Source organism: Colwellia sp. BRX8-7, from assembly GCF_014077275.1.
Lineage (GTDB): Bacteria > Pseudomonadota > Gammaproteobacteria > Enterobacterales > Alteromonadaceae > Colwellia_A.
On record NZ_JACGVP010000004.1, the window covers coordinates 57,672 to 115,342 of the forward strand.

General features: G+C 38.0%; 46 protein-coding genes, 1 pseudogene and 1 riboswitch. Of the genes and pseudogenes, 24 read left to right on the forward strand and 23 right to left on the reverse strand.

Annotation, left to right across the window (positions count from 1 at the left end; genetic code table 11):
- Window positions 1-180: 180 nt before the first annotated feature.
- Window positions 181-2,529 (reverse strand): Tex family protein, encoded by a 2,349-nt coding sequence (locus H4J57_RS05130; RefSeq protein ID WP_182242149.1) that lies wholly within the window; start codon window positions 2,527-2,529, stop codon window positions 181-183.
- 198 nt (window positions 2,530-2,727) lie between these two features.
- Window positions 2,728-3,369, reverse strand: coding sequence for a ribosome biogenesis GTP-binding protein YihA/YsxC (yihA, locus tag H4J57_RS05135; RefSeq protein WP_220465222.1), 642 nt, complete (start codon window positions 3,367-3,369; stop codon window positions 2,728-2,730).
- A 203-nt stretch (window positions 3,370-3,572) separates the two neighbouring features.
- Here yihA and H4J57_RS20345 point away from each other — a divergent pair.
- The 7 genes and pseudogenes from H4J57_RS20345 to H4J57_RS05165 form a co-directional block, all read left to right on the forward strand.
- A pseudogene (locus tag H4J57_RS20345) lies at window positions 3,573-4,199 on the forward strand (c-type cytochrome); the annotation flags it as partial.
- A complete protein-coding gene (locus H4J57_RS20350) occupies window positions 4,194-4,805 on the forward strand; it encodes a c-type cytochrome (protein ID WP_220466007.1) in 612 nt (203 codons plus the stop codon). The pseudogene H4J57_RS20345 and the gene H4J57_RS20350, both read left to right, overlap by 6 nt.
- 197 nt (window positions 4,806-5,002) lie before the next feature.
- Window positions 5,003-5,626 (forward strand): cytochrome c, encoded by a 624-nt coding sequence (locus H4J57_RS05145; protein WP_070375442.1) that lies wholly within the window; start codon window positions 5,003-5,005, stop codon window positions 5,624-5,626.
- A gap of 212 nt (window positions 5,627-5,838) precedes the next feature.
- Window positions 5,839-6,465: a paraquat-inducible protein A gene (locus tag H4J57_RS05150; protein WP_182214521.1), complete on the forward strand. Its 627-nt coding sequence runs from the start codon at window positions 5,839-5,841 to the stop codon at window positions 6,463-6,465.
- Window positions 6,455-7,126, forward strand: coding sequence for a paraquat-inducible protein A (locus H4J57_RS05155; protein ID WP_182242151.1), 672 nt, complete (start codon window positions 6,455-6,457; stop codon window positions 7,124-7,126). The genes H4J57_RS05150 and H4J57_RS05155 overlap by 11 nt, the downstream gene beginning before the upstream one ends.
- Window positions 7,116-10,136, forward strand: coding sequence for a PqiB family protein (locus tag H4J57_RS05160; protein ID WP_182242152.1), 3,021 nt, complete (start codon window positions 7,116-7,118; stop codon window positions 10,134-10,136). The genes H4J57_RS05155 and H4J57_RS05160 overlap by 11 nt, the downstream gene beginning before the upstream one ends.
- A 227-nt stretch (window positions 10,137-10,363) precedes the next feature.
- A complete protein-coding gene (locus H4J57_RS05165) occupies window positions 10,364-11,914 on the forward strand; it encodes a DUF418 domain-containing protein (protein WP_182242153.1) in 1,551 nt (516 codons plus the stop codon).
- Between the two features lie 16 nt (window positions 11,915-11,930).
- Here H4J57_RS05165 and thiE read toward each other — a convergent pair whose 3' ends face one another.
- The 5 genes from thiE to thiC all read right to left on the reverse strand — a co-directional run bounded on the left by thiE (window position 11,931) and on the right by thiC (window position 17,803).
- The gene (gene thiE, locus H4J57_RS05170; RefSeq protein ID WP_182242154.1) at window positions 11,931-13,454 is read right to left on the reverse strand and encodes a thiamine phosphate synthase; all 1,524 of its coding nucleotides are present in this window, start codon (window positions 13,452-13,454) and stop codon (window positions 11,931-11,933) included.
- A gap of 139 nt (window positions 13,455-13,593) precedes the next feature.
- Window positions 13,594-14,397, reverse strand: a complete 804-nt coding sequence (locus H4J57_RS05175; protein ID WP_182242250.1) for a thiazole synthase — start codon at window positions 14,395-14,397, stop codon at window positions 13,594-13,596.
- 2 nt (window positions 14,398-14,399) lie between these two features.
- A complete protein-coding gene (gene thiS, locus H4J57_RS05180; RefSeq protein ID WP_182242155.1) occupies window positions 14,400-14,633 on the reverse strand; it encodes a sulfur carrier protein ThiS in 234 nt (77 codons plus the stop codon).
- Window positions 14,623-15,834 carry an FAD-dependent oxidoreductase gene (locus H4J57_RS05185; protein ID WP_220470266.1) on the reverse strand — a complete coding sequence of 404 codons (1,212 nt, stop codon included), beginning with the start codon at window positions 15,832-15,834 and terminating at the stop codon, window positions 14,623-14,625. Before H4J57_RS05185 ends, thiS begins: the two co-directional genes overlap by 11 nt.
- Window positions 15,835-15,841: 7 nt before the next feature.
- The gene (thiC, locus tag H4J57_RS05190; protein ID WP_182221338.1) at window positions 15,842-17,803 is read right to left on the reverse strand and encodes a phosphomethylpyrimidine synthase ThiC; all 1,962 of its coding nucleotides are present in this window, start codon (window positions 17,801-17,803) and stop codon (window positions 15,842-15,844) included.
- Between the two features lie 105 nt (window positions 17,804-17,908).
- Window positions 17,909-18,030: riboswitch (TPP riboswitch) on the reverse strand.
- Window positions 18,031-18,204: 174 nt separating this feature from the next.
- On the opposite strand from thiC, the gene H4J57_RS05195 reads away from it, so the two are divergent.
- Window positions 18,205-19,881, forward strand: coding sequence for a M1 family metallopeptidase (locus tag H4J57_RS05195; RefSeq protein WP_220470267.1), 1,677 nt, complete (start codon window positions 18,205-18,207; stop codon window positions 19,879-19,881).
- Window positions 19,882-19,961: 80 nt separating this feature from the next.
- On the opposite strand, the gene H4J57_RS05200 is transcribed toward H4J57_RS05195, so the two are convergent.
- The gene (locus tag H4J57_RS05200; protein WP_182214509.1) at window positions 19,962-20,471 is read right to left on the reverse strand and encodes an outer membrane beta-barrel protein; all 510 of its coding nucleotides are present in this window, start codon (window positions 20,469-20,471) and stop codon (window positions 19,962-19,964) included.
- A 154-nt stretch (window positions 20,472-20,625) separates the two neighbouring features.
- Here H4J57_RS05200 and H4J57_RS05205 point away from each other — a divergent pair, with 154 nt between their 5' ends.
- From H4J57_RS05205 to H4J57_RS05225, 5 genes are all read left to right on the forward strand, one after another.
- Entirely contained in the window at window positions 20,626-21,567 is a 942-nt protein-coding gene (locus H4J57_RS05205; protein ID WP_182242156.1) for a tetratricopeptide repeat protein, read from the forward strand.
- Window positions 21,568-21,761: 194 nt separating this feature from the next.
- Window positions 21,762-22,910 carry an S-(hydroxymethyl)glutathione dehydrogenase/class III alcohol dehydrogenase gene (locus tag H4J57_RS05210; RefSeq protein WP_220470268.1) on the forward strand — a complete coding sequence of 383 codons (1,149 nt, stop codon included), beginning with the start codon at window positions 21,762-21,764 and terminating at the stop codon, window positions 22,908-22,910.
- Between the two features lie 21 nt (window positions 22,911-22,931).
- A complete protein-coding gene (fghA, locus tag H4J57_RS05215) occupies window positions 22,932-23,777 on the forward strand; it encodes an S-formylglutathione hydrolase (RefSeq protein WP_182242157.1) in 846 nt (281 codons plus the stop codon).
- Window positions 23,777-24,349, forward strand: coding sequence for a HutD family protein (locus H4J57_RS05220; RefSeq protein ID WP_182242158.1), 573 nt, complete (start codon window positions 23,777-23,779; stop codon window positions 24,347-24,349). Before fghA ends, H4J57_RS05220 begins: the two co-directional genes overlap by 1 nt.
- A gap of 127 nt (window positions 24,350-24,476) precedes the next feature.
- The gene (locus tag H4J57_RS05225) at window positions 24,477-26,018 is read left to right on the forward strand and encodes a S10 family peptidase (protein WP_182242159.1); all 1,542 of its coding nucleotides are present in this window, start codon (window positions 24,477-24,479) and stop codon (window positions 26,016-26,018) included.
- 63 nt (window positions 26,019-26,081) lie between these two features.
- Here H4J57_RS05225 and H4J57_RS05230 read toward each other — a convergent pair whose 3' ends face one another.
- The 5 genes from H4J57_RS05230 to H4J57_RS05250 all read right to left on the reverse strand — a co-directional run bounded on the left by H4J57_RS05230 (window position 26,082) and on the right by H4J57_RS05250 (window position 30,068).
- The gene (locus tag H4J57_RS05230; RefSeq protein ID WP_182214501.1) at window positions 26,082-26,669 is read right to left on the reverse strand and encodes a DUF4252 domain-containing protein; all 588 of its coding nucleotides are present in this window, start codon (window positions 26,667-26,669) and stop codon (window positions 26,082-26,084) included.
- A 10-nt stretch (window positions 26,670-26,679) separates the two neighbouring features.
- Window positions 26,680-27,222, reverse strand: coding sequence for a DUF4252 domain-containing protein (locus H4J57_RS05235; protein WP_182242160.1), 543 nt, complete (start codon window positions 27,220-27,222; stop codon window positions 26,680-26,682).
- Entirely contained in the window at window positions 27,219-27,770 is a 552-nt protein-coding gene (locus H4J57_RS05240; RefSeq protein WP_070375459.1) for a hypothetical protein, read from the reverse strand. Before H4J57_RS05240 ends, H4J57_RS05235 begins: the two co-directional genes overlap by 4 nt.
- The gene (locus H4J57_RS05245) at window positions 27,763-28,260 is read right to left on the reverse strand and encodes an RNA polymerase sigma factor (RefSeq protein WP_070375460.1); all 498 of its coding nucleotides are present in this window, start codon (window positions 28,258-28,260) and stop codon (window positions 27,763-27,765) included. The genes H4J57_RS05240 and H4J57_RS05245 overlap by 8 nt, the downstream gene beginning before the upstream one ends.
- 881 nt (window positions 28,261-29,141) lie before the next feature.
- Window positions 29,142-30,068: a LysR family transcriptional regulator gene (locus H4J57_RS05250; protein ID WP_182242161.1), complete on the reverse strand. Its 927-nt coding sequence runs from the start codon at window positions 30,066-30,068 to the stop codon at window positions 29,142-29,144.
- Between the two features lie 115 nt (window positions 30,069-30,183).
- Here H4J57_RS05250 and H4J57_RS05255 point away from each other — a divergent pair, with 115 nt between their 5' ends.
- The 3 genes from H4J57_RS05255 (at window position 30,184) to H4J57_RS05265 (ending at window position 34,526) form a co-directional block, all read left to right on the forward strand.
- Window positions 30,184-30,825, forward strand: a complete 642-nt coding sequence (locus H4J57_RS05255) for a LysE family translocator (RefSeq protein WP_070375462.1) — start codon at window positions 30,184-30,186, stop codon at window positions 30,823-30,825.
- A 462-nt stretch (window positions 30,826-31,287) separates the two neighbouring features.
- The gene (locus H4J57_RS05260) at window positions 31,288-31,989 is read left to right on the forward strand and encodes a PEP-CTERM sorting domain-containing protein (RefSeq protein WP_070375463.1); all 702 of its coding nucleotides are present in this window, start codon (window positions 31,288-31,290) and stop codon (window positions 31,987-31,989) included.
- Window positions 31,990-32,273: 284 nt separating this feature from the next.
- The gene (locus H4J57_RS05265; protein ID WP_182242162.1) at window positions 32,274-34,526 is read left to right on the forward strand and encodes a hypothetical protein; all 2,253 of its coding nucleotides are present in this window, start codon (window positions 32,274-32,276) and stop codon (window positions 34,524-34,526) included.
- A 274-nt stretch (window positions 34,527-34,800) separates the two neighbouring features.
- Here H4J57_RS05265 and H4J57_RS05270 read toward each other — a convergent pair whose 3' ends face one another.
- From H4J57_RS05270 to H4J57_RS05285, 4 genes are all read right to left on the reverse strand, one after another.
- Window positions 34,801-35,688, reverse strand: a complete 888-nt coding sequence (locus H4J57_RS05270; protein ID WP_182242163.1) for an MYG1 family protein — start codon at window positions 35,686-35,688, stop codon at window positions 34,801-34,803.
- Window positions 35,689-35,955: 267 nt separating this feature from the next.
- Complete coding sequence (locus H4J57_RS05275; protein WP_182242164.1) at window positions 35,956-36,153, reverse strand: CPXCG motif-containing cysteine-rich protein; 198 nt, start codon at window positions 36,151-36,153, stop codon at window positions 35,956-35,958.
- Window positions 36,154-36,286: 133 nt separating this feature from the next.
- Window positions 36,287-36,658, reverse strand: a complete 372-nt coding sequence (locus H4J57_RS05280; RefSeq protein ID WP_070375467.1) for a VOC family protein — start codon at window positions 36,656-36,658, stop codon at window positions 36,287-36,289.
- A 170-nt stretch (window positions 36,659-36,828) separates the two neighbouring features.
- Entirely contained in the window at window positions 36,829-37,587 is a 759-nt protein-coding gene (locus H4J57_RS05285; RefSeq protein WP_182242165.1) for an ABC transporter substrate-binding protein, read from the reverse strand.
- 338 nt (window positions 37,588-37,925) lie between these two features.
- Between H4J57_RS05285 and H4J57_RS05290 the strand changes: the two genes are divergently transcribed.
- Window positions 37,926-38,189, forward strand: a complete 264-nt coding sequence (locus tag H4J57_RS05290; RefSeq protein WP_070375469.1) for a hypothetical protein — start codon at window positions 37,926-37,928, stop codon at window positions 38,187-38,189.
- Between the two features lie 255 nt (window positions 38,190-38,444).
- On the opposite strand, the gene H4J57_RS05295 is transcribed toward H4J57_RS05290, so the two are convergent.
- Complete coding sequence (locus H4J57_RS05295) at window positions 38,445-38,633, reverse strand: DUF2892 domain-containing protein (RefSeq protein ID WP_070375470.1); 189 nt, start codon at window positions 38,631-38,633, stop codon at window positions 38,445-38,447.
- 78 nt (window positions 38,634-38,711) lie between these two features.
- Between H4J57_RS05295 and H4J57_RS05300 the strand changes: the two genes are divergently transcribed.
- Together H4J57_RS05300 and H4J57_RS05305 are read left to right on the forward strand one after the other, a co-directional pair.
- Window positions 38,712-39,152: a S9 family peptidase gene (locus tag H4J57_RS05300; protein ID WP_182242166.1), complete on the forward strand. Its 441-nt coding sequence runs from the start codon at window positions 38,712-38,714 to the stop codon at window positions 39,150-39,152.
- A 40-nt stretch (window positions 39,153-39,192) separates the two neighbouring features.
- The gene (locus tag H4J57_RS05305; RefSeq protein ID WP_182242167.1) at window positions 39,193-39,996 is read left to right on the forward strand and encodes a formyl transferase; all 804 of its coding nucleotides are present in this window, start codon (window positions 39,193-39,195) and stop codon (window positions 39,994-39,996) included.
- A gap of 110 nt (window positions 39,997-40,106) precedes the next feature.
- Here the strand turns inward: H4J57_RS05305 and H4J57_RS05310 are convergent, their stop codons facing one another.
- The gene (locus H4J57_RS05310; RefSeq protein WP_182242168.1) at window positions 40,107-42,482 is read right to left on the reverse strand and encodes a S8 family serine peptidase; all 2,376 of its coding nucleotides are present in this window, start codon (window positions 42,480-42,482) and stop codon (window positions 40,107-40,109) included.
- A 440-nt stretch (window positions 42,483-42,922) separates the two neighbouring features.
- On the opposite strand from H4J57_RS05310, the gene H4J57_RS05315 reads away from it, so the two are divergent.
- The 3 genes from H4J57_RS05315 to H4J57_RS05325 all read left to right on the forward strand — a co-directional run bounded on the left by H4J57_RS05315 (window position 42,923) and on the right by H4J57_RS05325 (window position 50,024).
- Window positions 42,923-44,773, forward strand: coding sequence for a S8 family serine peptidase (locus tag H4J57_RS05315; protein WP_182242169.1), 1,851 nt, complete (start codon window positions 42,923-42,925; stop codon window positions 44,771-44,773).
- 294 nt (window positions 44,774-45,067) lie between these two features.
- Window positions 45,068-46,762, forward strand: coding sequence for a S8 family peptidase (locus tag H4J57_RS05320; protein ID WP_220470269.1), 1,695 nt, complete (start codon window positions 45,068-45,070; stop codon window positions 46,760-46,762).
- Window positions 46,763-46,859: 97 nt separating this feature from the next.
- A complete protein-coding gene (locus tag H4J57_RS05325) occupies window positions 46,860-50,024 on the forward strand; it encodes a two-component regulator propeller domain-containing protein (RefSeq protein ID WP_310733703.1) in 3,165 nt (1,054 codons plus the stop codon).
- A gap of 17 nt (window positions 50,025-50,041) precedes the next feature.
- Here the strand turns inward: H4J57_RS05325 and H4J57_RS05330 are convergent, their stop codons facing one another.
- The 4 genes from H4J57_RS05330 to H4J57_RS05345 form a co-directional block, all read right to left on the reverse strand.
- The gene (locus H4J57_RS05330) at window positions 50,042-53,041 is read right to left on the reverse strand and encodes an ATP-binding protein (RefSeq protein ID WP_259366800.1); all 3,000 of its coding nucleotides are present in this window, start codon (window positions 53,039-53,041) and stop codon (window positions 50,042-50,044) included.
- Window positions 53,042-53,161: 120 nt separating this feature from the next.
- Window positions 53,162-53,692 (reverse strand): DUF6942 family protein, encoded by a 531-nt coding sequence (locus H4J57_RS05335; RefSeq protein WP_182242171.1) that lies wholly within the window; start codon window positions 53,690-53,692, stop codon window positions 53,162-53,164.
- Window positions 53,693-53,713: 21 nt separating this feature from the next.
- Entirely contained in the window at window positions 53,714-54,136 is a 423-nt protein-coding gene (locus tag H4J57_RS05340) for a hypothetical protein (RefSeq protein WP_070375479.1), read from the reverse strand.
- 21 nt (window positions 54,137-54,157) lie between these two features.
- A complete protein-coding gene (locus tag H4J57_RS05345; RefSeq protein ID WP_182182251.1) occupies window positions 54,158-54,706 on the reverse strand; it encodes a zf-TFIIB domain-containing protein in 549 nt (182 codons plus the stop codon).
- 271 nt (window positions 54,707-54,977) lie between these two features.
- Between H4J57_RS05345 and H4J57_RS05350 the strand changes: the two genes are divergently transcribed.
- Window positions 54,978-55,616, forward strand: a complete 639-nt coding sequence (locus H4J57_RS05350) for an OB-fold-containig protein (RefSeq protein WP_182242172.1) — start codon at window positions 54,978-54,980, stop codon at window positions 55,614-55,616.
- A 71-nt stretch (window positions 55,617-55,687) separates the two neighbouring features.
- A complete protein-coding gene (locus H4J57_RS05355; RefSeq protein WP_197517579.1) occupies window positions 55,688-57,670 on the forward strand; it encodes a flotillin family protein in 1,983 nt (660 codons plus the stop codon).
- Window position 57,671: the final 1 nt, after the last annotated feature.

Below are 57,671 nucleotides of genomic sequence, written 5' to 3' on the forward strand. Positions count from 1 at the left end.
ATAAATTGAACATAACCAAGCCTTTAGAATAAAAAGCCGTCATCCTGAATTTATTTCAGGATCTAGTGTTATGAATATAGCAAAAAGCACAGATACTGAAACAAGTTCAGCATGACGAGGTATTTATTTCAGGATCTAGTCGTTGATACTGATAACTTCAGTACCAACATCACCCCTCTACTACTTTTTAAATTTAGCAAAGGCATCAGCAAAAGCGTTACCCATAGCGGCATTTTCACTCTTTTTAGCGGGTGGCTTTGTATTACGTTGCGGGTTTGGCTTAGCCGTTTTGGGTGTGGTATTTTGTGAACGAGGCTGAGGCTTATTCGTCTGTTGGTTTTGTTCTGGCTTGGTGGTCACTGTTTCATCTAAACGCATAGATAAGCTAATGCGTTTTCTAGCCGCATCAACTTCCATCACTTTTACTTTAACAATATCTCCTGCTTTAACAATTTCACGTGGGTCGCTAACAAATTTGTCAGTAAGTGATGAAATATGTACTAAGCCATCTTGATGAACACCTAAATCGACAAAGGCACCAAAATTGGCAACGTTTGAAATAACACCTTCGAGTACCATGCCGACAGTTAAGTCATTAATGGTATTTACACCTTCTTTAAACTGTGCAGCTTTAAAAACAGGTCGAGGATCTCGGCCGGGCTTTTCTAGCTCACTAATAATATCTTTAAGCGTTAATTCGCCAATATTAATATCGTTGAGATCTGTGATATTAATTTTACTTAATTGTTCACTATTACCGATTAAATCACTAATGTTGCTATTAAGGTGGGCAATAATCTTTTCAATAACTGGGTAGCTTTCTGGATGAACACCTGAATTGTCTAGTGGATTTTTACCACCTGAAATACGTAAAAATCCCGCTGCCTGTTCAAAGGCTTTAGGACCCAAACGCGCTACTTTCTTGAGTTCTTTTCTGTCATCAAAACGACCATGTTCGTCGCGATAAGCAACGACGTTATCAGCCATCGTTTTATTTAATCCTGAAACTCGTGTTAATAACGCAGCCGAAGCACTATTTAAGTCAACACCGACATTATTTACACAATCTTCTATAACATTGTCGAGGGTTTTACTTAGCTGGCTCTGACTTACGTCATGTTGATATTGACCAACGCCAATCGCTTTAGGGTCAATTTTCACTAGTTCAGCTAATGGGTCTTGTAAACGCCGTGCAATAGAAACCGCGCCACGAATAGAGACGTCTAAATCTGGAAATTCTTTTGCGGCAAACTCTGAAGCAGAATAAACAGAAGCACCTGCCTCACTGACCATCACTTTTTGTGGTTTATTTGCTTCTAATGCCTGAATAACCTCTGCCGCGAGTTTGTCACTTTCACGTGAGCCAGTACCATTACCTATCGCGAGTAATTCAACTTTGTGTTGTTGGCATAAATTGACTAAGGTTCGTACTGATTTTTCCCAATGATTCTGTGGTGCGTGTGGGAAAATTGTCGCGGTTTGTAATAATTTACCGGTAGCATCAACAATCGCTAATTTACAACCCGTTCGCATACCTGGGTCTAAGCCTAGTGTCGTTTTTGCACCAGCGGGCGCGGCCATTAATAAATCACTTAAATTGGTGGCAAAAACTTTTATCGCCCCATTTTCTGCTTGTTCACGTAAATTACCCAATAATTCAGTTTCTAAGCTTAGGCTTAATTTTATTTTCCATGCCCAGCGTACCACTTTAGTGATAAATTCTGCACCAGCTTGTCCGGTTAAACGCAGATTGTAGTGCTCACAAATAATTTGTTCGGCACTTGAGTACTGACTATCTTCTTGGTTTGGATCTACGTTAATACTGAGTTGTAATATTTTTTCATTACGACCACGCAACATCGCTAAAGCACGATGTGAGGGAACATTTTTTAATAATTCTGAGTGCTCGAAATAGTCGCGATATTTAGCGCCTTCTTGCTGCTTGCCCTTAGCGACAACACTGGTTAAATGCGCTTGCTTTAATAAATGCTTACGCAGCTTTTGTAATAAATTGGCGTCTTGAGCAAAACGTTCAATGAGGATATAAATAGCGCCCTCAAGGACTGATTTTTCATCGCTAAAACCGGCATCATTATTGATAAAAGCTTTTGCTTCAATTTCTGGCGTTAACGCCCAGTTATTATAAAGGTTATTGGCAAGCGGTTCTAAACCCGACTCTATGGCTATTTGGCCTTTAGTGCGACGCTTAGGTTTAAACGGTAAATATAAATCTTCTAAACGGGTTTTGTTGTCTGCGGCTTGTAATTCTTTTTCTAATGCTGGCGTTAATTTATCTTGTTGGGTGATGCTGGTAATAATGACTTTTCGACGATCTTCAAGCTCACGTAAATAACTTAAACGTTGATCAATGTGGCGCAGATGATTATCGTCTAACCCTTGAGTTACCTCTTTACGGTAACGCGCAATAAAAGGTACGGTTGCGCCGTCATCAAGCAAGTTAATTGCTGAAGTTATCTGAGCGGTTTTAACGTTAAGTTCTGTTGCGATGAGTTCAGCAATGGTAGCCATTAATTGACGAGCCTTTTTGAAAGAATAAGTTTTAAAGCACTATGTTGCCATGGTTTGATAGCAGCATCAATTTGCTTGTTAGGTTTGTGGGTGAAGATTAATGATTGAAAAATGAATGTTTTGTTTATCGCGTTTTTCGTATGAAAAACATTAGCCAAGTTAGACCTTAGTAAGGTCACTTGGCATTAAATGGCGATGCTAAAACTCTTCACTTTCGGGAAGGTCTGTTGGTAAATCGGCAGACAACCACTTACAAATTAGGTCATTTGCTGTTTCTAACCCCGTATATTTTAATGATGAAAAAGCTTGTACGGTAATATCTGCATTTAACGATGCTAAGGCTTTTTTAACCTGAAGCACTTCAGCACTTCTTTTACCTTGTGAAAGCTTGTCGCATTTTGTTAATAACGCCAATATCGGTAAATCACTGTCCGCGGCCCATTGGATCAAGTCCATATCAAGATCTTTTAACGGATGACGAATATCCATTAAAATAACTAGGCCTTTTAAACAATCACGTTTTTCTAAATATTCGCCAAGTGCTTTTTGCCATTTTTTTTTCATTTCAATCGGCACTTTGGCAAAGCCGTAACCGGGTAAGTCAACCAAACGTCTGTTAGGTGCGACTTCAAAAATGTTAATAAGCTGCGTTCGACCCGGTGTTTTACTGACACGAGCTAAACCACGTTGGTTAGTTAAGGTATTTAGTGCGCTTGATTTACCCGCATTTGAACGTCCCGCAAAGGCCACTTCTATACCGTTGTCTTCAGGCAAGCGACGAATATCCGGCGCACTTAAAGTGAAAGTGGCTTTACTTAAATGAATAACAGGTGATGACAAAATGGTGTCCAATAACAAATAAAAAAAGCATTATATCTTTTTTTTCTCGTGAAACAGTAAAAAGTGTCATTTTTTAAGCTTAATTTTTACTATGCTTATTACACCGTGATGATATTAGTGTAAAATATGACTAGTTTTTTATATTCATCCGTTTATTTTTTAGTGAATACTTAATCAATAGTAATAGAGCAGAGAGCCATTCAATGAATAAAATTATTTTTTCGTTAATTCTTGCCGTAACGAGTATTAATGTCGCGTTCGCAGCAACCGGAAGTGTTGATGCAGGTAAAAGTAAAGCAGCTATGTGTAGTGCTTGTCATGGTGCTAATGGGATTGGCGCAAGTGATGCGTTTCCTAACTTAGCGGGCCAGCATGCTGCCTATATTGTTAAACAACTACAAGCCTTTAAAAGTGGTACACGTGTCAACGCTATGATGGGACCAATGGCTGCTGGCTTATCCGATCAAGATATGGCTGATATCGGTGCTTACTTCTCAAATTTAGATAGAAGTGGCGCAACCGTTTCAGTTGAACTTGCTAGCATGCATTCAGCTCCGGCTGCTGTAGTAGAAACTGTTGCTTATGTTGGCAATGCTAGTGCAGGTAAGAGTCTTTACGAATTAGGTGATGCTTCACGTAATATTGCTAGCTGTATCGGCTGCCATGGTAAAGAGGGCAATAGTCAGGTACTAATCAACCCTAATTTAGCCAACCAACATGCCCAGTATATCGAAAAGCAATTATATGCTTTTAAAGATAAAACGCGCATTAACTATGCAATGAATCAATTTGCTGGTGCGATGACCGATGAAGATATTGCCGATATGGGCGCCTATTTTGCGGATACCAAGGCCGTTGCTCATGTAAAACCTAAGCGTGTTACTAAGGTTGCGATTATTACCGAAGAAGCGATTGCCGGAAAAGCAAAGTCAGCAATGTGTAGTGCTTGTCACGGTGCGGACGGTAATAGTTTAGTGCCTATGTATCCAAAATTAGCAGGACAACATGCGGAATATACAGCTAAACAACTAAAAGAGTTTAAATCTGGTGTGCGTGAAAATGCGGTAATGGCAGGTATGGCTGCAGCCTTGTCTGAACAAGACATGGCTGAATTAGGCGCATATTTTGCTAGTCAAAAACCGACGCCAGGTAATGGCAAGGGCTCTGAACTAGGGCGCAAATTATACTTTGGTGGAGACACAGCTCGTGGTATTACCGCTTGTATCGCTTGTCATGGCGCAACGGGTAAAGGTGTTGCAAAAGCTGGTTTCCCAGTTGTTGCTAATCAAAGTGTTGAATACTTAACTGCACAGTTAATGAGTTTTAAAACCGGTGAACGCAATAATGATCGTAATGGCATGATGGGAAATATAGCTAAACGTTTGAAGAAAAATGACATTGACGCATTAGCGCAATACATGTCTTCAATGAAATAAAGCACGGTTAAAAGAATATTTTTAAAAAAGCAGCTTAATAAGCTGCTTTTTTATGCCTGCTAAGTGATCAATAAATTAGTCCGATGGGTATAACTTGTGTAAACTGTTTGATATTGAAGACTGCAGTGCCTAAGGTAATAACCTTACCAATCATTGCTAGCCACATTTAATTATCTACATATATAGAGAGCTCATTGATGAAAAGAATACTACTAAGCTTGGTTTTATTAGGAACAAGTGCACTAAATATCAGCTATGCTGCCCAAGGTAATGTTGATGCCGGTAAAACAAAATCTGCAATGTGTGGAGCATGTCACGGTGTTGATGGTAATAGCTTAGTACCTATGTATCCTAGTCTGGCTGGACAAGGTAGTAGCTATATCGCGAAACAATTAGCTGACTTTAAAACGGGGCTAACTTCGGGCGGAAAAGAAGGTCGTGTAAATGCAATTATGGGTGGTATGGCCATGGCATTGAGCGAACAAGATATGCTTGATTTAGGCGCTTATTATAGTGCACAACCTGCAAAATATGCGGGTGGAGCAACCAGTGACGTTGGTAAAAAGCTATATTTTGGTGGTGATATAGAGCGTGGAATTACCGCTTGTATTGCTTGCCATGGCGCTGATGCAAAAGGCATGTCACAAGCTGGTTTCCCAGCTCTGGGCGGACAAAATGCAATGTACTTAACTGCTCAGTTGGAAAGTTTTCGTTCGGGAGCTCGCAACAATGACAAAAATGGCATGATGCGAAATATTGCTATGAAGCTAGAAGATGCAGATATTGCCGCCTTAGTGCAATACATGTCGACGATAAAATAGTCGCTTATAGCTACATGTAGTTCTGAACATCGTCTTTATTTGCCATCCATGGCACCAAGACATACCGTTCATCCTGAACATAAAGCAGCTTAATAAGCTGCTTTTTTATTGGCTAAGAAAGGTTAATGTCGTACACTAAAATAGATATTATTAGTTGGTAATTTGTTGATTTTAAAGGTAAGGGTAATTATCTTGATGGAACTGGGTCTTTAGTGAAAAATCATTCAGTTGTTAATAATATGATTGCTTGTCATCAATGCGATTCGTTATTACCTATGCCGTATTTATTAGAAGGACAAAATGCTTTATGTGGTTGTTGTGGCGCGATGTTGTTTTCAAAGAAGAGGGATGCGATTAATCGAACCCTTGCTGTCGCCATTGCAGGGTTATTGTTTTTTTTACCCGCGGCATTATTACCTATTATTGGCATCGGCGCCGCAGGTCTTTACAACGATGCCTCTCTGGTTGACTGTATTACGCTTTTAATTGATAGTCGCAATTACGTACTCGCCTTTGCTGTTTTTATGTTTACCATTGCTATCCCTGTAGTGAGGCTGATCACGGCCTTATATATTTCATGGTGCATAAAGTTTCAAAAAATTAAACCTTCGTTGCTAGTGTTTTTTCGCTCTTATCATGTTTTAGATACTTGGACGATGCTCCACGTTTTTTTACTTGGTGTTGTTGTTTCTATGTATAAACTTTCTTCACTGGCTGATATGACGATTGATGGTGGGTTAATTAGCCTAATATTCCTGTTGTTATGTTCAACATTGGTGTCGGTCACAATAGATCAGCACAATATATGGCATGAGCTGGAGAAATCTCTTGAGCAATAAAGCCCTTGCCGCAGGTTTAGGCAGTTGCCCAAAGTGTCATAAGCTCAATGTTATGCATAGCGAGCGACAAGTCTGTTCACGCTGTTTAACGCTATTTTCTGCTCGAAAACCTAAAAGTATTGAATACACGTTAGCTTGGACCATTGCCGCGTTAGTGATGTTTATTCCGGCTAATATTTATCCTATGATGGTGTTTTACACTTTCGGCAACCCCGAAGCATCAACCATTTTGGAGGGGATCGCCATTTTTATTCAAATGGGGATGTTGCCGGTAGCGGTCATCATTTTTATTGCTAGCTTTGTTATACCCTTAGGGAAAATTATTGGGCTATTTACCTTGATGTACAACACCAAAAGAAAAACACAATTGTCGTTAAAACAACAAGGAAAGTTATATCATATTGTCGAATTTTTAGGACCATGGTCAATGCTCGATGTATTCGTAGTGACGGTCATGGCTGCGGTTGTTAACTTAGGCTTTTTATCTAGTATTGAACCAGCAGTTGGTATTACCTACTTTACTTTAATGGTAATTTTTACCATTTTTGCCGCGGAAAGCTTTGATCCGCGACTATTATGGGATAACTATCAGAAGCATAATCATCAGTCACTTTCTGAAAAAACATATAACAAAACGGATGTCCCTCATCATGACAAATAAAACTATTCTTGCCGAATCAAAAGCTATTATTAAAAGTCGAGAAGGTATTTCTGCAGTCTGGTTAGTGCCTATTATTGCGTTGTTGTTTGGTGCTTGGCTAATTATAAAAGCTGTTTCTGACCGAGGCACGTTTATCACCGTTCAGTTTGAAAGTGCAAGTGGTATTGTGGTTGGTAAAACTCAAGTTCGCTATAAAGGACTTACCACAGGTATTGTTCGTGACGTTGAAGTATCTGAAGACTTACAGAGTGTTATTGTCGAAATTGAAATGATTTCAAGCTCGAAAAAAATGTTGACCGATAAAACACGTTTTTGGTACGTGACTGCCGACGTTTCATTTCAAGGTATTACCGGATTAGACACTTTGTTATCAGGGAGTTACATAAATGTGATACCTGATATAGAAGAAGAAGGTAAAGCAAGGAGTCACTTTATTGCCTTAAGTGAAGAACCGGTATTAGATCAAGCAACGCCAGGTTTACATGTATCATTAACAACAAAAACTTTGGGTTCATTAGGCAAGAAATCGCCAGTTTTATTTAAACAAATTACCGTCGGTTATGTCGCTGGATTTAACTATGAGGCAACTTCTGATCTGATCAATATTAATCTTTTTATTGAACCTGAGTACGCTAATTTAGTAAAAGAAAACTCGCGTTTCTGGAATACCAGTGGCGTAACAGTATCAGGCTCATTAACTAGTGGTGTTACTGTTCATACCGATTCACTGGCTTCTGTTGTTGCTGGAGGTGTGGCTTTTGGAAACTCTGATTATGAAGCGGTTATGGGACCAGCGATCAACGGCCAAAATTTCACCTTATATTCTGATTATGAAACCGCCAATATGGGCCATGAAATTCAGTTAATGTTAAACTGGAATTCAGGTATAGATCGCGATGCAGCGATTATGTATCAAGGGTTAACATTAGGAAAAATTACCGACTTTACTCGTATTGATCCCGAAGAAAGGATCATCGAAGCCAGTGCTATTATCAATCCTCGTATCATTCCCTATTTAACCAGTGGTTCGCAGTTTTTTGTTATAGCGCCAAATCTGGACTTAGGCGGCGTTACAAATTTACATACATTAATGCTAGGCGCTCACATTGGTATTCGTCCATCAGTTGATGGTAAACCGTTAAATAAATTTAACGTATATAATCAAGAGCCTGCCTACCAATATAGTGAGCCTGGGTTACATTTAGTGTTAAAAGCACAAGATGTTGGCTCTTTAACCACAAGCTCTAATATTTATTATAAACAGCAGAAAGTAGGTACTATTCAGGCAATTGAAAATATTGGCCCTAATGAATTTTTAGTACACATTTTCATTGAACCTAAATACAAAAGCTTTGTTTCTAGTGATAGTCACTTTTGGAACGCCAGTGGTTTACATATTTCAGGTGGCTTACAAAATTTTGATATACAAGCACAATCTATTCAGTCGATGTTAGCGGGCGGTATTGCTTTTGACTTAGGTGATAATAATGAAAAATCAGCACCTAAGAATGGTGATAGCTTTCAGCTGTTTATTGATAAAAACGTGGCTAAACAACGTTCAACATTTAACCTTTATACGAATAGTGCCCATGGTTTAAGTAACAAAACCCGTATCATGCTAAGAGGTGAAGAAATTGGTTCTGTTCATAAAGTCATTCGCCAGCAAGACCAAGTTACCCTTCAGGTTGGGGTCTTAACTGATTACGAATATATTCTCCGAGAAAACAGTCAGTTTTGGCTCGTTAATGCTGACTTATCCTTGTCAGGAATGACAAATACCGATGCTTTATTTGGTGGGGCGTATATCAGCGTTAACGTTGGAGAAGGTGAAAAAGCCCATGATTTTATTGTTACTGACTTACCACCGGCAAAACACTTATCATCACAAGGACTACAACTTTCGCTAAAATCAGAGCAAGGGAATGTCGTTAATCCTGGCAGCCCGATTAGCTTTAGAGGCATAGCTGTAGGACAAGTGGATAATGTTTCTCTCGATACCACAGGTAATAACGTTGAAATAAATATTACCGTTGATGAAGAATACCGACATTTAATTTCAAATTTTACCCGTTTCTATAACGCCAGTGGTGTAACAATAAGTGGTGGTCTAGGAAATTTTATTGTTAAAACAGAATCTGCTGATGCGATATTAAAGGGGGGGATCAGTTTTATAAACCCAGAAATAAAGCCTGAGCAAGACACCGTTGAAGAGGGAGAGAAATTTACCTTATTTGATAATGTTGAGTATGCAAAATTAGCGGGCGTTGCCATAGAAATTCATTTTAGTGATGTTGAGGGCTTGAAAAACAATTTAAAAATAAAATATCAAGATCAACAAGTTGGCTTAGTTTCTCGGATCAAATTTGATCAGCAAGGATTTGGCGCAACCGTTTATGCTTTTTTAAATGACAGTGGTCGAAAGTTCGCGGTTGCAGACTCAAAATTTTGGTTTGCTAAACCTGAGCTTGCTCTTGTGGGCTCAGTAAATGTTGGCGCTATTCTAGAGGGAGGCTTTATTGGATTAATGCCAGGTAAGGGAGAAATAAGTCATCGCTTTGAGGCCAAAGCCATTATGCCGGTAACAACGACGCTTCCTTCAGGGTTAAATCTTTCATTAAGTGCAAAGAACTTAGGTTCAGTAAGAACTGGCAATCCTGTGCTCTATCGACAAGTTAAAGTTGGTCGGGTAATTGGTGTCGACTTATCACCTACAGCCGACACCGTTAATATCTATATTAATATTTATCCGCGTTATGCGCCTTTAGTAAGCCAAAGCAGTCAGTTTTGGAATACCAGTGGTATTCGTATTGATGCGGGGCTTTTTTCAGGGATCAATATAGACTCAGAATCTATAGAAACACTGCTTGCCGGTGGTATAGCTTTTGCTACACCTGAGGTTGACGTTAAGGAGACTTTTCAGCCAGCAGAGCAAGGACAACTATTTAAGTTAGCACGAGATGTTGATGACGATTGGCATAAGTGGCAACCTAAAATTGAATTGTCGCAATAAGAACAAGAGATACCCCCCTTAACTTTGTTCAATACACTGTTGGCGATAGCGTTAAGGAAAAGCCGTAAATTTGGTCTAAAGTTACAATTTGTTGTCTGTTTATTAATAACTATAATAATAAAGTTCATATAATTCGTTAAAAACCAATAGGTAACGAATTGGCATGACTCATGCTTTTAAGCATGCAAACAATATTAACTCATTATAATAATACAGTGGAAAAACCTATGGAAAATGAATTCCCCGGCACTAATAAAGAGCTAACACCGCTCACAAACTCTAATCGTATTCAAGTGATGGACTTACTTCGTGGTTTTGCCTTAATTGGCATTATTATGATGAATATCGAATGGTTTAATCGCCCTGTTAGCGCATTACTGAGCTTCGATTATAGTCTTACTGGCTTCGATTGGGCATCAAGTTGGTTAGTTAAAGTGTTTGTAGAAGGCAAATTTTATAAGTTGTTTTCAATACTTTTTGGTATGGGTTTTGCCATCATGCTCGTTAGGGCGCAAGAGGCAGATCGTAAATTTGGCGCATGGTTTACCCGACGTATGTTGGCATTATTTGTTTTTGGTATGGCGCATTTAATTTTTCTTTGGGGTGGAGATATTATTCACGACTATGCGGTAGGAGGTTTGCTTTTACTGGGGTTTGTTTTACTTTTACGTATTAAAAAATTAGCGCGATTTAATACCCCCGCTACGTTTGCAAAAGTGGGTTTCTCGCTATTATTGATGCCGTTATTGGTTTCAATGTTTGCCGCTCTTTATTTTGGTGTTACCCGTGACAACACCGTAATAACCAACGATTGGCAACAGGAAGTCAGCATTAATCAGCAGCTTGATGTTTTACTGCAACAAGAAAAAGATAATCCAAAAGAAATATGGGTTAGTAAAGATACCGAGATTGAAGACGAAAGTACCTTAATAGCAGCGAGTGCGGCAGTCATCGATAGTGATGTTGAAGCATTAGAAGAAAAAGAAGAAGCTGTAGAAGAAGTCGATGAAGATAGCATGACCGACGAAGAGCTTATTATTTATAAAGCTCAACAACGTTTTGAACGAAAACAAAGCCGTGCGCAAGATGAAGCAAAAGAAACCACAGCTTTTACGCAAACTAGCTATATTGAAGCGACTAAGTACCGAGCTAAAAGCGCCGTTGAAGCTTTAGGTAACACGCCAACCTTTGCCTTCTTTGTTTGTTTACCTCTTTTCATGGTGGGCTATTGGTTAGTCGCTAGTGGCAGAATGAAAAACCCACAACAACACCAAAGTTTCTTCAGTGTTATGTGCTGGGGCGGATTGAGCATTGGCCTACTGTTAAGTATTGCTGGAACTTTTATTAGTCTACACCCAGTGACAAAAAGTGCTATCGAAGTGAGAGCGGGCGGACAAACTATTTTTTATTATGGGCAGTTTGTTCTCTGTGCCGGTTATATTGGCTTGTTTGTAAAATTAGCCAGCAAAGCTTGGTTTATCAAAGGTTTTTCATGGTTGGCACCGTTAGGAAAAATGGCGCTTACTAATTACATCGGTCATTCTATAATCTTAACGACAATATTTTATGGCTATGCTGGTGGTATGTTTGGCCAAATAGCCCGCGGACAACAAATGCTTATTGTCGTCGCGGTGATTTTTGCCCAAGTTGTTTTTTGTACACTATGGTTGAAATTCTTTAGATTTGGCCCGTTAGAATGGTTATGGCGCTCAATTACGTACCTGAAATGGCAACCACTACGCTTAGAAAAAAAACTTGATACAAGTATAGCTTCTTAGGTTTTACTGGGAAAAATTACTGCATAATATGCTGGAATTGTTTAACTGCGATTTCAGCATTTTCACTTTCAGTGATCGCGGTAACAACCGCTATACTGTCAACACCCGTCTGCCAAACACGTTCTGCTCGTTGATGATTAATACCGCCAATGGCTACAACCGGAATATTGCTGGCTAATTTCAATAGCTGTTGTAAGTTATCTACCCCTTGAATTTGTCCGCTCATATTTTTAGTTTTAGTGGGAAATATAGCGCCAATCGCTAAATAAGAGGGTTGTAATTGTTGTGCTAATAAAAATTCATAACAACCATGAGTACTAATACCTAAGTGTAAACCTGACTGATGAATCTTAGTTAAATTAGCGTTTTGTAAATCTTCTTGGCCGATATGCACACCGTAAGCGTGATGCTTTATTGCTAATTGCCAATAATCATTAATAAACAAGCGCGTTTTATACGGCTGACTAATGGCTATGGCTGCAATGATTAGTTTTTCAAGCTCGATGTCCGTCTTATTTTTCAACCGCAGTTGAATAATGTTTAAGCCTAATGGCAATAAACGTTTTAACCAATAAAGTGAGTCAACCACAGGGTAAAGCCCAAGCTTATTATCTGATAGTGCCAACGATGGAAAAGGCGGTAACTGCTGATATTTCTTGACTAGGTTGGATGATATTCTGGGGAAAAAGTCAGCACTATTAGGCCAATGGGTTTGTTCAAATGCGCCATAACAATCGGTTTTTTTCATGCTAGCAGTTACCGATTTAGCTAAACCCTGATTAATAAATGCTTTGGTTAAGGTAAAGGCATCACGTAATAAATAGCCGTGTGCTAAAAAAGCCGCTAATGCGCTAGCAAAGGAGCATCCACCACCATGACTGTAAGAAGTATTTATTCGTGGTGAAGAGAGTTGATAACTTATCGATGATTGCTCAACGTGATGTAAACAATAGTCATCACTGACTTGTAAACCATCATTGTCTAACACGGCACTGTGCCCACCTTTTACGATGACGCTGGCGACGCCTAATTCGGCAATTTTTATTGCCAGCTCAACGGGGTTAAGTATCAATAAGTTTGATAATTGTTGCGCTTCCATCAGGTTGGGGGTAATAACATCAATATAGCTGAACAATAGGGTTAAATCTTCTCGCTGTAGTGTCGAAAAACGACCACCGACGCTCGCTTGGCCAACGGGGTCAAAAACGACACTTATTTTTGGGTAGTTAGCTTTAAAGCCCGCTAATAATTCGGTTAACCATGTGACTTGTTCAAGATTGGCTATTAAGCCAATCTTAATGACACTGGGTGGTTTATCACTAATTAATACCTTAGCTTGTTGTTGTAATGTCTCGCTAGCGACCGGATTTATCGAGACAAGGCGGTTAGCGTTTTGTACGGTATTCGCGGTGATCAAATGACAAACTTCAACACCCAAGGCATGACCTGTTTTTATATCGGCGGCAATGCCCGCACCACCAGAGCAATCGCTGCCAGAAATCGTCCATACAATCGGTTTTTCTTTAACACTTTCTGTCATAGCTTTATCCTTGTTGCCTTATTGATGCCAAAAAGGTGTATCTAGGGTTGGCGTTGATCGTCCAGATAGTCGGGTTGTCTTTAACACTTTTTGTCATAGGTTTATCCTTATTACCTTATTACCTTATTACCTTATTACCTTATTGATGCCAAAAAGGTGTATCTAGGGTTGGCGTTGATGGATGAGCGGTTTGTCGTTGCTGCATTACACCCGCCATGTATCCTTGCTCGCCAGCGAAAATGGCTTGTGCGAAGGCTTTTGCCATCAGCACCGGACTATCTGCCAAGGCAATTGCTGAATTTAATAATACGGCGTCGTAACCCATTTCCATAGCTAGACAAGCATCTGAGGGTTTACCAATACCCGCATCTAAAATGAGAGTTGCATATGGAAGCCGCGAACGAATTGTTGCTAAATTATAAGGGTTCATTAGACCCTTACCTGTGCCTATTGGCGATGCCCAAGGCATGATCACCTGACAACCTAAGTCATATAAACGCTGACACACCACGAGATCGTCGGTGCAATAAGGTAGCACTTTAAAACCCTCATTTAACAACTGTTCACTGGCCTTTAATAGCTCGATAGGGTCTGGTTGTAAATTATAGTCATCACCGGTAACTTCCAATTTTATCCAATCCGTTTGAAAAATTTCGCGGCTCATTTTTGCTAGGGTTACCGCTTCTTTAGCTGTTTTACAGCCCGCCGTATTGGGTAATAAAAACCCCTGAGTCTCTTTAACAACCTCTTGAATATACTGCCAAATTTTTGCGCCTGACTGTTGCGCAGGGTTTTGGCGTTTTAACGACAAGGTGACAATTTTTGAGCCACTGGCTAATATCGCTTTTTTCATGATCTGTGGCGAAGGATAAAGTGCGCTACCAATTAATAAACGACTATTAACTGCTTGTCCGTATATCATTAGTTCGGTTGAAAATGTCATCATTAACCTCCCTGAATAGGAAACAGTACATCTATACTATCCTCTTGATTAATTGTGGTTTTTTGATAGTCAGCTTTACCAATAAAGTCACCATTAAGGGCTACGGCAAAACTTTGTTTTTGCTGCTCTGGCGATAAATAATGCAGTAATGCCATTGATATATTGGGGGTTATACTGGCAATGGTGATTACTTGTCCATTGATAAAATAGGTTGTTATAGCTGCTTTAGTATTCATTGATGGCTAACCACTTATGATAAGGAGATTCTGTTAATGAGCGACACTCGAAAAAATGCGCAACGGTAAACTCTAACTGCTTTAACACAACTGGCGCAATAAGGTAGCCGTGGCGAAACAGTCCATTGACCTGGATAAGCCGATTTTGCAGTGATATTTTAGCTTGGTTATCACTAAAAGCAGGTCTTAACTGGCTAATATGTTGATGAATATTGGCTTCAGCAAATCCAGCATGGACACTATAAGCCGCGCTGAGTAATTCCATTGAAGAACGTACCGTCATTGGCGCGCAGTCTTCACTTTCGATTTCAGTTGCTCCCACGACATAAAAACCGTTAGTTTTAGGAGCAATATATAATTGATAGCGAGGGTGCATTAAACGAATAGGCCGGGTAATATTGACTTCAGGGGCAAATAACTGAAATATCTCACCTCGTACTCCTCGTAAATCTTTTAAGGGGGCTGCGGTGTTTTCGCCTGCACTGTTGCGTGCGCCTGCACCGCGACAGTCAATTGCTAAATCAGCAGCAATAATATGCTTTGACCTGTTAGTTTGCTTATTGCCTTTGTTGCCTAGTGGGCTATCCCCATGGTAAGTGACTAAACAGCTCGATTTTTGCTGTTCAATGTTAACGACAGGTGAACTTTCTAACCAAGTAATGCTACTTTTTTCTAGCTGCTTTTGCAGGGCTTTTAGTAATTTACGATTACCTATTTGCCCTTCTTCAGGTAAAAACAACCCATGATTAAAGCGATGAGCTAATTCAGGCTCAAGGGCAAGTATTTGTTGGCGATTCAGTTGCTGTAGCTGATGTTGCGGATAATGATTTTTGATATAAGCCATGAAACGCTGATAATCGCCTTGGTCTTGTTCATGGCTAACCATTAAGGTGCCTGCTTGTTGAAAATAAGTGTAACTGTCTAATTTAGCAAGAATCTCAGGCCAAAGCGCTAATGACTCAAAGCCCATTTCAACAATATTACGATCGCTATGCATAGCTTCACCTAGCGGCGTTAATAAACCGGCAGCAGCATAAGCGGCACTTTGGTGGCCCTGTTTATTATCTTTATCAACCAAGGTTACTTGATGACCTTGATTAACCAAAGACAATGCCATTAAACGACCCACTAATCCTGCGCCAATAACAACGATATTGGCACAGATTTGAGTAGGTTTAGGGAACTGTTGAGAAATAGTCATCGGCTGACTATTTCACCTGATGGTAAATTTCACTACCGGTCGCTTTAAATTCCGCCGACTTTTCAGCCATGCCTTGTGCAATATCGGTTGGCGTTGCATCTAAAACAATGACTTCGTCAAGTAACTGTATTTCTATTTTATTGCTGGCTTCAAGACCCGCGGCATAATCACGTACTTCCTGAGATATTTTCATCGAACAGAATTTTGGCCCACACATAGAGCAGAAGTGGGCAACTTTACCTGATTCTTGTGGCAAGGTTTCATCGTGATAAGCCTTGGCTCTTTCAGGGTCTAAACCGATATTAAATTGATCGTACCAACGAAATTCAAAGCGCGCTTTGCTCATCGCATTATCGCGAATTTGCGCCCCCGGATGACCTTTTGCTAAATCGCCGGCATGGGCTGCAATTTTATAGGTCATTAAACCTTCTTTAACATCTTCTTTATTGGGTAAGCCTAAATGTTCTTTAGGAGTGACATAACAAAGCATGGCACAACCGTACCAACCAATATTAGCGGCGCCAATACCCGAAGTAATATGGTCATAACCCGGTGCAATATCAGTCGTTAACGGACCTAACGTATAAAAAGGTGCTTCACCACAATGTTTAAGTTGCTCGTCCATATTTGCTTTGATCATATGCAGTGGCACATGCCCGGGGCCTTCAATAATCGTTTGTACATCATGCTGCCAAGCAATTTTAGTTAATTCGCCTAAGGTATGTAATTCGGCAAATTGTGCTTCATCGTTGGCATCAGCAACCGAGCCCGGGCGTAAACCGTCGCCGAGTGAAAACGAGACATCGTATTGCTTTAATATTTCACAAATATCTTCAAAGTGGGTGTATAAAAAATTTTCTTTATGATGCGCTAAGCACCACTTCGCCATAATTGAACCACCACGTGAGACAATACCGGTGACACGCTTAGCGGTCATTGGAACATAGCGTAATAATACACCGGCATGAATGGTAAAATAATCAACACCTTGCTCGGCTTGTTCGATAAGTGTATCGCGGAAAATTTCCCAGGTTAAATCTTCCGCCACGCCATTTACTTTTTCTAGCGCTTGATAGATAGGCACCGTACCAATGGGCACTGGCGAGTTGCGCATGATCCATTCGCGGGTTTCATGAATATTACGACCCGTTGATAAATCCATTACCGTGTCTGCGCCCCACTTGGTCGACCAAACCAGTTTTTCTACTTCTTCTTCAATGGAAGAGGTCACCGCCGAATTACCAATATTGGCATTTACTTTAATTAAAAAGTTACGACCAATAATCATCGGCTCACATTCTGGGTGGTTAATGTTTACCGGAATAATTGCTCGGCCACGCGCGACTTCATCACGGACAAACTCTGCGGTAATTTGCGCTGGAATACTGGCGCCAAATGACTGACCTTTATGTTGTAGTAGTAAGGTTTTATCTTTGACCTCTTCACGTTTTAAATTTTCACGAATGGCAATATATTCCATTTCAGGGGTAATGATCCCTTGGCGAGCATAGTGCATTTGGGTAACGTTTTGACCTTTTTTAGCGACACGCATTTTAGGTAAGTGTTCAAAGCGTATTGCGTCAACACCATCGTCAGCTAAACGTTGTTGAGCATAAGTAGAGCTATTTGATGTTAAGAGCTCAACATCACCACGACTATCAATCCAACTTTCACGCAGGCGAGGAATACCTTTGTGTACGTCTATTTCGACACTTTCATCGGTATAAAAACCTGAGGTATCGTAGACGCAAAGAGGTTCATTTTTTTCGTAGGTTGGCTTATCTTTATTACCCGCTAATAAAGTATCAGACAAGGTGATTTCGCGCATACCTACCTTGATATCGTGAATTTTACCTTGCACATAAACTTTTTTAGAATTTGGGAATGATTGATCAGAAACGTTTTTTAAGAATGTTTCAGCTTGTTCGCGACGTTCTCTGCGAGTGAGTTTGTTAGCTGGTTTGGTCATTTTTTTGCCTTTTAATAATATGCATTTCGTTATAAATGCACGAATAAAAAAGACGAAGTGTAGAGTGAGGAAAAAATAAAAAAGTGACGAATTAATCCCTTAACTCTTTTATTTTACCTTGTTCCCTTACGCAGATATTAATCTGATCAGGTTCTACGGATCCCGCTTTCGCGATCTCAGCTTTGAATATTTCTTTAGAAATAATCTCAGCACTCCGACAAGTAATTGTGGTGATTCTATCGTATTAGTTTCAAAATACGCAATCATAATGTTGTATTTGGTTATAATTAATTTTTAGATAACGATGTGAGTCGTTGACAGATCTTACCCTTTTTAGGGTTCACAATTTATATTACACAATGCTAGTATATTGTATACGAGAGAGTGTTAGGACAATAACAATGATAAAAGAACGGATAACGACTTCACTTGCTGGCTTAGTTTGCGCTATGGTTTTTGCTGGGCATGTTAGCGCGAGTAATTGGCAACAAGAAAGTGGCAAAGTAACGCACCAAGAAAAATTACGGGGTACTATTACACCAGAAAGAAAGTGGTGGGATTTAATTCATTATCATCTTAATGTAAAAGTTGACCCTGAAACTAAGCTTTTTTCAGGTGAAAACACCATGACTTATAAGGTGTTAGCTAAAGGTGAACGTTTACAAATAGAACTACAGGCGCCAATGAAGCTTGAGAAAGTACACCAAAATGGTAAAGCGCTTGAAGTAGAGCAAGATGGCTATTCTTATTTTATTACCCCAGCCAGTAAGCAAGAAATAGGCTCGGAGCAGAAGATAACTATGTACTTCTCTGGACAGCCCGTTACCGCAAAAAACGCCCCATGGGATGGCGGTATTACTTGGAAGAAAGACAGTAATGGCCTCGACTTTATTGCCACTTCAAATCAAGGCATTGGCTCTAGTATTTGGTGGCCAAATAAAGATCATCCTGCCGACGAGCCCAACAATGGCGTGTTAATCAGCGTTGAAGTGCCAGAACATTTAATGGATGTGTCTAATGGTCGATTAATTAAAGTTGAACACAATAAAATTGATAAAACAAAAATTTATCATTGGCAAGTTGTGAATCCTATTAATAATTATGGGGTCAATATTAACATTGGTGACTATGTTCATTTTGGTGAAAAGTATCAAGGTGAAAAAGGTCAGCTTGATATGGACTACTATGTTTTACGGGAAAACTTAGCGAAAGCAAGAAAACAGTTTAAAGAAGCGAAACGAACCATTGAAGCGTTCGAGCATTGGTTTGGTCCTTATCCGTTTTATGAAGACAGTTATAAACTGGTGGAAGCACCATATTTGGGGATGGAGCATCAAAGTTCGGTGACTTATGGTAATGGTTATCAAAATGGTTATTTAGGGCGTGATAGAAGTAGTACTGGCCCAGGATTATTATTTGATTTTATTATTGTTCATGAATCAGGTCACGAGTGGTTTGCCAATAACATCACCAATAAAGATGTTGCCGATATGTGGATCCATGAGAGCTTTACTAACTACTCAGAAAGTCTATTTTTAGAGTATCATTTCACTAAAGAGCAAGCCTTTGAATACGTTCGTGGTCAACGGATGAATATTGGTAATCAATCCCCTATTATTGGCGAATATAATGCTAATCGCGGTGGGTCTGGTGATATGTACGATAAAGGTGGCAATATGCTGCATACCATTCGCCAAGTGATTAATAATGATAGAAAATGGCGAGAAATACTCCGAGGACTAGGTAAGGTTTTTTATCATCAAACAGTGACTACCCAAGATATTGAAAACTACATTAGCACACAATCAGGTATCGACTTAAGTAAGGTCTTTGATCAATATTTACGTGATATACGTATTCCCACTTTCGAATATTTTATTAAAGATAAAGTGATGAAAATTCGTTGGGGTAACGTGGTTAAGGGGTTTGATATGCCGTTACGCGTCACTATTGCAGGTAAAACACAGTGGCTGGCACCAACAGCAACTTGGACTACTGTTGAACTTGAGCAGGAAAATCCAAATATAGCCGTTGATGCTAACTTTTATATTTCGACACTCAGTGTTTTAGGTCATTAGTTTTAAAAGTTAACGGTATAAAATTAAAAAGGAGAGCTTATTGCTCTCCTTATACGTCAACGGTCAGTTAAATATTGCGATTAAAAAGCGTATTTAAAACCAACAGAAAGTAATTTAGTACCGTCATACGTTTCATAAGAAGCTTCAACGCTCACTTTTTTATTGAGGCTATAACCAACACCAGCGCCGAAACCAAACTCCCATGAATCATCAGACGCTGATTCGCCACGGTAGCTTGCTTTGAGGTCTAAGTTTGCATAAGACGGCATTACATAAACATATGCGCGATTGTTGAAGTCGTATTGACCACGCAAAGACAAAGCGAGTAAGCTTTCTACTTCAATTTTAGCACCGTAAAGTGAGTCGTCACCAACACCAGAACCGAGACGAAGTTCAGGCATCAAGTAAAAATTTTTCGCTGAATTTTCAATTTTATATGCCACTGAGCCATAGATAAAGTTCAAAGAAATATCGTCGCCATCAGAGCTATCAGATAACTGACCGAATCCACCGCCCACTTGCCAATCAGCAGCTACGGCTGTTAGGGAAAGACTGAAAAGAGTGAGTGCAATAGCGGTTTTCTTAAACATAATAAATCCTTTATTTTATTTGGGTTAACTTTAGGTTAAATTAAGGTGAAGATTTCGCGCAGAGCTTAACACCAAGATATTTTTTGTTCAATAATCTTTAATAAATTATAGTCCGGCGCTTGGCAATTAATAACATCAGTGGCAATATTTAACGATGAATAAACATTTTTTTATCTCTTCAAAACTTTATTTACTTGGACTTATAGCACTATTATTGTGGTTTTTTTGCTTACCGGTTGCAAAAAGTTATGCAATGAAAAGTGAGAGCACAGCAAAGCTATGTCAGCGCTCGCCATCATCATGCCTAGAAAAAGTTAATATTGAATTAACCCAAGTACAGCCGAAAAGCCGCATCTGGTTTAGCTTAATGCAATTCAAATTATCCTCGCTATTTATTTTGCAACACAGTGATGAGCTTTACCAAGAAACAAAACGTTGGATAAACGACGAAGACCTACCGATCCCTTTTCAAGTCACTCTTTATATGTATTATGCTAAGTGTTTACTTAGTCATGGCGACTTAGTAGAAGGGAAGCGTTATATTTATAAAGCAAAAGCACAATTAGCAATAATGAATGAAGTTTATCCATCTCCAATTAAACTTATTGAAATTGCTAACTTACAAATGTTTATTGGTGAGTTACCTGAAGCCTATGAGTCACTTAATGCTTTAAAAGAAAAATATAAAAACAGTCATAACCCACAGTTTATGATGGATCTTTTTGGTCATTTAGGGCATGTCGCTAGGCAACTTGAATTGTATGATGAAGCGCTTGCCCACTGGTATGCAACCGTTCCTTGGAGTTATAAATATGGCAATGAACAACAAATAGCGACAGTACATTTTAATTTAGCGCAAGCACAACAACACGCTGAACAATTCTCATTGGCTGAAAAAAGTTATTTAGCCGCAATTAAGCATGCTGACATTGCTTTAGATGTTGTGAAAGCCTCTCATGCAAAATTGTACTTAGCCGAAATAAAGTTGCTGGGCGGTGATAAAGAACAAGCCGAGGAGCTATTACTGGCCATTAACGAAGAACTCTTAGCGCCAAACCTGCTATTAAAGCTTAATGACCTTAAGGGTGAATTATAAAACCTTTAAGAGGGAGTCGATAACAAAGCATACTGCAAAAAGGTTTGATAAATCCTTATGGTGAATATCTCGCCATCATAGTAAAGCCCAATTTATTAATCGGGTTAACATAATTTTATCCATTTCAATAGGCTGTTATTCCTGATATTTATCCACTATCATTGTCTTTAAAGAATGTAATCAGGTCAATTCATATGTCAGCAGTTACGCAAAAACTAAACACCATCAAATCTAAAGCTGCAATTGCTTGGGGGCCAAATAAACCCTTAACAATTGAAGAAATTGATGTAGAACTTCCCAAAAAAGGCGAGGTTCTCGTTAAAATCATCGCTTCAGGCGTTTGTCATACCGATGCTTTCACGCTTTCAGGCGAAGACCCTGAAGGAATATTTCCAGTCATTTTAGGGCATGAAGGTGGCGGAATTGTTGAACAAATAGGTGAGGGTGTCACCAGTGTTGCGGTTGGCGATCATGTCATTCCTTTATACACACCTGAATGTGGTGAGTGTAAATTCTGTAAATCGGGTAAAACCAACCTGTGTCAAAAAATTCGCGAAACCCAAGGTAAAGGCTTAATGCCTGATGGCACCTCGAGATTTTCATTAAACGGCAAAACTATATTTCACTATATGGGCTGTTCTACTTTCTCTGAATATACTGTTTTACCTGAAATATCTTTAGCGAAAGTTAACCCTAAAGCACCGCTTGAAGAAGTGTGTTTATTGGGTTGCGGAGTAACTACCGGCATGGGTGCAGTCATGAATACGGCGAAAGTTGAAGTCGGTGATACCGTGGCTATTTTTGGTTTAGGTGGTATTGGTTTGTCGGCTATTATTGGCGCTGCTATGGCGAAAGCAAGCCGTATTATTGCGATTGATATCAACGAAAGTAAATTTGAGTTAGCCAAAAAGCTGGGTGCAACAGACTGTATTAATCCAAAAGATTACGATAAACCTATTCAAGACGTTATTGTTGAATTAACCGATGGCGGTGTTGACTACTCTTTTGAATGTATCGGTAATGTTAATGTGATGCGTTCGGCCTTAGAGTGTTGTCATAAAGGCTGGGGTGAGTCTATTATTATTGGTGTTGCTGGCGCAGGGCAAGAGATTTCAACCCGCCCATTTCAACTGGTTACCGGTCGAGTATGGCGCGGTACTGCCTTTGGTGGGGTGAAAGGTCGCAGTGAGTTACCTGAGTATGTTGAACGCTATCTTGCCGGTGAATTTGCTTTAAACGACTTTATTACCCATACCATGTCGTTAGAAAAAATTAATGAGGCCTTTGAATTAATGCACGAAGGTAAGAGTATTCGTAGTGTTATTCATTTTAACCATTCGTAAGTACCTAAAAGGTTGAAGATCATGTTAGAAAAAATTAGCAGTAATAAAATGTTTGGTGGCGTTCAAGAGCATTTTCAACATCATGCTGAAAGTCTAAAATGTCCGATGCGTTTCGCTATTTATTTACCTGAGGGTGCCAGCAAGCATTCACCAGTGCCGGTTTTATATTGGCTTTCAGGACTGACCTGTACCGATGAAAACTTTGTACAGAAATCAGGAGGACAGCGTATGGCATCGGCACTCGGTATAGCCATTGTTTGTCCTGATACCAGCCCGCGCGGGGATGATGTTGCCGATGATGAAAACCAGTCTTACGATCTAGGGTTAGGTGCGGGTTTCTATATAAATGCCACCGAGAAACCTTGGTCTACTCATTATAAAATGTATGATTATATTGTTAATGAATTGCCAACGTTAATTGCAGAAAACTTTCCTGTATCGAGTAAAAAATCAATCAGTGGTCATTCAATGGGTGGGCATGGCGCGTTAACGATAGCGCTAAAAAATCCTGATAAATATTGTTCGGTATCTGCCTTTAGCCCCATCGCTAATCCAATTAATAGCCCTTGGGGACAAAAAGCGTTTAGCGCTTATTTAGGTGATGATAAAGCTTTATGGCAGCAACATGATGCAAGCGTGTTGATGAAAGCAAGTACACAGCATATACCGGCATTGGTTGATCAAGGTTTAGCCGATGACTTTTTGCAAGAGCAACTTCAGCCAGAATCATTGATTTCAGCGGCGCTGAGTAATAACTACCCACTAATACTTAACCAACATCAGGGATATGATCACAGTTACTTTTTCATCGCCAGTTTTATTGAAAGTCACTTATGTTTCCATGCGAAACATTTGGGGCAATCTTAATGTTTACAGTTATTTCACCTGAACATTTTAAGACTATCCCATGGAAAAATGGCCAAGGTGAAACTATTGAATTGGCGATTAATGACGGCGGTACTTTAGCTGACTTTATTTGGCGCTTGAGTATGGCGAATGTTGTTGAAGATGGGGTCTTTTCTGATTTTTCAGGTTATCAGCGTAATCTCATTCTCATTGCCGGTAATGGCATTAATTTACAACACGATAACCGTAAAACTGATCAGTTGAATAATATCCTCGATGTCGCCAATTTTGATGGGGGTTGTCAAACCGTTGGACATTTACCTGCAGGCGAAATTACCGATTTTAATATTATTACCGATAAAGAAAAGTGCTCGGCCGTTGTGGAAACCTTGCTTGCTCAACAAACAGTTGAACTTAAAGCTGCAGACTTATGCTTTGTTTACAGTTTGTCGGGTGCATTCCAGTTAACGTCATACCAAAATCACCAAATAATAAAGGCAGGGCATTTATTGAAATTGAATACCCTTAAAGCAGGGGAGATGACGATTACAGGACAAAAGCTGATCGTGGTTTACTTAACGCAAAATACCTAGGAAAAATTTAGTGACAGCAGGTGTTTATCGCTGAAAATAGTCATTTAAACTTTTATTTCAGCGATAATATTTTTTCTGTTTTAGAGTATGGAGATATTAATAAAAATTCAATGCACAGGACGTTAAAATGAAAGCACACCATTTAGTCAAAGTATTCGCCTTGTTGCTGATATTCTCACCGTTTACTAATGCTGAGAATACTGCTGACAATAGCCGCAAGTTACCTATCGACGAAAGCTCAACCACAAAACATAGTACTAAGGTTAATGGTAAAAAATTCGACTACACTGCCACTACAGGTACTCAACCCGTATGGGACAGTGAGGGTAACCCAACCGCCAGTTTGTTTTATACCTATTACCAACGCAGCGATGTTAAGAATAAAAGTGCACGACCTTTATTAATTTCTTTTAACGGCGGCCCAGGTTCAGCATCTGTTTGGATGCATGTTGCCTACACCGGCCCACGTGTTTTAAATGTTGATGACGAAGGATATCCATTGCAGCCTTACGGAGTTAAGACCAATGACTATTCAATTTTAGATGTTGCCGATATTGTTTTTGTTAACCCAGTTAATACGGGTTATTCACGAGTTCTACCCGACAAAGAGGGCAAGATGCCTTCGAAAGAACAACAAAAATCGATGTTTTTTGGTGTCAATGCCGACATCAAATATCTAGCAGATTGGGTAAATACTTTTGTGACCCGGAATGAGCGCTGGCGTTCACCAAAATATTTAATCGGTGAAAGTTATGGTACTACCCGTGTTTCAGGTTTAGCTTTAGAACTACAATCACGTCAGTGGATGTATTTAAATGGTGTGATTCTCGTGTCGCCAACCGATATTGGTATTAAGCGTGACGGACCAGTAAAGGCCGCAAATCGCCTACCTTATTTTGCAGCTGCTGCCTGGTATCACCAAGCACTAAAGAGCGATTTACAGCAAAAAGACTTATTGGATATTTTGCCTGAAGTTGAAAAGTTTACTATTGAGCAATACATACCTGCACTCGCTAAAGGTGGCTTTATTAGCCTAGCAGAAAAACAGGCGATAGCTGAAAAAGTTTCTTATTATTCAGGACTTTCGGTTACTGAAGTATTACGCAGTAATTTAGATATTAGCGCTTCCTATTTTTGGAAAGAACTATTACGTGACCGTGAGCAAACAATTGGTCGTTTAGATTCACGTTACTTAGGTATTGACGAGAAAACAACCGGTTCACGTCCTGACTACAATGCGGAATTAACGTCATGGCTGCACAGTTTCACGCCCGCCATTAATTACTATTTACGCGAAGAGTTAAACTATAAAACAGACATTAAATATAATATGTTCGGTGATGTACATCCGTGGGATCGCACTAACAATAATACCGGTAAAAACTTACGTTTAGCGATGGCACAAAACCCTTATTTAAATGTCATGTTCCAAGCCGGTTACTACGATGGTGCGACTAACTATTTTGATGCTAAGTACACTATGTGGCAGTTAGATCAAAGTGGTAAAATGCAAGACCGCTTGTCTTTTAAAGGCTACCGCAGTGGTCATATGATGTACCTTCGCTATGAAGATTTAAAAGCGGCGAATGATGATATTCGTCAATTTATTAAAGCGTCTTTACCTGATAATAAACAAGCCGCTAAATACAAAGCTGCTTCGCCACGATAAATTATCTTAGCACTTAAAAGCAAGCCGATTAAGTTATCATTTATAACTTAATCGGCTAATATGTTATTCCTCTTCATCTACTTCTTTAAATCTTTTTGCCACATCATTTTTCTTATAAACCTGCTCCATAATAGGTTCAAAAGAGTTAGGGTGGATATTACCAATAATATTGACAAATACCGCCTCATTGTCTGAAAGTGACAGTACAACTAAACCATCAATTACTTCACCGTTTGACTTGATGAACATCAGTGAGTAATCAGTTGATTCATCATCATTCATTCTTACTACATGTTGCCAACCATCGGCACGTAAATTAGCTTGAGTTTCAATGAAATTATCTTTAAACAACTCACTGTTTTTTTCAACGTTATAAACACTTATACGAACACCATCTACGTCATCCAATAAAGCATCAATTTCAGGGTCTTCATCCGCATCAATAACCCAACGTGCTGTGCCAATAGCTAATGGACCTAAAGACAAGTTTATTTCGCTGTCAGCTTGCCACCAATAAGGTGATTCAATGTCGGCATAGCCAGCATGACTGTGAAGTCCCCCTGCGGTAATGCCGCACCCAGTTAAGAAAAAGCTTGCTGCAATTGCTAATAGCAAGGTCACTTTCTTTAAAAAATAGTGAGATAGTTTCATGGTTTACTCGTTATTTTAAGTCAATATCAATGTTAAGTGATTTGGTTACTTTATTAATTTGTGCCGGGTCTATTTCACCAACAATGTTAATGAATACCGCTTCTCGGCCGTCCTTATCACTTTTATTGTTAATAACCATAACCACTAAACCATCCATAAGGTCATCAGTGATTTTGGTGAATACTCGTACCTTTTCATCTTCTTCATTGACCGATACAATAGGTAACCAGCTTTTAGATTGAATATCTTTGCTGACTTTTGCGATTAAATCTATTGCCGGTTGATCGCTACCTTTCATATTATAGATTTGTACACGAACGGCTTTTAATTTGCTGATTAACTCTGATGCTTCTGGATCAGACAGATTAATTTTGCTAATAAAACCTAACATGGTTTTATTTAAATTAACCATCACTTTAGGTTCACCATAAACTGAGTTAAGACTGGCAAAGTCTACATAACCTCGCTCTTTGGTAATGTCGTCGGCAAAAGCTGAACTGCTCATTAATAATGATGAACTAAAGAAAATAAGTGCTGATAATAATTTTTTCATGATGTTTCCTTAAAATGATTAAGTGGTTTAAATAAACCTTGGTTCAATGGTTGTTGTATATTTTCGTCAAATGTTTGCTTTATTTGCTCTGTTGATATTTTTTTAGCGAATGATATATATTGCAAAGCGATTGCTAACTCTTGCTCAGCATGTTGTATTTCTGCCAGTGATGGATGTTTATTTATAGGATCACTTAGTATATTGGTGTTGAGTAAAGCGATAGCGGTAACGGTTGCGGCTAGCGCACTAAGTTTTTTCCAGCTAGGTGTAAAGTAACCAAAAATCACATGACTGCTTTTTTCAGTTTTGCTAATGCCCTGTAACTTGTTTTTCAAATCGGCTGATAAAGGCTGCAAACCTATGTCATTTAAATGTTTTTCAATATGTAACGCTGTTTCCAACTCAGCAATTTGTTGGTTACTAAGTTGTTCATTAGTTGATTCACTGCTCTCGGACAATACTCTTGCTAGCACACGGGTGTCAGCTGAAAGGTCATTGTTCGCTAAAAAATCATCTAATGGTTTCTGCCATGATTCTTTATTATTCATGGGTATACCCCTTTAAATTATTTCGCAATTCACGTCGTGCACGATGTAAATAGACTTTTACTTGGCTGGTGGTTAAGTTAAGTGATTTCGCCGCAATACTTTGGCTGTTTTGTTGTACATCACATAACATAATCAACGAACTATAGGGTTCTTTTAAACAAGCAATCGCCTCACTTAACCAACGACTTAATTGTTGGTGCTGTAAATTCCCTGCCGGTTCTTCATGTTTTTGTGTCACTTGATGCTCTTCTTCAACTTGGCTGAATTCCTTACGCTTACGCAATTTATCAATACAAGCATTACGGGTTACCGTAGATAGCCAAGCCGATACTTTTTCAACATCTACTTGTTGGATGTTATTCCATAAACGCGTAAAAACATCTTGTGTAATATCTTCCGCTTCATGTTTATCACGTAAAATATACAAAGCTAACGAATAGATTCGTTGCTGATGTTGTTCGAGTATTTTATTAAATTTATTTCCTTTCATAGTTATAATTACGCACTACTTTGCGAAAGGTTACAAATTAAGTATCTTATTTTTAATTTATTATTAAAAAGAGTCGCCAAAGTGATTGGTATGATAAGGAGATTCAATATAACTAATAGGGTAGGGTTTCTTGAAATAAATTGGTTAATCAATGTGTTATCGTTAAAAAATGAATCTGTGGATAAAGTGATATTAAGTTAAAAATTTTTATGAATAAGCTTAATTGAGACGATTAAAGACAATTTTTAGTGATGGCCATTATAATTGCGACAGGTGATTTTTATATTTTATTGAATTTTAGGCATAAAAAAACCGATGAAAACAAGTTCATCGGCTGGATAGCTTTGGGGAAGCTAAAATATAAAATTATTACAACAGGTGCTCACTAAAAGAGAACAGAAACATTATAGAGTAACAACTCTATAAGTGTAAAGTAAAAAGTGAAGTAATTACTCAGTTTTTTGTTTTTTTCGGTTTTTGTTGCTTTTAGTGGTTAATCATCACCACCGAATTTAGAATACAATTTCATGGTGCTATCGGTCACGAAGATGTGCTGAGTGATTATTGCGATCATCAGCAATTAAAGCGACGACATAATTTAAGCCATTGCAATAAACTCTTTGCTTGAAGACATTAAAAACAGGTGTAAATTATTAATCCATGATTTTGGAGAAATAGCCTTGCCAAAAAATTGTTATTTTGGGAGCAAATTGACAACATCTTCCTTTAACACACGAATATATTGTCAAATATCTCTTATAGCTGAGGACTCCATAAATGTTGAAGTTTATTTGTCATCTATTTAGCTTTTTAACATGAGTGTCATATTAATTGCTTTTTGATTTTTAAAGTGAGTGTCTTTAAATTAATGGTTTAATGCCTCACGAGTGGGGCTGTATTTCTTGTAATTTTTGCTTCATAAAATCGATAAAAATGCGGTTCTTATTGGGTAAATATTTACTTTGTACATACTGCAAACAAATATCACCTTGGTAATTGCCTTGTAACCGCCAATCTTCCAAAAGTGGAATGAGCTTGCCACTGCTAATGCCCTGTTGTGCGATATAATCAGGCAGAGAGCCAATACCAAAGCCTTGTTCAATAGCGTCTCGACGCATTTCACTGTGGTTAAGTAAATATGAACCAGTGACTTGTACGCTTGTTTGTTGATTTTTTTGACTAAATCGCCACCGGCTATCTGACATGTTTTCACCTAAGCAAAGGCAGGGTAAATTTTTTAAATCGTCGGGGTGTGTTGGTAGCGGATGGTTAGCTAGAAAATCAGGACTGGCACATAACACTTGTTCACTGCGACCAATTTTAACGTTGACCAAAGCTTCAATCGGGTTGTCATTGATATGAATTAAGAAATCAACACCGTCATGAATAGGATCTAAAATCCGGTCAGTTACTTTTAAATGCAATTGAATATCAGGGTAGCACTTTAAAAACTCGACAAAGAGTGGCCGCAATACTCGATTGGCAAGTGATTTTGGTGCCGCCACCCTCAACAATCCACTAACCGTTGATGTTGTCGAGCTACTGGCATTAACGGCTTGCTCTGCTGACTCCATCATTTGTTTACAATAATTAAAGGTTAATGTTCCTGGCTCTGTTAACGCTAGTTGCCGTGTAGTGCGTTGTAATAGTTTTATGCCTAAAGCATCTTCTAATCGGCTAATTTGGCGACTTACCGCTGAGGGGGTTACCCCAAGTTTGATTGCCGCTTTACTAAAGTTGCCCTGCTCAACGACAGTTACCAAAATAGCCATATCAGACAATAAGGGGATTAGTTTATTTGTGTCCATCAAGCACAAGTCCTTTTACAAATAGGTGTATTGTTTTAAATTTCTCATATATTAACATAGCTGCACAGTAACAAGTGAGTTGCTATGAGACTATTTTAAATGATGAGAGAGAAATATGGAGTTGTTAATAAGTACTTACATGACAGAAATTATTGCGGTAAGCACCATCGCTATTTTTATGGCTATGTTGCCTGGTGCTGATTTTGTCATGGTGACTCGCACGAGTATCTATAATGGCCGTTTATCGGGGTTATATATGAGTTTAGGTATGTGTTTATCAGTTTGTATACATGCTAGCTATTCGATTGCAGGATTAGCGGTTGTGATTGCAAACTCCGCCTGGTTATTTGCGACAATCAAATATTTAGGAGCGGCTTACCTTATTTATATTGCCTGGCAGTTATTAACAACACGTGATCTGTTAAATAATGATCACAACAATCAAACAGCAGCAATGTCGCCTTTTAACGCGATGCGTCGAGGCTTTACCTGCAACATCTTAAATCCGAAAACATCTATCTTCTTCTTAAGTATTTTTACGCAAGTTGTTTCTGTAGATACTCCGCTAATAATGCAAGTAAGTTATGGGATAATTATTATGTTGGCTCATTTTATTTGGTACAGCGGTGTGGCGTTATTGTTATCACACCCTAATATAATGCCTCGTTTCAATCGTCACAAACACAAAATAGATAAAGTCGCAGGATTCATATTGATGATAATTGCTATAAAGCTCATTTTAATGAACGCTGTTTAAGTAAAAATTTCTCAGGCGTTTATTTAGGTCTGCCAACTTATATCAGCTTTTCAGTGATTTACCCTCGCAGTAATTTCGCTGGCAACCATAGGTTTGGTCATGCCGTAATCTTGAGCTAAATTACATCGCTTTTCTATAAGAGCTGCGCGATGTTCTATCGTTTCTTTGGCCTCACTTTACGTTTGAATGATTTAGCTAAGCCATCATCGTGATGAACTTTTTTATTGCTAAATGAAGCTTAATGACTGTTATTTTAAATAATACAATGAATTCAACTGGTTGATGAGATGGGTGTGTCAGATTTATTTACATATTTACTCTAATGTTATTTTTTGTTTTATATAACCAATTGAAATATATCCTATTTAATTTGTTGGCCTGTTATTTGCTTTGCTGGGGTATGATTATTGTTTTAATAATTATCTCCCAGATTTAATTGAAATAAATTTAAAGGCACAAAAAATGAAAATGAATTTTTTACCATTAGTACTATTAACAACTGCTCTTACTTTACTTACGACTACCGCCAGCGCAAGTTTAATTCTTGGCACAGGAACTGAGGCATTAGTGGGTGGTGATTTAACTGATCCAGAGAATGACGGTCTTGCTAATTCGAATGTAAACTATAATGCAATGTTTCGTTCTAGTATAGAACCTGCCTTTGGCAATGGAGAGAGTGCATTTAATGTATTTGATAACATTTTATCATCTGGTAACGCCAAGTGGTGTTGCGATGGTGGTAATGTATGGGTAGAAGCTGATTTTGGTACAAATCGTTACATTCTTGATAAATTCACACTTTCTTCTGCAAATGATGTTCCTAACAGAGATTCCGATCAGTGGAGTATCTTAGGCTCAAATGACGGAATCAACTATACGTCTATTTATTCTTATGACGTAGCAGGAAGCTCTATTTGGGGGGCAACACGCTTTGAAGTTATTCAGTTTTCAAATGCTGATGATTATAACGTTAATACGGCATATAGTATTTTCCGTTACCAATCAACTTCGGTTGTAAGCGGCAATAATCACCAATTAGGTGAAATTGAGTTTTTTGGTACTGCTGCTGTTAATGATTCTGCTGTTAATGTTCCTGAACCAACTACCCTGGCAATTTTTGCGTTAGGTCTAATTGGCTTAGCGTCGCGTCGCTTTAAGAGCTAACTATAATAGTGTAAACGTTCTTAGTTATATAAAAACATCAATTGTAATGATTGGTGTTTTTTTGCTTTTGTAGGTTCAGTTAAGTTTGTTCTAACTTAACTAATGTCTTTTTATTATTACAATTATAGTTACTGATAACTATTTACACTTTGCAGGCGTTCTTTTTGTGTAATATTTTATATTAAGCAAATTGGCTTATTAAACCTCTCAAGTTTGATTTAAGTCATTAATAGCATTACATTGATTATACATGGCTAAAAAATAAACATATTTATGGATTAAATGTGGCTGAATCTTTGATATCAGAACTGAAAAGGCGAAATGTTTTCAAGGTTGGGATTGCCTACCTTGTACTTGCTTGGGTTGTTGTTCAAATCACGTCAATTGCTGTTCCGGCATTACACTTGCCTAATTGGATAAATACTGCGGTATTTTTTTTTGGTCTTATTGGTTTTCCTTTTGCCCTTTTTTTTGCTTGGGCGTTTGAAATAACTCCCGACGGTATCAAGCTTGAATCCGCCATATCATCTGGAGATTCTACTGCTGCTCTTACAGGTCGTAAATTAGATTTTATCATTATTGGCCTTATGGCAATTGCCTTGATTTACTTTATTTATGAGAGTCGTTTTCAATCACCAACGGCTTTAGTCTTGCCAACAGAACAAGCTGAAGTTATTGCCCAAGTTTCCATCAAAGTTAATGCAAATAATCCATTAATATCAGAGCCAAAGGGTACCTCGATTGCTGTACTTCCTTTTGTAAATATGTCTTCTGATAAAGAACAAGAATACTTTTCAGATGGTATTTCAGAAGAAATATTAAATGTATTAGCAAAAATACCGAAACTACAAGTAACCTCTCGTTCATCGGCGTTTGCCTATAAAGATACTAAGATTAATATTTCGGAAGTTGCTAAAATTTTGGGTGTAAAAAACGTACTCGAAGGCAGTGTGAGAAAGTCGGGTGTAAGAGTGCGTATAACCGCTCAGCTCATCAATGCTGAAACAGATAAACACTTGTGGTCTGAGTCATATGATCGCGAGCTTGATGACATCTTTCAAGTACAAGATGAAATATCAGCAGAAATTGTCGAGGCACTGAAGGAAACCTTAGGCATATCATTAGTTAAGACAGTATCTTCTGCGCAAACGATTAACCCTAGAGCTTATGATTTATATCTGCAAGGCCTAAGGGGACTTCATACCTATACCTTTGAAAGTTTAGATAATGCCGCTGCTGCTCTTGAGTTAGCAACAGACATTGCCCCCGAATTTTTGATGGCGCGCATTAAGCTGGCAGAAACATATGCTCGTCAAATTATTACGGGTAGTCGCTTTGATTGGCTAATACTTGATAAGGCAGAAGCGCTAATTAAAGAAGTACTTAGCATTAATCCAAACTCTGCTGAAGCTTATTTTGTTCGGTCATTAATTATAAAAACAGATCGTAAGTTACGTAATCAGTATGCAAAAGAAGCTTATCGGCTAAATCCTAATAATGTCGATATCATCATAAGGCATGCACAATCAAATGGTGCTGAAATGGGAGAAGATAACGCCAGGGCTTTATTTGAAAGGGCTCAAAAAGTTGACCCACTTAATGCTGATTTACCGTATTTTTTTGCAGTATATTTAGTACAAACATTACAAAAATATTCAGAAGCGGAACAAACGCTTAAACAAGCTATTAAGGTTAACCCGAAGAATACTTTTTATCCTTTTTATTTAGGACAAATATATGCACAGCATATGGGGCAAATTGTTGATGCTATTAAGCTAGCTGAAAATGGTGCAAGGTTAGACCCTAACGACCCTTATTTTCCTCAAGCACTTTCGATCTACTATTTATCTTTGGGATCTGGTCTTAAGTCTCTTGAATATGCAGAAAAGGCAATGTCTATTAATGCCAATAACGCTGGAATTATCAATCAAAAAGTGAACAGTCTTATTTACCTTGGGCAAACCGCTAAAGCGTTAATACTCATTAACGATACCATAGCCGATGCTAATACGGTATATCCCAGTAAACAACTCAAAGATCGCTTTATTACTGGTGCCATATACTTATTACTCAAGCAGCAACAATTTGCTGATGCAGAGGCATTGATTAATCTTCATATCCCGGGGATAAATGAATGGGTTAATCAACCACCCCCCGCAACATTGGATGCTATAGAAAATGTAAATGGCATTTTGCTACTTGCCCGTGTTTATAAAGCACAAGGTCAGTTAGCCAAAGTTGAAAAGCTTGTTGAGGGAGTAAAGGGACGAGATGAGTCTTTTTATCTTACAGGTCAAGCACGCTTGTTGGGTATTGAATACATGAACCTTGCTATCAGTAGCTCACTCGAAAATAACGATGAGCAGACCATTAAGTACCTCGAAGCTGCCATTGATAATGGTTATTTATATAATTGGCGTGCTAACTTATTACAATCACCTTATTTTATCGATCTAGCGCAACAGCCAAGGTTTACGGCATTAATAGGACGATTAGAAACTGAAATGCTAAAACAAATAGCGGTACTTAAGCAATAGTTAAGATTTTGATATAACGATATTTATACTCTTGTCTGTATAGCATGCAGTATTTCTATAGTTAAATCATAAGTTTTTGTAGCAGAACGTTTGGTTTATGGCTGATATCACTAAGGCGAAATCAGCCATATAATCGCAATGTGATTGGTACAGTGCGAATAATGCGATTTTTTTATTCTTCTTGCAATGCAATAGCAGCCATTTTCATAGTACTTTCAAAAGTCTCAGCTTCTGCTATAAACAGGCTATTTAAGCTACAAAACATTTGGTTTTTCTATTTTTCTTCTTGCAATGCAATAGCAGCCATTTTCATAGTACTTTCAAAAGACTCTGCTCCGGCTATAAACAGGCCATTATGACAGAACATTGCATCGTCAATACCGGTTACGGCTTTTAGCGCATCATCAGATAAGCCCGCCCATGCTTGAGGTAGTGATTTTCTATCTTCGAATGAACCCGGTTCAACAGGCACTGTTTGAATTCTCCAAGGACCAGAACCAGAAGGATAAACCATATATAAAGCTTGTGCAGACAGAGCATGAACGGTTCTTTTCCATGGCGTATATTTATCTAAAACAATCACTCTTGGATCTTCTGCATTCTCAATCGCTTTAGCGACAATTTCTTTTGCACTAATTCCGCCATTTGCAGAGGCAATAAACCGTGTCAAAATACGTGTCGCAAACTCAACCGCCTCATCAAAACAGCTATCAAAGTGACTATCTTCTTGCCAAGTAGGGTTGAACATTGAAATCGTTTGGCTAAGGCTAATACCTTGGTTTATACCTTTAGAAGCGCCTTCGGTATAGCCACAATCAATAGCGTCAATTGTTGAAACTAGCCCTGCATCAACAGCGTTAGCTACGTCTTGGTTACCCTGACATATTTCTAAGCCATATTTCTGCCAAACCAAGCCAAATGAAGAATAAGGAATTCCATTTTCGCGTTCACCGGCACCACCACGCTGATGGTGATCGAATCGACCTGCATCTGCGTTATATTCACCACCAACATCAATAACAAGATCTGCTTTACCGATAACCTCTAAATTGCGTGTGCGTATGAGGTTAAAGTTAGGAAAAATGTGTTTAAGAGCAGCGATACTAAACACGTCATCTGCATGAAAATTACCGTTGTGAGTTGCTATAGTTATATCATTCATTTTTTATATCATTTTAGAAAGGAATAAGAAGATGTTGCTAGTTAACTTCACTATTTTGACTGGCCGATTTGGGACAACGTCAAGGTGTAGAAATTATAAGGCAGATTCTATACGAAGACAGCTCACAAAAATAGTGGGCTTTTAATAACACTAGTTTTCAATAACGGTACAAAAATGAATAAAGAACAATAATATCCTTGTTAATAATGTTGATTGAATCTGCGTTTAGCTAAGGGGGAATGATAGGGGGTATTTTCTAAATTGGGCTTAAAACGCATCATCTTCGCTGTAAACATTAACATCAAGATCACCGTCCATGCTTTCTGAAGCTAAAAAAATTATTGGTTTACAGCAAACTTGGCAATCTTCAATATACTGCTGGTCTACGTCGGCTGAATCAATGAGTACCTTAATTGTTTCGCCACAATAAGGACATCCTATGCGTTTTTTAGTCAATTGATTCAATTGTTACGGTTTCCTATAATTGTCAGTAATATAATCATTCATTATCGAGAGTTATTTTAAATGATAGGTGGGAAAGGTGTAATGATAAAGTCATATTCAAGCATAACTCAACGCTATGCCTGAATACTGGTAATTAACCAAAATGATTAAAAACGATTTTGTTACCATCTAAATCACGAAAATAAGCACCATAAAATACGTCAGGTATACGCTGCCCTGGTTCTCCATCACAAGTCGCACCTAAGGCAATGGCTTTATGATACATTTCATCGCACTGCTCTTTTGAGCCAGGCGCAATAGCAAGCATATTGCCGTTACCACAGTTTTGAGGCGCTTCGTTATAAGGTACACAAATAGCTAGCATGGGCTCTTTCATACTTTTACCAATAAATATAATGCGTTCCATTTTTATTAACGTTTTAGCGCCTATAGGTGCCAAGAGTTCATTATAAAAGGCTTCTGATTTTTCTAAATCGGTTACACCGATGGTGGCATAGCTAAGCATATCTATTCCTTTTTAATTATGATTAAGGTGATTCATTTTAAGTAGAATGTTAACTACAACAGGTTAGCCAAATCATGTCAATAACGCTTGTTTATTCAGATATTATGGGATGGATTTATAACTCGTACAATATGATGAATATTAACTATTTTAACAACGTGGCTAACTATTTATTGGTATTTAGCAATAATTTTCTCAATGCTTTTATTATCAATCATTTGTTGTAATGCTTTATTTAATCTTGGTAAAAGTTCAAGTTTTGTTGGGTGTACACGCATCATAACTTCTACCGAGCTCACCACGTCTCCCACGACAATATCCCTTAAAGTTGGAAGATGTCTTTTCATATATTGTATTGAGGATTTACTGATAAAAATTTGGTCAACACGTTCAGCCAACAATTGCTTAATGAGCAAACTTTCTGATTTATTTAATACCTTGTTGATGTCATTATTGGTAAAGGATGCCTCAAACCTAGGATAAGTGAAGCCTCTAACTATGCCTACTTTGTGTCCAAATAAATCTCTTGGTCCTTTTACTTCAAATTCATCACCAGAGCGAAAAACAATCACTTCTTCAACACGTTCATAGGCAATGGAATATAAACCTATTTCTTTTGAATTATTGCGCCAAATAGGGTTGATTCCGGGTTCAATATCAACACGGCCAAGATCAAATTCAAGCATAGCTCTAGCGGCAGGCATTTTAACCATTATAAAGGTATCGCCGGTAATTTCTCCTATTTGATGAAATATGTCGGAAAATATTCCTGATATTGTAGCCTTGCCTTGTTGATCTATTGTAGAGATATTGTGTGGAGGATTGGCAGGATCGTAAGAAATTACCTTATAGGTATTAGCGATGAGTGGCCATGATGCGATAAGAAGGATATTAATAAAGCATAACTTTATTTTACAACTTAGGGTCATTTTACTTTCTTTTCAATCGGTGATTTTACAATAAACATAGCAGAATATAGGTAGTTAAGGGAATAAATCTTATGGTGAAATTATAAATATTTAATGGGTTTTAATCCTGCTAAATTTGTGGTGCTATGGCAGACAGCTTAATCGTTATAAGGTGAACTGATTGAGCTGTATCGCCAAAGTGATACTGCGAAATAATAGTAATCTTCACTAAAGCTTAGCTAATATAGCCATATTTTCAAGTTGTTGTTTTTTAAGTGATTGAAATAATGACAAAATATATAAGGAATAAACTTTGCAAGATAGCATTTTTATTTAATGAATAATGAGACAACCTAACCATGAATATAAACCTTTGGGTATTTTTAAGTATCGCTGTGATTTTTTTAGTGAGTTTTTTAATTATTTTGGTATTAAGTACCAATAAAAAGAAAATAAAAGAATTAGAAGTAGAAGCGTTGAAATTAGAAAAAGCTAATTTAGAGACAGAAGTCGCGGCAGCGGTTAATAAAACACTGGGTGACCAATTAAGTCGAATAGAGGTATTGGAAGCTATCGTTACCGATAAAAACTACAACCTAAACGAAAAAATAACTCGATTATAAAGAGTAATCCTATTAATTTTTTCTAATACATTAATAGTATGAAATATTGATGTATTAACGGTTAAGACAGACTGACCAGCAGATAAAAATAGGCGATCAGCTAATCGCCATAGAAGGATGCAAAATTTCTGGCTGTCGGCACACTAGTCTAAAGCATTAATGAGTAAGCCCAAAGGGCAGTGATTACACTTTATACTCCTTAATACCGATGGTTCAGAATATTCGCCGAGTTTGTTGCTAGAATAAAGTCTTTGGTTAATCTTTTAGGCCTATTTTTTTTAATAAGACCATCATTGGGCACCATTTAGTAAATGATGACTGTATTAAGTTGACCGCAATAAAAGCAGTAAACCATAACCAGTTTATTGATAATGTTACGGTTAAAATAAGTGAAATAAGTATCATTGTGCCTGCTATTAGTCTTAATGCATCGTTCTTAGTCATGGTAACTCCGTGATATTGGTATGGTTAAATTAATATTACATTATATTATATTAGGTTTTGTTAAATTAGTAAATACTAATGTACTTTGTTGGCGCAAGTTATGGTGGTTATGCGGCGGCCATGGCGGCGTTAAAAACACCTGACTTATTTTGGTACGCAGTCAGTTTTGCCGGAGTGAGCGACCTTCGAAATATTGTTTTTAAGAGTCGTTACTACACTAATAAGAAATTTGTAGAACACCAAATGGGTAAAGATGTTCACAACTTAATCGCCCGTTCACCGTTTTATCAGGCAAAGCGAATTAATATACCTATGTTATTATTCCATGGTGCCAGCCATACCTTGGTTAATGTTCGTCAAAGCCAAAGATTTTACCAGAAACTATTAGACTTAAATAAGCCAGTTGAATATATTGAATTGGCAGACGGCGACCACTATTTGTCTATTCAGCGTAATCGACACAAAGCTTTTACAGCCATTGCCGAATTTTTTAAACAACATTTAGTCAGCCTAAAGTGATGATGTATTCTTAATATAAAATAGGCAAAAGAGCTTAATTATGAAAATTTTATTTTTGGCTAATAAAGATTTAGCGAGTAATTTTGCACTAAATAAACTGCTACCAGAGGTCTGTAAACACCATGAGGTTCATCTGTGGTTATCAGCAAAAGTAGGCAAAAGCAGTGTGATACCAACGCCATTAAAGACGCTAAAGTTTTTCGAGCAAGACTTGTTTAACCAACTGCTAAGTCCGCTAATTCCTAAGACTAAAAGTAATAACGATAGCTATAAAACTTTTGATGGCTTTAGCGTCTTTTTAAATTCAGCGATTCGAGACGTCAAGCAAATTAATTCGCCTGAGATGATTAATGATTTGAAAGAGTTGGCGCCCGAACTTATTGTTTCAATACGCTTTGGTGGCATTCTAAAAGAAAAGGTTATTAATATTCCTACCAAAGGCATTATTAATCTGCATTCTGGCATATTACCTAAGTATAAAGGCGTGATGGCGACGTTTTGGGCAATGAAAAATAACGACGATAAAATAGGTACGACACTGCACACCATTGACGATGGTTCGATAGATACAGGAAAAATAATCAAGACTTCTACCACACTAGTTAATAGAGAGAAATCTTATTTATGGCATGTGCTTGAGCTTTATAAGCAAGGTGCAACCGATATATTAGCGGCTATTGAAACACTTGAAAATGACGAGTTACTTTGTTCTCAGCCACAAGAAAAGAGTGCTAGCTATTTTACCTTTCCAAATAAAAATGAATGTCTAGACTTTGAACAAAGTGGTTTTAAAATCAATGATGAGCAAGAGTACATTGAATTTATACAACAATATTACTTGTAAGTATAAATTTTAGTTTGACTAATATGTTGTTGTAAATAAAAAGGGGGGAGCATTATTAATGCTCCCCCCTTTAGTCTTTACCATTAATATAATCGCTAATTTATGACGTTCTAAGGATTATAAACAACATCCAAGCTTACACCACTAGCAGCTGAATAGCCGTAAATACCGATATGCCAAGTGTCTGCTACAGGGCTGGTAAATGAACAAACTTCATTATTGCCACTTTTGTATGGGCGACAATCATAAGTTGATGATGTTGGCTGTGCGCCACGTCGAATATATAAATCAGCATCACCAGTACCACCACTCATCGTGAAGTCTAATGTTGCCATGCCGGCTGGTACGTTAATGGTGTAATAAGTCCATGCTTGACGAGCGACACTAATATCCGTTAAAGATGCACTGCCACCGGTTGCTCCGCCACCTGTTGTAGGTTCAGTAAAGCTACCTGTTAAGTTAACACCAGAGAAAGCTGAGTAGGCAACAACTTTCACATAATAAGTGCCCGCTTGTGCCGTACTAATAGGACAACTTTCACTATTACCACCAGCATAAGGACGACAGTCATAGCTAGTACTTGTAGGTGCTGAACCAAATTTAACATATAAATCAGCATCACCTGTTCCACCAGCCATATCAAAGGTTAGGTCTGTTGCACCAGCTGGAACTTCCATTGTAAAGCTAAGTTCAGTACTTGAAGCTAAGCCAGTTTTGGTTGTGCCATTACTTAATACATCATCACCAGTTGGTGGCGGTGGTGGTGTTACGCTACCACCACAAGTTGCTGCTAATGCATCAGACGCTGCTTTTGCTTGTACTAAGCCAAAACCTGTCTTGTCATCGCGGCCAGCAACATCAAGATCAATAGCCGTTGATTTTAATGCACTTCGAACTTCGTCAGCGCTACAATCAATGTTATTACTCCAAACAATCGCTGCAACACCTGTAACATGAGGCGTAGCCATTGAAGTACCGTTGTAATAAGCATAGTTTTGCGAGCCGTTAACCGTTAACGTTGCCGCATTGCCTAACTGCGTCAATAATTGCTGACCCAACGCACGACTAACCGAAACACTTGGCACTGAAACAGCGTTAGTAGAATCAACTAAGAATGGATTTTGTAAACCAGGACGAGTACTGTCACTATAAACAATAACACCAGAGGCACCTGCATCAGCACAAGCTTTAGCTGGGTTTATTTCGGGGTAATTACTGCCTTTTTGGTTGTCATTACGTTCTGCTAAACAAATATTACCAGCAACATTACTACAGCTGTAGCTACTTCCTGAAAGTGTACAACTTGCTAAAACACCGTTTGCACTGCTATCTACATTGCTTACGATGAAGCTACCACCACTTTCAATGTAATGAGTTTGTGGCACAATATCATTAGCATAAGTTGTTGAACCTAAATTAATAAAACCTAAGCGACCATCGCCAGCAACGGTTGATAAAACAGCTTCACCAGGCGCAGAAATTTCAACTTGTGGTGTGTATTGAGAAAACTCAGCATGTTGATTGTTGCTATCAAGTGCGCCAACAGCCATAACAGCGTCATAAGAAGCAGGGTAAGATAATGTGGTATTGCCATCATTACCTGAAGCGGCAACTAATAATACGCCAGAATCAGCAGCGGCTTGTAATGCGTTTTTCTCAGTAACACTTGAACCTGCACCACCTAAACTCATGTTAATAACTTTTGCGCCATTATTTACACAAGTATCAACTGCATCACTTAACTCGCCTACATAACCCCAACCCGCTTCATTAAATACTTTAACAATATGCAGATTTACATTGGTGTTCGGCATAATACCAACAACACCTTCACTGTTATTAACACCAGCAATAGTACCGGCTACGTGAGTACCGTGAGACCCCCCGTTTTGATACCAATTTCCAGTACCTGAGTTATTGGTACCTGAAGCATTGTTAGCATTTAAATCAGGATTTGCCTGTTCATAACCAGAATCAATAATACACACGGTCATATTTGCGCCGTCGTTATCAGTTAATTGGTCTGATTGTGTTTGTGCTATACCCCAAGGTTGATTTTGCGCCATTAAAAAGCGTTTGTAATCAGGCTCAATGAACTCAATTGATGAGTCCTTTTTCATGCGGTTGATCATGGTTTTCACATCTTTAATGTTCTTTTCTTTACCAAAAGAAATAATGTGATGACCATTTTTCAAAATCTTTTCGTGTTTTAACGATAAGCCTGCTTTTTTCGCTAATCCTGGAGGGATTGCTTTTCCGTTTTTCTTGTTTTTATATTTAACAATTAAACGATCAGTAAAATCCTGCTTTTCGAGCATTTGTTGTGCACGCCAATCAGCAAAACTTAATGTTGTTGATTGGGCAGATTCCATTCCGCTTTTATTTACTTTATTAATTTTAGCTTGGCTCGCATAACTTGCCGCGCTAGTTACGGTTAGAATAGATAAGGCTACTGCACTGAGTGCAAGGCGTCTGTTATTTCTCATCTGATATAAACTCCATCGTTTATTTTTACGTTTAATTTGAACGTTTGCCTAGGCTACCTTCAACGTATTTTATTATGTATTGCTTTAGTGGGTGAAAACCCATTGCAAAAATAATGGCTTGTTTGCGATATTTTAACTAGCAAACCACAGACTGTTTTTCATAGTAAAGCGACAAGGTGGTTTTTGTTTTTGTAGTTATCTACATGAAACAATTGATTTTATTTTTATTTTGTCGTTTTTTTTCGAAAAGCTGTCGCTATTTTGCTAGGGAATATTTTCTGACTTGATATTATCGAATTATGCAAGATGCACGATACTGATTTAACCAAGATAAATAAGTCATCATCAAGATAGTAAGGACTGCTCAATAAAATAAAACATAACGTTGATCATAAAAATAATATAAACAACGTCCCTATATATAAGAGAGAGTAGAACATATGAAAGCTTCTAAATTTACGACATCAATTATTGCTTTAGCCGTTACCGCAGCATTTTCAGCACAAGCTGCCGATGATCGATACATTATTAAAGTAGACGAAAGTAAAAAAGGCCTTGTTAAAGCTCTCGCTAAAAAATTAGGCGGCGAATTAAAAGTTGACGGCAAAGGTTTTATCGCTGCTTCATTCGCTGGTAAAGACTTAAGCCAAGTTAAAGGTTTATTAAATAACCCACATATTCAAATGATCGAAGAAGATCAACGCCGTGTACCACTTTCTGTATATAGTGATACTGCAGGCAACCCTGCTACAACTCAACTTACTCCTTATGCGGTTGTTCAATCTCAAGCTGACCAAGTTAACTTTAACGCTGGCGCAGGTATGAAGGTATGTGTTATCGATTCAGGTTTAGATCGCTCTAACCAAGATTTTATTTGGAACAATATCACTGGTACTAATGATTCAGGCACCGGTAACTGGGATGAAAACGGTGGCCCACACGGTACTCACGTAGCCGGTACCATTGGTGCTGCAGATAACGGTTTTGGTGTTGTTGGTATGGCACCGGGCGTTGATATGCATATTGTTAAAGTATTTAACGAAGCAGGTTGGGGATACTCTTCTGATTTAGCTTATGCAGCAAACATTTGTTCTGGCGCTGGCGCGAACATTATTAGCATGAGTTTGGGTGGTGGTGGTGCAAACAGCACCGAAGAGAACGCATTTAAAGCATTTACAGATGCTGGCGGTTTAGTTGTAGCGGCAGCAGGTAACGATGGTAACAATGTTCGTTCATTCCCAGCGGGTTACTCTTCAGTAATGATGATTGGTGCAAACGACAATAACAACGCTATTGCAGACTTCTCACAATTTCCAAGCTGTACGTCGACAACGACAACAGGTAAAGGTAAAAATCGCACAACGACGACAACGACGAACGAAACTATTTGTGTTGAAGTAACGGCTGGTGGTGTGGATACATTATCTACTTACCCTGCAGGCATGGCAACCAGTGCTTCAATGAGTGCTGATGGAGTAGCTTTTGCTTCATCTTCTATGGAAAACGCGGGTTCAGCTTCTGGTAGTACTTTCTACATGGGCACTGCAGAATCAACTAATTCAGGCGCAAATGGCAATATCTGTTTAATTGACCGTGGTGTAATTTCTTTCCACGACAAAGTACAAAACTGTCAAAACTCAGGTGGTGTTGGTGCAATGATCATTAACAATGAAGCGGGCATGTTATACGCTACATTAGGTGATGCGAACGCGACAACTATTCCTGCAGTTGGTGCAGCTTATGAAGACCGTTCGGCATTATTAGCCGCTTCTTCTGCTGAGATTAACATTGGAGCTAGCGATTACGGTTTCATGAGTGGTACTTCAATGGCAACACCAGCAGTATCTGGTATTGCTGCGCTAGTTTGGTCTAATCATAACGGTTGTACGGGTACAGAAATTCGTGATGCACTAAAATCAACAGCGGAAGATAACGGCGCAACAGGTCACGATGACTACTTTGGTCACGGTATCGTTAAAGCAAAAGCGGCTAGCGATTACTTAACCGCTAATGGTTGTGGTGGTGGCGTTGTTACTCCTCCTCCAGTAGAAGGTGGCGATATCACTGCAGACGCATCAGGATACAAGGCTAAAGGTAAAAACAAAGTTGACGTAACTTGGTCAGGTGCAGCTACTGCAAGTGTCGATATTATCCGTAATGGTTCTTTAAGAACAACAACGGCAAACGATGGTGCTTATACCGACAGCTTTAGAACTTCTGGTTCGTTTACATATAAAGTCTGTGACCAAGGAACTAGTAATTGTTCTACGGAAACGACAGTTAATTTCTAGATTTATACGTTATTAGTACAAGGAAGTAGTCTTATTAACTAGTTGATATCCAGTTCATTATTTGAGCTGGATATTTTTATTTTAGTAATATGTAATAATTTGTAGTTATATGTATATACTCATAAGTTATTACAGGTTGGGTCCGGTTTAGTTTATGTTCACAATCAATGTGTATTTTGTAACTAATTATTAAAAATTGTTTAAATGTACAATTGTTTAAATTTAAATTACAAACATTAAGTTAAATTACCCTGACGTTTTTAAAAGATGTAACGGGAAAAGGGGACAAAAATTTTGAATATTTCTGTAAAAAACATTATAAAACCACTCTCACTTTTAGGTCTTATCAGCATAACTGTTTGGCTGATCCATACAACACTTAATAAAAATGTAGATGCACAAAAGCAATCGTACATTATTTCTTCAAATAACTATCAATTATTGCAAACAGAATTAGCAACGCTAAACGTTCAACCAACGCATAAATTAGCTATTATCAATGCTGTTGCCGTTTCTCTTAATATTGAACAGTTGGCTCAGTTACATGCACAGTTAGATATTCAAGTTACGCAAAATCATCATGTAGAAATGTCTGGTGGTAATGCTTGGGGCAAGCGCAAATGGCAGCCAAAGTCTGTCGTTAATGACTTAATTGAGGCCTCTGCCGCTCATTCGGCCTACAATTTTGGCGATGGTGTAACTATTGGTTTTTTAGATACAGGCCTTGATCAATTAGAAGGAACATCTTCAGGTTTATCTACTGATTTATATGGTCGGGATAAGTTCTGGGGAACTTATGATGCGGTTAATAACAATATCAGTAATTATAGTAATGAAGAAAGTGGCCACGGTACGCATGTCGCCAGTATTGCTGGCAATGCAGATTACGACGCTTACGGTAAAGTGTATGGTGTTGCGCCGAATGCTGCATTAGTTGGGATTAAAGCCTTTGATGCCGAAGGCAAGGCGACCTATGCAGACGTTATTCGTGGCATAGATTGGGCGCTACAAGTTAAAGATCAAATCAATTTAAAAGTATTGAACATGTCGTTCAGTGGGCCAGCTCGTTCATACTATTGGGAAGACCCACTTAACCAAGCAGTAATGAAAGCATGGCAAGCTGGTATTGTTGTCGTTGCTTCTGCTGGTAACAGTGGTCCTGGCCCTATGACAATCGGCGTTCCAGGTAATGTACCTTATATAATTACCGTTGGTGCGATGACTGATAACTATACGCCTTCTTATTTAAGTGATGACATAGTCGCTAGTTTTAGTTCGGCCGGCCCGACAGTAGAAGGATTTGTTAAACCAGAAATTGTCGCACCAGGCGGTCATTTATCAGGATTAATGGCTTTTGATACTCAAATCGTTCAGGAACATCCAGAATTTCACGACGGCGGACGATATTTTGAAATGTCAGGTACATCGCAAGCTGCTGGCGTTGTTTCTGGTGTAGTGGCATTGATGTTGACCCAAGATCCAACGTTAACTCCTGACGAAGTTAAGTGTAGACTAATGGACAGTGCTCATACCGCATTCGATAATAACGGTGAACTTGCTTATAGCGTTTTTCAACAAGGTTCAGGCGTGGTTAATGTGGCGGATGCATTAGCTAGTAACGCTTCAGCATGTGCGAATCAAGCATTAGATATTGCACAAGACATTGCTGGTAATGAACACTATTTTGGACCTGCCAATATTAATGATGATGGCAATTTTTATGTTGAAGGTTTAGGCGATGAATATGTGTGGAAATTGGATGAAAGCAACGTTGATGGTGATAGTGTCATTTGGCGAATGAATTTCATCGAAAATGCTATCGATTGGAGAAACACTGCCTCAACAGATAGTGTTATCTGGCGGATGAACATCGAAACGGACAGTGTCATTTGGAGAATGAATGTCGAATCTGACTCGGTGATTTGGAGAATGAGTGTTGCTGATAGTACAACCGGAATTGATGTTAATAATTGGGTAGCACCACAATAGTGTAATTCACTCTAAGCCACTGTTATTAAAGTGGCTTTTTATTTTTTATTTCATGTTAGAAGATTCTATATACCCTCATCTTAGTAAGAGCTATCTTGTGAAAAATATACTCCCCTTTTTCTTATCAATTATTCTTAGTTGCAATATATTTGCACAAGATGTTAAGCAATTTAAAAACTTTGGGATTGATAACCCAATGTCTTATAGCTTTGTTAGAACCATGGCTCAAGATGAAGATGGTTTTATGTGGTTCGGCTCATCGGAAGGCTTAGACCGTTTTGATGGGCATCAAACACTAAATTTTCAACATGATAGTACCCAGCCTAACTCACTAAGCTCTAGTGTGATCAGTAGTATTCTTTTTGATAAACAGCAAAGGCTTTGGGTCGGTACTTTTGGTGGAGGCTTAAATTTATATAGACCAGAAAGCCAAGATTTTATCCATTTTACTAGAAAAACAAAAAATGCCACACTGACCAATGATACCGTAAATGCTTTATTTGAAGACAGTGAAGGTAAAATTTGGATAGCTACCGAAAATGGTGTGAATGTTCTCAGTACAGATGAAGAAAAATGGTCAACTCAGCATATATTTCAAGAATCAGGTAACCCAAATAGCCTGACCCATAATACTGTACTTTCAATAATTGAAACTCGTAACCAAGAAATTTGGATTGGTACTAATGGCGGTGGGGTTTCGATATTTGATCTACAGGGAAATTTTATTAAATCGATTAAGTATGGCGATCAAAAAAGTGCGACTTATGTTAATAAATTTGTCAGTAGTTTATATCTAGCTATTAATGGTGATATTTGGATAGGCACAGTTGATAGTGGTTTATTAAAATATACACCAAGTACAGAGCAGTTTCTTCACTATCAAGATAATGTGAATGTTCAGTCAACAATTAGCAGTAATGCAATTAGTAATATTTATCAGGATTCAGAACAAAATATTTGGATTGGCACCGATAGTGGCTTATCTATTTATAATAATGAAACCAAAGACTTCAGTCGCTATAACAACTCCCCAAATAACCCTTACAGTATAAGTAATGATTTTGTTATTACTTTTTTTGAAGACAACCATAAGATGATGTGGGTAGGGACTTTTTCAGGTGTGAATCGTTGGGATCCGAATATGGCAACCTTTCGACAATATAGTACGCAAACAAATCCTATTTTAAAAAATAACAATATCACTAGTTTTGCGCAATTTGAACAAGGAAAATTTTTTTTTAGTACCTATGGTGGTGGTATCTATCAGTTGTCAGAAGCTGATAATTCCATTACCACCGTCGATTTTAATGCTTCTTTTTCAGAATATAGAATTATGAATCTATTTGCCGATGGCAACACTTTATGGGTGGGAACGAGAGGCTCAGGCTTATATTCAGTCAATTTAACAACCAATAAAGTGACTGGATATATCCATGATGCTAAAGATGAACATTCTATTTCAGCTAATAGTATTACCGATATTATTAAAGATATTAATGGCAACCTTTGGATATCTACTTTTCAACAAGGACTAAATTTATATAATGAAAACGGTACTTTTACTCGTTTTATTAAAAACGAATTAAACACTAAAAATGGTCCTAGCACTAATAGCATATTACAATTGCTGGCTGATGAACAAGGAATCGTATGGTTGGCCACATTTGGTGCAGGGTTAAATCGTTTTGATCCGGCCCTTGGGACGTTTACTCATTTTAGACATGATGAAAATACCCCTAATAGTATTTCGGATGACTTTACCTGGATAATGCTATTAGATCATGACAAGAACCTATGGTTTGGCACTCAAAATGCTGGCTTAAGTATATTAAGCCAAGAAGATCGTTACAGTAATAACTTTTCATTTTCCCATCTTAATACTAAAGATGGCATGAAAAGTTTGACCGTATATGGCATCACCCAAGATGCTAATGAAGATATTTGGTTTAGTACCAGTAAAGGTATTTCTCGGTTTTCAATCAGTGATAAAAATTTTAAACACTTTAATCTGACTCATGGCTTAGTTGATTTAGAATACACTCATTCTTCAGTATTTCGCTCAAAAGGTAACACCTTATATTTTGGTGCAGGCAAAGGCATGAGCACTATTAATCCAGAAAAAATTAATACCAGCTTGTCCGTTCCAGAAGTACGATTAACGAGTATATTAAAGCTGAATGAACCTATGCCTCTTGGTAGTAAATTATCTAACTTAAGCCAATTGGAATTTGATTACAGTGATCAGCTGATTTCCTTTGAATATGTTGGTTTAAACTATGCCAATCCCGAGTCAACTCTTTATAAGTATCGCTTGTTAGGCTTTGATGAGGAGTGGATAGCTGCAGGTAAATCACGACGAGCCACTTATACAAATTTACCTGCAGGTAGTTATACACTGCAAATTATTGCTGGAAATAACGACAATGTTTGGAGTGAACCGGGTTATTCATTAGCTATTACGGTTAAACCAGCACCTTGGAATACTTGGTGGGCTTATTTATTGTATGCCATGGCAGTAGCTTTAACGTTATTAGTCTATTCACGCTTTTTGAATCGAAAACTATTGGTTGAACAACTACAAAAATCTTACCTTAAAGAGCAGGTCAAAGAGAAAACGCAAAAGTTACAATCGCAAAATAGCGAACTTGAACATGCCAATATTCTACTTGAAAAGTCGGCAACGGTAGATAAAGTAACTGGGGTACGAAGTCGCCGCTATCTTGATATTTATATTGAGCAAACTAGCCAGCTGATGAATCAAATTCATCAGAATATTCTACCAGTACAGCGGAGCACTTTACCCCGTCTTTACGTCTTAATGGTTCAGGTTAATGAGTTGACCAATATCAGTAATAGCCAGTTGATTAACATTACTGATTTATTACTGTTTAGCAGAAATACCGATGACCTAGTTGTTCGTTGGTCCGATGATACCTTTGCTGTTATTGGTTATGAAAAAGACAACAATGCTGGTGAGTTAGCCGCGCGGTTAGCAAGTAAATTTGAAAAACAATTCGACGATAAAATTTCGATGAATATTGCTTATTCTTTTTATCCGTTTAATAGAGAGCAACCTATGGAAATATCGTGGGATCAAGTCAGTGTGATGATTGAACTTGGCTTAACATTAACAAGCGAAGAGCCAGCGATTGCTTGGCTTGGCTTGTGTGAACCTAAGATACAACCCTTTAGCTACTTAGCGGTGATTCAAGGCGCTGATCTAGCGACACTTAAGCATAACATCCAAGTTAAGCAAGGTTAGCCTGAGTAGCTTTGTGGTTAGCTTTTAATGAATTGTTGTTGATATTGTTTTGGGGTGCAGTTAAACGACTCTTTAAAGCATCGACCAAAATATGTTTGTGAAGAAAAACCAACATCTAAGGCTATTCTGCCAATTTTAGAACCATTTTGTAGCAATATCTGTGCTTTTGCTAGACGGAACTCTTTAATGAAGTTATTAGGTGTTGTGCCCAGTGTTACTTTCATTTTTCGCTGCAGTTGGCGTTCACTCATCGCCATATTACTGGCTAGATCTTGAATACCTAAATCAGTTTCCAAGTACATCTTAGCAACAATGGTTTCTAGCTTTTCTATAAACTTTTCATCAACGGATAAGATAGCACTTTCGCTTGGAGTTAACTGCGACACTTTTTTTACGCTACTTTCTTTTTGTTGTTCTTTTTGATGGTCACGAAATTTATGTAAATAGTTCTGCTGGAGTAATTTACGATTTTCAATCAAATTTTCAATACGTATTAATAATTCCTGTTGATTGAAAGGTTTACTTAAATACTCATCTGCTTGTAAATTTAGGCCGTGAAGTCGACTATCTAAGTCTGAACGGGCGGTAAGCAAAATAACGGGAATATGAGAAGTAAGTTCATTTTCTTTTAATTGTTTAAGTACTTCGAAGCCATCAATGCCCGTTAGCATTATATCGCATACGATAAGGTCTGGTATATATTCCTCGGCGATGAGCAGTCCTTGTTCGCCGCTCATTGCTAATAAACAATGATGTTGCTGTTCAACCACACGTTTTATGTGATTTTGCATATCGAGATTATCTTCAATAACTAACACGACATTATGTAAATGATTTTTTGTTTTAGTTTTATTATTATTTTGTTCTAACAGCAATGATGATACTTCGCTTTGAGATACACTCATTGGCACTTGAGTTTCTATTTCGACAGCGGTAGCTAAAGGGATTGATAGAGAAAACTTACTGCCTTTATTGTATTCACTGACTAAATTGATACGCCAGTTATGCGCTTTTACCAATTCATTAACTAAAGATAAACCAATACCTACACCAAAAACAGCATGATTTTTTTCATCATCAGCTCTTTGAAAGCGTTCAAAGATTTTACTTTGTGATGCTTGATTAATACCTATGCCGGTATCTGTAATCTCTAAAATAACATTATCTTGATCAACATAAGCACTGACCTTGATGCTACCGCCAGCAGGTGTATATTTAATCGCATTAGCAAGTAAGTTGAAGATGATTTTTTCAAAACCCTGAGCATCACATTCTAGCCACAGATCATCAGATATTTCAGCATCAAAACTTAAATCATTTTGTTTAGCTAAGCGTGAAAATGAATCAATTGGCATAGCCATTAACTGACTTAATCGATAAGTAGACAATGAAAGCTTAGGGTTGTCAGTAAGGCGAGAGAGTTCTAATAGTTGTTCAACCATACGAACTAAACGTAAACCATTACGCTTAGCGGTAGTAAGTTCCAACCCTTCTTCTTTACTGTGAGCTTTGAGTAGATATTGGTCTAAAATGCCATTAATAATTGTCAATGGCGTTCTAAACTCATGGGAAATGTTCGCAATAAACTTATCTTTTAAATCTAACATCTGCTTTTCAGCTAACTTTCGTGAAGTTAAATTAATAAAGGTAATAACAATAAGGGGTTGTTCTTCGCGATCTGCCCACTGCAATTCAACCTGAACTGGGAATTCAGTACCATCGGCACGTCGAGCAGCACACTCTACTGAAATACCGATATCTTTACGTTGTAAGGCGTATACATTACTTTTGAAGCCAAAAAAGTAATGCATAGTGTCTTCTGCAGAAAAAAGTGCGCTGACATTCGTGCCTTTCAATTCATGTTCTAAACTTTGGAACAATTGAACTGCGGCAGGGTTTGACGATAATATTTCGCCGCCCGTTGATGTCGTCAAAATAGCATTATTAGATGCTCGGACAATGGCTTTGTCTTCACTATTAAGAATTGAGCTGAGTAATTTATGGTTGGTCTGTATTAACTCTTTTTGTTCTTGTTGCTGAGTGAAAGCGTTTTCCTTGAATTCGAGCGTGTTTTTTCTTTTATTGTAAGCAATAAGAATGACTAAAATAAAAGCAATAACGCCCCAAATACCAATAACAAAAGACTGCCAGAAAGAATTTGTAATGTAGTGTGCCCCAACTTCTAAACCAACGATATGAATGCTAAAAATAATACTCACCAGCAATAAAATGTAAAATTCGGGAAAGGTATCTTTTGAAATAGGTTTGGTCGGTCTTTGAATGTTTAATGATGCACTTGCGGCAAAAATAAGACCACAGTATGGGATTAACGCTATTAAGCTGTTCGTATAATTGTCTTTATAAAGGGCTTGCTCTTGAATAAGAAAATAACTATTAGTGTTATCAACTAACAAAGCTAATGAGGCAATGGCTAATGGCCAATAAATAGCGCGCCAAAATTTTTCATGACAAAAAATAACACAGCTGATTAGTCTAATAAAAATGAGGCCAGAAATGGTGATATGAAATAATAATGACGGTAATAACCTGTGATCTAACGCTTTTGAAAACTCTTCTGGCAGCAGTACGAAATAACAAAAACAGGTGACTGTAAAAAATAGTGCTGGCACTCGACCCGCAATGTATTTATTGAGTGGCGTTTCGCTTAGATGCGGGTTGGTTTCTATGGCCAGTAAGATAAAAAAGTAACTGAACAAAGAGAAAAAATCTTGCAGGATCGGGGGGGGGGTTATGTAGTTACCTGCGAAGATAACACCCGACATAAGATCAATGATAATAGCGAGAGAGAGAAACTGCCAGAACAATTTTAATGAACGTGATCTGGTCTGTAAATAGCTATGAACAACAAAGAATACTGCGGTAGCCTGTAATAATATAGTAGGAAGTGATAGCAAAAGAGCAGAGGAAATATCAAGAGTGCTGGTGATCGTTGCATAGGGTAATAAGGTTAAAATTATTGTAATAAATAAAAGTGTTTTTTTATTAAAATATAGCAATGATGTGATCCAATATTAAAGTGACGTTTAGTATGTTGCCTAATCATGAGGCTAATTATTTTCTCCTTTAATAAATATAGTATACATTAATTTAACACTATATAAATGAATGAAAAGCTTTCACTGGCTATTTATATCGTTGAGTAAAAAGGCTAATTTTTCAATATTAGCATTCGACAATTGCCGATAATCAAAATAGGGACACACAATTAAATTTTTAGCTTTATCAATAGCAAATTGCTCATCTAGCCAAGTGAAATTAGCGTTTAGTTGATTTGTCGCTAACAAATTTTTGGCGTAGGTTTTTCCACAAATAATATGCAGAGTTTGCTTAGTGGTTGATAACTGAGGCGGAGAAAATAATAAAGCCGTTTGAGAGCCTTGCTGCAGCAAAAATCGCTCTCGATATTTTTGCCAAGTTGGCGCAAGTGTTGAGTAAGCGAATTTTTCTTTATCGAGTGCGTAAAGCAGCTTCGCATAAACATTGAAAACTTTCCGCCAACCATTGCCACAAGCTTGATTAACCATCTCTATTTCGCCCAAGGTTAGCGGCGATAGACAAGATAATTGCTGATATTCAAGCATACTCGGTTTATTGCCAATATAAACGGCGACGCTAAAGTTTGAGCAACCTAAACCAATATTACTCACGTGATATTACAGTACTGCTGTCTATTCATCAGGTAAGGCATTATCTAAGGTTTTTAAAGAACGTAAAAATAAACCTAGCCCACCGATGGCTAATATAAGTATTACGATTAAATCAAAAGAACTCATGGTCTTAAAGGTAAACCTTATTGAAGATATTACCCCAAAGATTAATCCTGATATCGAGCCAATAGCTAACACCCAACCTAAAATATTTTTACTGTTATAAAAAATAAGCCCAACACCAAATATGAAAGGGATCATTATCATGCCACTAGTTACATTATAGTTGCCACCCATAGCTGAAAAAGCATACAGGCGAACGCCCATGCCAAAAGTAGATGTTACTGTGATCGAATTTAGTAGCATATAAAAACCACTACACATCATAATGATGCCAATAAAAAAGTGACTTAAGCCACCCGAAGTTCCACCTGCTCCTTTCATGGGTATTCCTTATTATCTTTGTTATTTTTCAGCTGAGTAGGGCTCTTCAGCAAGAAGATAAGCTCTTAAATCGGCTTTGTTTGGTTGCTGATATAGCCACTCTCTAAGGGCTTTAACTTTCGCATAATTTTCTTCACCAAATTTATCTTGGTATATTTCTGCAAAGTTTTCTTTCGTGCTATTAATACGAATGTTGCGTTGCCAATGTGCGGTTAGTACCGTATTTAAGGAACCCGCTAAATTTTCTTTTTTGAGTAATTCCCATTCACCTTTATCTAACCAAACACCACCGACATTGACACTGTAGTCAATACGGTGATTTGTCGAGGCAGATAGTCGAAATTTACGCATAATAGTGCCTGTTACTGGGCATAACATGGCTTGTTTCGTTTCAACAACTTCACATTGAATATTGTTATCAAAAGAAAACTGTGGGTTACGTTCTTTCCAAGCGACATAATCTTCAATTAAGATCCAATGCCCACCACAATTCGAACAAGTATGTGCTCTAAAAAGCCCTTCGATAAAACTAGGGGTTAACTCACCCTGCTTACAACTAGTACATTTCATTATTATGTCCCTGTTAAATGTTATCTTTGTAAAATTTACGTAAACCATCATATAATCATTGATTGATATAAGTCACGAGTAAAATGAATAAAATCAGGATACTGTAGGCTTTTATTTTTATGATTTTATGTAAACAATATGCTAATTTGTTTTATTTGAATTTTATAAAAACTGTATTTATTGACATATTATGTCACAGGTGTATGGTACATATAAAGAATAAACACCACAATGATTAGCCGGTGTTCGCTATGTGCTTTAAGGATAAACAATGGAACAGCTACTAGAAGTCGCTTCAAAATTTCCCACCGTAATATATTCGACACTGCTAGGTGTCGTGGTTGTTTATTGGCTTATTGGCATGTTAGGCCTGGTCGATTTAGGATTAGCTGGAGATGCAGATCTTGACGTCGAAGTAGACACCGAACTTGATACTTCTGTTGGCGGGCTGACCGGTTTTATGCTGACTTTTGGTTTAACGGGGGTGCCGTTCACCTTAGTTTTTAGCATTATTATCCTTATTTGCTGGCTAATCAGCTTTTACCTGCAATTATATATTTTAGCTTGGCTACCCGATGGTTGGTTATATTATCTGTTCGGCGTTGTTAGTGGTTTTATTGTCTTTCTAATTTCCCTGCCATTAACTGCAATTGTTATTCGCCCCTTAAAAGGAATGTTTAAAAGTGTTGAAACCTCTATGAGTATTCAGCTGGTCGGTAAAAGTGCGACGATTGCAACGCAAACGGTTAGTGAAACCTTTGGTCAAGTACGAATATATAATAAGGGCGCAGAAATTTTACTAGATGTACGCTGTGACCCAGAACACCGCTTAAAAAAGGGTGACAATGTGCTACTGATAGAATATTTAAAAGAAAAGCATATCTATATTGTCGCGCCGTATGACGAATAAATCATAATCACATTATAAGAGACTTGGTCACGCAGTTGTGACCATTGCATTTACATAAAAGGAAAAAAAACATGGTAATGGAACCACTTTATCTAGCGATTGGCATTGGCGTACTTTTAGTCTTTTCACTATTAATTATGATGGCTAAATTTTATCATAAAGTAGAGCAGGGCCAGGCATTAATCATTAATAAGCTCGGCGCTGAACCAGAAATAAGTACTAATGGCGGTATGGTTATTCCTATTATCCATAAAAAAGAAATTATGGATATTTCTACTAAGCGAATGATGTTAGAACGAAAAGGGCGATCTGGGCTTATTTGCCAAGATAACATTCGTGCTGATATTACTATTACCTTTTATATCCGGGTTAATGAAACCAAAGAAGACATTCTCCGTGTGGCAAAACAAGTTGGTTGTGAGCGCTCTTCTTTCCCTGAAACCCTACAAGAACTTTTTGAAGCGAAGTTTTCTGAAGCCCTTAAAACTGTCGGAAAACAATTAAACTTTACTGATCTTTTTACTCAACGAGATATTTTTCGTGACAAGATTAAAGAAGTTATTGGCCAAGATTTATCAGGTTACGTACTTGAAGATGTCGCGATTGATTTTCTTGAACAAACATCGATTAACGATTTAGATCCTAATAATATTATGGATGCTGAAGGTATTAGGCGCATTACCGAGTTAACCGCTCAACAAAGTGTTGAAACCAATGACTTGAAACGCCAAGAAGAAATACGAATTAAACGACAAGATATTGATGCTAAAGAAAAAGGTTTAGAACTTGATCGCCAATTAGCCGATGCCCAAGCTAAACAGACGCGAGAAATTTCTACTGTAGAAGCTCGAGAAGAAGCGGAAACAGCTAAAATTGTGCAAGAAGAGTTTTGTAAGTCTGAACAGGCAAGAATAGCGACTGAACAGACAGTCGCTGTAGCTGAAGAAAATAAACAGCGTGAAGCTGATATCGCGCAACAAAATCGTTTTAGAGCCGTGGCTATCGAAGAAGAAAAAGTGAAACGTGCTCGTCAAGTCGAAGAAATAGATCGTGAAAAAGAAGTTGAAACACTACGAATCGATAAAGAAAAAGCCCTAGAAATAGAGCGTAAAAATATTGCTGAAGTACAGCGTGAACGCATCATGGTTGAAAAAGGCGTCGCTGAAGAAGAAGAGCTTATTAAAGATTTACGTGTGGTTTCAGAAGCGAACCGCCAAAAAGATGAATTGGTTATCAAAGCCAAAGGTGAGGCTGAGCAAGCATTGGTTAAAGATATTGAATCAGCTAAAGCGCAAGAACAAGCGGCTGAGCATATCGCAAGAAAAATGCAAACCATTGCCGATGCTGAATTGAAAGCGGCGAGTAAACAGGCAGAGTCGAAGAAAATATTGGCTGAGGGTAATCAAGCAGAAGCTGCATCGCAAGGGCTTGCTGAGGCTCAAATTACCTTAGCGCAAGCTGATGCACACGAAAGACAAGGCGAGGCTGAAGCTAAAACACTCGAACTTAAATTGACCGCTGAAGCTAAAGGTATACAAGAAAAAGCCTTAGCAGAAGCGACGGGTTTACGTGAAAAACAAGATGTACTTAACGCTATGTCTGAACAAGCCAGAGAGTTTGAAACCTTTGGTTTACGTTTAAATCAAGAGCGTGAATTAACCTTAGCGAAACTAGAAAATAGTGTTGCGTTAGCTGAGAAGCAAGCGGGTGTATTAGCAACGGCATTAAGTGAAGCCAATATTAATATTATGGGCGGCGATGGCGAGTTCTTACGTCAGTTTATGAACTCTATCACGGTTGGTAAGTCTATCGATGGCTTAGTTAATGAAAGTGAAACAGTAAAAACCTTGTTTAAAGATCACTTAAATGGCGACCGCAATATTATGGACGATTTAGGTGGTGTGCTCGCTGGTGCTGCTCAAACGAGTGAAACCATGAAAAATTTCAATATGTCTAAGTTATTATCAACATTAAATAATGCCGACGACACTCAAAAAGGCGCATTGGCTAGTTTGTTAAACTTAGCGAACAAAAACTCGTCAGACGAAAAATAGT

What these genes read in the sequence shown, in the direction of transcription:
- H4J57_RS05225 (WP_182242159.1), top strand. Translation starts at nt 24,477, where the DNA reads ATGAAAGCACACCATTTAGTCAAAGTATTCGCCTTGTTGCTGATATTC.
- H4J57_RS05220 (WP_182242158.1), top strand. Translation starts at nt 23,777, where the DNA reads ATGTTTACAGTTATTTCACCTGAACATTTTAAGACTATCCCATGGAAA.
- H4J57_RS05295 (WP_070375470.1), bottom strand. Translation starts at nt 38,633, where the DNA reads ATGACTAAGAACGATGCATTAAGACTAATAGCAGGCACAATGATACTT.
- H4J57_RS05290 (WP_070375469.1), top strand. Translation starts at nt 37,926, where the DNA reads ATGAATATAAACCTTTGGGTATTTTTAAGTATCGCTGTGATTTTTTTA.
- H4J57_RS05195 (WP_220470267.1), top strand. Translation starts at nt 18,205, where the DNA reads ATGATAAAAGAACGGATAACGACTTCACTTGCTGGCTTAGTTTGCGCT.
- H4J57_RS05270 (WP_182242163.1), bottom strand. Translation starts at nt 35,688, where the DNA reads ATGAATGATATAACTATAGCAACTCACAACGGTAATTTTCATGCAGAT.
- H4J57_RS05285 (WP_182242165.1), bottom strand. Translation starts at nt 37,587, where the DNA reads ATGACCCTAAGTTGTAAAATAAAGTTATGCTTTATTAATATCCTTCTT.
- H4J57_RS05355 (WP_197517579.1), top strand. Translation starts at nt 55,688, where the DNA reads ATGGTAATGGAACCACTTTATCTAGCGATTGGCATTGGCGTACTTTTA.
- H4J57_RS05205 (WP_182242156.1), top strand. Translation starts at nt 20,626, where the DNA reads ATGAATAAACATTTTTTTATCTCTTCAAAACTTTATTTACTTGGACTT.
- H4J57_RS05250 (WP_182242161.1), bottom strand. Translation starts at nt 30,068, where the DNA reads ATGGACACAAATAAACTAATCCCCTTATTGTCTGATATGGCTATTTTG.
- H4J57_RS05235 (WP_182242160.1), bottom strand. Translation starts at nt 27,222, where the DNA reads ATGAAAAAATTATTATCAGCACTTATTTTCTTTAGTTCATCATTATTA.
- fghA (WP_182242157.1), top strand. Translation starts at nt 22,932, where the DNA reads ATGTTAGAAAAAATTAGCAGTAATAAAATGTTTGGTGGCGTTCAAGAG.
- H4J57_RS05240 (WP_070375459.1), bottom strand. Translation starts at nt 27,770, where the DNA reads ATGAATAATAAAGAATCATGGCAGAAACCATTAGATGATTTTTTAGCG.
- H4J57_RS05145 (WP_070375442.1), top strand. Translation starts at nt 5,003, where the DNA reads ATGAAAAGAATACTACTAAGCTTGGTTTTATTAGGAACAAGTGCACTA.
- H4J57_RS05340 (WP_070375479.1), bottom strand. Translation starts at nt 54,136, where the DNA reads ATGAAAGGAGCAGGTGGAACTTCGGGTGGCTTAAGTCACTTTTTTATT.
- H4J57_RS05185 (WP_220470266.1), bottom strand. Translation starts at nt 15,834, where the DNA reads ATGACTATTTCTCAACAGTTCCCTAAACCTACTCAAATCTGTGCCAAT.
- H4J57_RS05130 (WP_182242149.1), bottom strand. Translation starts at nt 2,529, where the DNA reads ATGGCTACCATTGCTGAACTCATCGCAACAGAACTTAACGTTAAAACC.
- H4J57_RS05255 (WP_070375462.1), top strand. Translation starts at nt 30,184, where the DNA reads ATGGAGTTGTTAATAAGTACTTACATGACAGAAATTATTGCGGTAAGC.
- H4J57_RS20350 (WP_220466007.1), top strand. Translation starts at nt 4,194, where the DNA reads ATGGGCGCCTATTTTGCGGATACCAAGGCCGTTGCTCATGTAAAACCT.
- thiC (WP_182221338.1), bottom strand. Translation starts at nt 17,803, where the DNA reads ATGACCAAACCAGCTAACAAACTCACTCGCAGAGAACGTCGCGAACAA.
- H4J57_RS05350 (WP_182242172.1), top strand. Translation starts at nt 54,978, where the DNA reads ATGGAACAGCTACTAGAAGTCGCTTCAAAATTTCCCACCGTAATATAT.
- H4J57_RS05345 (WP_182182251.1), bottom strand. Translation starts at nt 54,706, where the DNA reads ATGAAATGTACTAGTTGTAAGCAGGGTGAGTTAACCCCTAGTTTTATC.
- thiS (WP_182242155.1), bottom strand. Translation starts at nt 14,633, where the DNA reads ATGAATACTAAAGCAGCTATAACAACCTATTTTATCAATGGACAAGTA.
- H4J57_RS05300 (WP_182242166.1), top strand. Translation starts at nt 38,712, where the DNA reads ATGTACTTTGTTGGCGCAAGTTATGGTGGTTATGCGGCGGCCATGGCG.
- H4J57_RS05210 (WP_220470268.1), top strand. Translation starts at nt 21,762, where the DNA reads ATGTCAGCAGTTACGCAAAAACTAAACACCATCAAATCTAAAGCTGCA.
- H4J57_RS05315 (WP_182242169.1), top strand. Translation starts at nt 42,923, where the DNA reads ATGAAAGCTTCTAAATTTACGACATCAATTATTGCTTTAGCCGTTACC.
- H4J57_RS05245 (WP_070375460.1), bottom strand. Translation starts at nt 28,260, where the DNA reads ATGAAAGGAAATAAATTTAATAAAATACTCGAACAACATCAGCAACGA.
- H4J57_RS05305 (WP_182242167.1), top strand. Translation starts at nt 39,193, where the DNA reads ATGAAAATTTTATTTTTGGCTAATAAAGATTTAGCGAGTAATTTTGCA.
- H4J57_RS05230 (WP_182214501.1), bottom strand. Translation starts at nt 26,669, where the DNA reads ATGAAACTATCTCACTATTTTTTAAAGAAAGTGACCTTGCTATTAGCA.
- H4J57_RS05310 (WP_182242168.1), bottom strand. Translation starts at nt 42,482, where the DNA reads ATGAGAAATAACAGACGCCTTGCACTCAGTGCAGTAGCCTTATCTATT.
- H4J57_RS05175 (WP_182242250.1), bottom strand. Translation starts at nt 14,397, where the DNA reads ATGACATTTTCAACCGAACTAATGATATACGGACAAGCAGTTAATAGT.
- H4J57_RS05280 (WP_070375467.1), bottom strand. Translation starts at nt 36,658, where the DNA reads ATGCTTAGCTATGCCACCATCGGTGTAACCGATTTAGAAAAATCAGAA.
- H4J57_RS05260 (WP_070375463.1), top strand. Translation starts at nt 31,288, where the DNA reads ATGAAAATGAATTTTTTACCATTAGTACTATTAACAACTGCTCTTACT.
- H4J57_RS05200 (WP_182214509.1), bottom strand. Translation starts at nt 20,471, where the DNA reads ATGTTTAAGAAAACCGCTATTGCACTCACTCTTTTCAGTCTTTCCCTA.
- H4J57_RS05160 (WP_182242152.1), top strand. Translation starts at nt 7,116, where the DNA reads ATGACAAATAAAACTATTCTTGCCGAATCAAAAGCTATTATTAAAAGT.
- H4J57_RS05165 (WP_182242153.1), top strand. Translation starts at nt 10,364, where the DNA reads ATGGAAAATGAATTCCCCGGCACTAATAAAGAGCTAACACCGCTCACA.
- thiE (WP_182242154.1), bottom strand. Translation starts at nt 13,454, where the DNA reads ATGACAGAAAGTGTTAAAGAAAAACCGATTGTATGGACGATTTCTGGC.